This window comes from Amycolatopsis sp. NPDC051758, from assembly GCF_044453095.1.
Lineage (GTDB): Bacteria > Actinomycetota > Actinomycetes > Mycobacteriales > Pseudonocardiaceae > Amycolatopsis.
In genome coordinates, this window is the sequence record NZ_JBITCJ010000001.1 from 604550 (window position 1) to 661356 (window position 56807).

53 protein-coding genes and 4 tRNA genes (2 of these 57 running past the window's edge) are annotated in these 56807 nt (G+C 69.5%); 39 read left to right on the forward strand and 18 right to left on the reverse strand.

From position 1 onward, the window contains the following. Together rfbA and ACIA5G_RS03190 are read right to left on the reverse strand one after the other, a co-directional pair. Positions 1–835 carry the 5' portion of a glucose-1-phosphate thymidylyltransferase RfbA gene (gene rfbA / locus ACIA5G_RS03185; protein WP_395920578.1) on the reverse strand. Its footprint begins 47 nt before the window's first position, so 835 of the gene's 882 nt are visible here — the first part of the coding sequence; it begins with the start codon at positions 833–835; its stop codon lies off the left edge, out of view. A 76-nt stretch (positions 836–911) separates the two neighbouring features. Beyond that, the gene (locus ACIA5G_RS03190) at positions 912–2048 is read right to left on the reverse strand and encodes a sialidase family protein (protein WP_395920579.1); all 1137 of its coding nucleotides are present in this window, start codon (positions 2046–2048) and stop codon (positions 912–914) included. Between the two features lie 188 nt (positions 2049–2236). Here ACIA5G_RS03190 and ACIA5G_RS03195 point away from each other — a divergent pair, with 188 nt between their 5' ends. Further along, on the forward strand, positions 2237–2893 hold the full coding sequence (locus ACIA5G_RS03195; RefSeq protein WP_395920580.1) for a hypothetical protein: 657 nt from the start codon (positions 2237–2239) through the stop codon (positions 2891–2893). 330 nt (positions 2894–3223) lie between these two features. Here the strand turns inward: ACIA5G_RS03195 and ACIA5G_RS03200 are convergent, their stop codons facing one another. Beyond that, on the reverse strand, positions 3224–3715 hold the full coding sequence (locus tag ACIA5G_RS03200) for a YajQ family cyclic di-GMP-binding protein (protein WP_247015184.1): 492 nt from the start codon (positions 3713–3715) through the stop codon (positions 3224–3226). A 127-nt stretch (positions 3716–3842) separates the two neighbouring features. On the opposite strand from ACIA5G_RS03200, the gene ACIA5G_RS03205 reads away from it, so the two are divergent. Further along, positions 3843–3925, forward strand: a tRNA-Tyr gene (locus ACIA5G_RS03205). A gap of 22 nt (positions 3926–3947) precedes the next feature. On the opposite strand, the gene ACIA5G_RS03210 is transcribed toward ACIA5G_RS03205, so the two are convergent. The 5 genes from ACIA5G_RS03210 to ACIA5G_RS03230 all read right to left on the reverse strand — a co-directional run bounded on the left by ACIA5G_RS03210 (position 3948) and on the right by ACIA5G_RS03230 (position 9975). Further along, positions 3948–4679 carry an HNH endonuclease gene (locus ACIA5G_RS03210; RefSeq protein WP_395920581.1) on the reverse strand — a complete coding sequence of 244 codons (732 nt, stop codon included), beginning with the start codon at positions 4677–4679 and terminating at the stop codon, positions 3948–3950. A 79-nt stretch (positions 4680–4758) separates the two neighbouring features. Then, positions 4759–7164: an endopeptidase La gene (gene lon / locus ACIA5G_RS03215; RefSeq protein ID WP_395920582.1), complete on the reverse strand. Its 2406-nt coding sequence runs from the start codon at positions 7162–7164 to the stop codon at positions 4759–4761. 100 nt (positions 7165–7264) lie between these two features. Beyond that, positions 7265–8113: an SAM-dependent methyltransferase gene (locus ACIA5G_RS03220; protein WP_395920583.1), complete on the reverse strand. Its 849-nt coding sequence runs from the start codon at positions 8111–8113 to the stop codon at positions 7265–7267. After that, complete coding sequence (locus ACIA5G_RS03225) at positions 8110–8964, reverse strand: SAM-dependent methyltransferase (RefSeq protein ID WP_395920584.1); 855 nt, start codon at positions 8962–8964, stop codon at positions 8110–8112. The genes ACIA5G_RS03220 and ACIA5G_RS03225 overlap by 4 nt, the downstream gene beginning before the upstream one ends. A gap of 72 nt (positions 8965–9036) precedes the next feature. Further along, positions 9037–9975, reverse strand: coding sequence for a GNAT family N-acetyltransferase (locus ACIA5G_RS03230; protein ID WP_395920585.1), 939 nt, complete (start codon positions 9973–9975; stop codon positions 9037–9039). 237 nt (positions 9976–10212) lie between these two features. On the opposite strand from ACIA5G_RS03230, the gene ACIA5G_RS03235 reads away from it, so the two are divergent. The 6 genes from ACIA5G_RS03235 (at position 10213) to ACIA5G_RS03260 (ending at position 14288) form a co-directional block, all read left to right on the forward strand. Then, positions 10213–12867, forward strand: a complete 2655-nt coding sequence (locus tag ACIA5G_RS03235) for a putative bifunctional diguanylate cyclase/phosphodiesterase (protein ID WP_395920586.1) — start codon at positions 10213–10215, stop codon at positions 12865–12867. Positions 12868–12947: 80 nt separating this feature from the next. Beyond that, a tRNA-Thr gene (locus ACIA5G_RS03240) sits at positions 12948–13020 on the forward strand. Positions 13021–13070: 50 nt separating this feature from the next. Continuing rightward, a tRNA-Met gene (locus ACIA5G_RS03245) sits at positions 13071–13143 on the forward strand. Positions 13144–13194: 51 nt separating this feature from the next. After that, the gene (gene rpmG / locus ACIA5G_RS03250) at positions 13195–13359 is read left to right on the forward strand and encodes a 50S ribosomal protein L33 (RefSeq protein WP_005152047.1); all 165 of its coding nucleotides are present in this window, start codon (positions 13195–13197) and stop codon (positions 13357–13359) included. 84 nt (positions 13360–13443) lie between these two features. Then, on the forward strand, positions 13444–13893 hold the full coding sequence (locus ACIA5G_RS03255; protein WP_395920587.1) for a MaoC family dehydratase N-terminal domain-containing protein: 450 nt from the start codon (positions 13444–13446) through the stop codon (positions 13891–13893). After that, positions 13890–14288, forward strand: coding sequence for a MaoC family dehydratase (locus tag ACIA5G_RS03260; RefSeq protein WP_395920588.1), 399 nt, complete (start codon positions 13890–13892; stop codon positions 14286–14288). The genes ACIA5G_RS03255 and ACIA5G_RS03260 overlap by 4 nt, the downstream gene beginning before the upstream one ends. Positions 14289–14297: 9 nt before the next feature. Here the strand turns inward: ACIA5G_RS03260 and ACIA5G_RS03265 are convergent, their stop codons facing one another. The 4 genes from ACIA5G_RS03265 to ACIA5G_RS03280 form a co-directional block, all read right to left on the reverse strand. Beyond that, positions 14298–15203 (reverse strand): SGNH/GDSL hydrolase family protein, encoded by a 906-nt coding sequence (locus tag ACIA5G_RS03265; RefSeq protein ID WP_395920589.1) that lies wholly within the window; start codon positions 15201–15203, stop codon positions 14298–14300. Between the two features lie 35 nt (positions 15204–15238). After that, on the reverse strand, positions 15239–16195 hold the full coding sequence (locus tag ACIA5G_RS03270; protein WP_395920590.1) for a hypothetical protein: 957 nt from the start codon (positions 16193–16195) through the stop codon (positions 15239–15241). Further along, the gene (locus ACIA5G_RS03275; protein WP_395920591.1) at positions 16192–16542 is read right to left on the reverse strand and encodes a GntR family transcriptional regulator; all 351 of its coding nucleotides are present in this window, start codon (positions 16540–16542) and stop codon (positions 16192–16194) included. Before ACIA5G_RS03275 ends, ACIA5G_RS03270 begins: the two co-directional genes overlap by 4 nt. A gap of 144 nt (positions 16543–16686) precedes the next feature. After that, the gene (locus tag ACIA5G_RS03280; protein WP_395920592.1) at positions 16687–17616 is read right to left on the reverse strand and encodes a TIGR03619 family F420-dependent LLM class oxidoreductase; all 930 of its coding nucleotides are present in this window, start codon (positions 17614–17616) and stop codon (positions 16687–16689) included. A gap of 196 nt (positions 17617–17812) precedes the next feature. Between ACIA5G_RS03280 and ACIA5G_RS03285 the strand changes: the two genes are divergently transcribed. The 6 genes from ACIA5G_RS03285 to ACIA5G_RS03310 all read left to right on the forward strand — a co-directional run bounded on the left by ACIA5G_RS03285 (position 17813) and on the right by ACIA5G_RS03310 (position 21408). Further along, a tRNA-Trp gene (locus tag ACIA5G_RS03285) sits at positions 17813–17885 on the forward strand. Between the two features lie 26 nt (positions 17886–17911). Then, a complete protein-coding gene (secE, locus tag ACIA5G_RS03290; RefSeq protein ID WP_395920593.1) occupies positions 17912–18352 on the forward strand; it encodes a preprotein translocase subunit SecE in 441 nt (146 codons plus the stop codon). A 73-nt stretch (positions 18353–18425) separates the two neighbouring features. After that, positions 18426–19253 carry a transcription termination/antitermination protein NusG gene (gene nusG / locus ACIA5G_RS03295; protein ID WP_395920594.1) on the forward strand — a complete coding sequence of 276 codons (828 nt, stop codon included), beginning with the start codon at positions 18426–18428 and terminating at the stop codon, positions 19251–19253. A 73-nt stretch (positions 19254–19326) separates the two neighbouring features. Next, positions 19327–19764 carry a 50S ribosomal protein L11 gene (gene rplK, locus ACIA5G_RS03300; RefSeq protein ID WP_043781763.1) on the forward strand — a complete coding sequence of 146 codons (438 nt, stop codon included), beginning with the start codon at positions 19327–19329 and terminating at the stop codon, positions 19762–19764. An 80-nt stretch (positions 19765–19844) separates the two neighbouring features. Next, the gene (gene rplA, locus ACIA5G_RS03305) at positions 19845–20564 is read left to right on the forward strand and encodes a 50S ribosomal protein L1 (RefSeq protein ID WP_395920595.1); all 720 of its coding nucleotides are present in this window, start codon (positions 19845–19847) and stop codon (positions 20562–20564) included. 70 nt (positions 20565–20634) lie between these two features. Further along, the gene (locus tag ACIA5G_RS03310; protein WP_395920596.1) at positions 20635–21408 is read left to right on the forward strand and encodes an alpha/beta fold hydrolase; all 774 of its coding nucleotides are present in this window, start codon (positions 20635–20637) and stop codon (positions 21406–21408) included. A 78-nt stretch (positions 21409–21486) separates the two neighbouring features. Here ACIA5G_RS03310 and ACIA5G_RS03315 read toward each other — a convergent pair whose 3' ends face one another. Next, positions 21487–22404 carry a hypothetical protein gene (locus ACIA5G_RS03315; RefSeq protein ID WP_395920597.1) on the reverse strand — a complete coding sequence of 306 codons (918 nt, stop codon included), beginning with the start codon at positions 22402–22404 and terminating at the stop codon, positions 21487–21489. Positions 22405–22720: 316 nt separating this feature from the next. On the opposite strand from ACIA5G_RS03315, the gene rplJ reads away from it, so the two are divergent. From rplJ to ACIA5G_RS03400, 17 genes are all read left to right on the forward strand, one after another. Continuing rightward, complete coding sequence (gene rplJ / locus ACIA5G_RS03320) at positions 22721–23275, forward strand: 50S ribosomal protein L10 (protein ID WP_395920598.1); 555 nt, start codon at positions 22721–22723, stop codon at positions 23273–23275. Between the two features lie 53 nt (positions 23276–23328). Continuing rightward, positions 23329–23715: a 50S ribosomal protein L7/L12 gene (gene rplL / locus ACIA5G_RS03325; RefSeq protein ID WP_395920599.1), complete on the forward strand. Its 387-nt coding sequence runs from the start codon at positions 23329–23331 to the stop codon at positions 23713–23715. Positions 23716–24104: 389 nt separating this feature from the next. Further along, positions 24105–25316 (forward strand): ABC transporter ATP-binding protein, encoded by a 1212-nt coding sequence (locus ACIA5G_RS03330; protein ID WP_395920600.1) that lies wholly within the window; start codon positions 24105–24107, stop codon positions 25314–25316. A 38-nt stretch (positions 25317–25354) separates the two neighbouring features. Then, positions 25355–26107: an ABC transporter permease gene (locus ACIA5G_RS03335; RefSeq protein ID WP_364514573.1), complete on the forward strand. Its 753-nt coding sequence runs from the start codon at positions 25355–25357 to the stop codon at positions 26105–26107. A 4-nt stretch (positions 26108–26111) separates the two neighbouring features. After that, positions 26112–26948 (forward strand): ABC transporter permease, encoded by an 837-nt coding sequence (locus tag ACIA5G_RS03340; protein ID WP_284747835.1) that lies wholly within the window; start codon positions 26112–26114, stop codon positions 26946–26948. Continuing rightward, entirely contained in the window at positions 26945–28270 is a 1326-nt protein-coding gene (locus tag ACIA5G_RS03345; RefSeq protein WP_395920601.1) for an MCE family protein, read from the forward strand. The genes ACIA5G_RS03340 and ACIA5G_RS03345 overlap by 4 nt, the downstream gene beginning before the upstream one ends. Next, positions 28267–29295, forward strand: a complete 1029-nt coding sequence (locus tag ACIA5G_RS03350; RefSeq protein ID WP_395920602.1) for an MCE family protein — start codon at positions 28267–28269, stop codon at positions 29293–29295. The genes ACIA5G_RS03345 and ACIA5G_RS03350 overlap by 4 nt, the downstream gene beginning before the upstream one ends. Then, a complete protein-coding gene (locus tag ACIA5G_RS03355; protein ID WP_395920603.1) occupies positions 29292–30278 on the forward strand; it encodes an MCE family protein in 987 nt (328 codons plus the stop codon). Before ACIA5G_RS03350 ends, ACIA5G_RS03355 begins: the two co-directional genes overlap by 4 nt. Next, on the forward strand, positions 30275–31456 hold the full coding sequence (locus ACIA5G_RS03360) for an MCE family protein (RefSeq protein ID WP_395920604.1): 1182 nt from the start codon (positions 30275–30277) through the stop codon (positions 31454–31456). The genes ACIA5G_RS03355 and ACIA5G_RS03360 overlap by 4 nt, the downstream gene beginning before the upstream one ends. Beyond that, the gene (locus tag ACIA5G_RS03365; RefSeq protein WP_395920605.1) at positions 31453–32631 is read left to right on the forward strand and encodes an MCE family protein; all 1179 of its coding nucleotides are present in this window, start codon (positions 31453–31455) and stop codon (positions 32629–32631) included. Before ACIA5G_RS03360 ends, ACIA5G_RS03365 begins: the two co-directional genes overlap by 4 nt. Then, positions 32631–33896 (forward strand): MCE family protein, encoded by a 1266-nt coding sequence (locus tag ACIA5G_RS03370; protein ID WP_395920606.1) that lies wholly within the window; start codon positions 32631–32633, stop codon positions 33894–33896. The genes ACIA5G_RS03365 and ACIA5G_RS03370 overlap by 1 nt, the downstream gene beginning before the upstream one ends. A gap of 36 nt (positions 33897–33932) precedes the next feature. Then, the gene (locus tag ACIA5G_RS03375) at positions 33933–34526 is read left to right on the forward strand and encodes a hypothetical protein (protein WP_395920607.1); all 594 of its coding nucleotides are present in this window, start codon (positions 33933–33935) and stop codon (positions 34524–34526) included. Between the two features lie 86 nt (positions 34527–34612). After that, positions 34613–35617: a hypothetical protein gene (locus ACIA5G_RS03380; protein ID WP_395921864.1), complete on the forward strand. Its 1005-nt coding sequence runs from the start codon at positions 34613–34615 to the stop codon at positions 35615–35617. A 27-nt stretch (positions 35618–35644) separates the two neighbouring features. Further along, complete coding sequence (locus ACIA5G_RS03385; RefSeq protein WP_395920608.1) at positions 35645–36502, forward strand: ADP-ribosylglycohydrolase family protein; 858 nt, start codon at positions 35645–35647, stop codon at positions 36500–36502. A gap of 725 nt (positions 36503–37227) precedes the next feature. Then, positions 37228–40731, forward strand: a complete 3504-nt coding sequence (locus ACIA5G_RS03390) for a DNA-directed RNA polymerase subunit beta (protein WP_395920609.1) — start codon at positions 37228–37230, stop codon at positions 40729–40731. 88 nt (positions 40732–40819) lie between these two features. Beyond that, positions 40820–44731: a DNA-directed RNA polymerase subunit beta' gene (locus ACIA5G_RS03395; protein WP_395920610.1), complete on the forward strand. Its 3912-nt coding sequence runs from the start codon at positions 40820–40822 to the stop codon at positions 44729–44731. A gap of 177 nt (positions 44732–44908) precedes the next feature. Further along, entirely contained in the window at positions 44909–46357 is a 1449-nt protein-coding gene (locus ACIA5G_RS03400; protein ID WP_395920611.1) for a SpaA isopeptide-forming pilin-related protein, read from the forward strand. A gap of 43 nt (positions 46358–46400) precedes the next feature. On the opposite strand, the gene ACIA5G_RS03405 is transcribed toward ACIA5G_RS03400, so the two are convergent. Next, entirely contained in the window at positions 46401–47204 is an 804-nt protein-coding gene (locus ACIA5G_RS03405; RefSeq protein WP_395920612.1) for a M15 family metallopeptidase, read from the reverse strand. Between the two features lie 110 nt (positions 47205–47314). Beyond that, a complete protein-coding gene (locus tag ACIA5G_RS03410) occupies positions 47315–47815 on the reverse strand; it encodes an Lrp/AsnC family transcriptional regulator (RefSeq protein ID WP_395920613.1) in 501 nt (166 codons plus the stop codon). A 95-nt stretch (positions 47816–47910) separates the two neighbouring features. Here ACIA5G_RS03410 and ACIA5G_RS03415 point away from each other — a divergent pair, with 95 nt between their 5' ends. From ACIA5G_RS03415 to ACIA5G_RS03445, 7 genes are all read left to right on the forward strand, one after another. Then, on the forward strand, positions 47911–49089 hold the full coding sequence (locus ACIA5G_RS03415) for an MFS transporter (protein WP_395920614.1): 1179 nt from the start codon (positions 47911–47913) through the stop codon (positions 49087–49089). A 61-nt stretch (positions 49090–49150) separates the two neighbouring features. Next, on the forward strand, positions 49151–49792 hold the full coding sequence (locus ACIA5G_RS03420; protein WP_395920615.1) for a zinc ribbon domain-containing protein: 642 nt from the start codon (positions 49151–49153) through the stop codon (positions 49790–49792). Between the two features lie 372 nt (positions 49793–50164). Beyond that, on the forward strand, positions 50165–52021 hold the full coding sequence (locus tag ACIA5G_RS03425) for a hypothetical protein (RefSeq protein ID WP_395920616.1): 1857 nt from the start codon (positions 50165–50167) through the stop codon (positions 52019–52021). Positions 52022–52108: 87 nt separating this feature from the next. Beyond that, positions 52109–53821 carry a hypothetical protein gene (locus ACIA5G_RS03430; RefSeq protein ID WP_395920617.1) on the forward strand — a complete coding sequence of 571 codons (1713 nt, stop codon included), beginning with the start codon at positions 52109–52111 and terminating at the stop codon, positions 53819–53821. Positions 53822–53847: 26 nt separating this feature from the next. Beyond that, positions 53848–54054: a hypothetical protein gene (locus tag ACIA5G_RS03435; RefSeq protein WP_395920618.1), complete on the forward strand. Its 207-nt coding sequence runs from the start codon at positions 53848–53850 to the stop codon at positions 54052–54054. A 25-nt stretch (positions 54055–54079) separates the two neighbouring features. Then, entirely contained in the window at positions 54080–54310 is a 231-nt protein-coding gene (locus tag ACIA5G_RS03440) for a hypothetical protein (RefSeq protein ID WP_395920619.1), read from the forward strand. Between the two features lie 51 nt (positions 54311–54361). After that, the gene (locus ACIA5G_RS03445) at positions 54362–54829 is read left to right on the forward strand and encodes a hypothetical protein (protein WP_395920620.1); all 468 of its coding nucleotides are present in this window, start codon (positions 54362–54364) and stop codon (positions 54827–54829) included. On the opposite strand, the gene ACIA5G_RS03450 is transcribed toward ACIA5G_RS03445, so the two are convergent. Further along, positions 54822–55301 carry a GNAT family N-acetyltransferase gene (locus ACIA5G_RS03450; RefSeq protein ID WP_395920621.1) on the reverse strand — a complete coding sequence of 160 codons (480 nt, stop codon included), beginning with the start codon at positions 55299–55301 and terminating at the stop codon, positions 54822–54824. The two genes, ACIA5G_RS03445 and ACIA5G_RS03450, sit on opposite strands and share 8 nt — an antisense overlap. A 59-nt stretch (positions 55302–55360) precedes the next feature. Here ACIA5G_RS03450 and ACIA5G_RS03455 point away from each other — a divergent pair, with 59 nt between their 5' ends. Continuing rightward, entirely contained in the window at positions 55361–55585 is a 225-nt protein-coding gene (locus ACIA5G_RS03455) for a hypothetical protein (RefSeq protein ID WP_395920622.1), read from the forward strand. Positions 55586–55589: 4 nt separating this feature from the next. Here ACIA5G_RS03455 and ACIA5G_RS03460 read toward each other — a convergent pair whose 3' ends face one another. Beyond that, a complete protein-coding gene (locus ACIA5G_RS03460) occupies positions 55590–56204 on the reverse strand; it encodes a hypothetical protein (RefSeq protein WP_395920623.1) in 615 nt (204 codons plus the stop codon). Position 56205: 1 nt separating this feature from the next. Next, positions 56206–56807: the 3' portion of a hypothetical protein gene (locus ACIA5G_RS03465; protein ID WP_395920624.1), read on the reverse strand. The gene runs 625 nt beyond the window's last position; only the last 602 of its 1227 coding nucleotides appear in the window; its start codon lies off the right edge, out of view; the stop codon is at positions 56206–56208.

The window sequence follows — 56807 nt, forward strand, 5'->3', positions numbered from 1 at the left end:
CGTAGCCGGACTTCGCCAGCTTCATGCCCAGCGCGTAACACTCGTCGGCGTTGATGAAGCCCATCCGCAGCGCGATCTCCTCGAGACAGGCGATGCGGACACCCGTCCGGTGCTCCAGCACCTGCACGAACTGCCCGGCCTCGAGCAGCGAGTCGTGCGTGCCGGTGTCGAGCCAGGCGAACCCGCGGCTGAGCTCGACCAGGGTCGCCTGGTCCCGGCGCACGTAGGTGAGGTTGACGTCGGTGATCTCGAGCTCGCCGCGCGCCGACGGCTTCAGCGAGCGCGCGATGTCGACCACGTCGTTGTCGTAGAAGTACAGCCCGGTGATCGCCTTGTTCGAGCGCGGCTTCTCGGGCTTTTCCTCGATGGAGACCAGCTTGCCGTCGGGGCCGACCTCGCCGACGCCGTACCGCTCGGGGTCCTTCACCGGGTAGCCGAACAGGACACAGCCGTCGAGCTCGCGCACGGCCTCCTGGAGGCGGCTCGAGAAGCCCTGGCCGTAGAAGATGTTGTCCCCGAGCACCAGCGCCACGTCGTCGTCGCCGATGAAGTCCGCGCCGATGACGAAGGCCTCGGCCAGCCCGTTCGGGCTCGGCTGCTCGGCGTAGGTGAAGGAGAGGCCGAACTGGTCGCCGTTGCCCAGCAGCTTGCGGAAGTTCGGCAGGTCGGCGGGGGTGGAGATGATCAGGATCTCCCGGATCCCGGCCAGCATCAGCACCGAGATCGGGTAGTAGACCATCGGCTTGTCGTAGACCGGCAGCAGCTGCTTCGACACCGCCTGGGTGATCGGGTGCAGGCGTGTCCCACTGCCTCCGGCCAGCACGATGCCCTTCATTGGCTGCCTCCCGTTCGTCCGCGCTCAGGTCCGGGCCCACCCTACGGGCCGGTCTGGGAGGCCGGCTCGGGAAGCGCTAGAAGGCCGGTCCTTTGCCGAAGTAGGCCTTGCAGCCGAGGTTGTATTCGGTGGCGATCTCCAGCACGTTCTTGCCGCCGTCGACCGGCAGCAGCGTCGAGGAGTAGTTGGGGCAGAAGTTGTTGTAGATGCCGGTGATGTGCACGGGAGCGGGCAGCTCGTACCAGTTCCCGCTGCCGAAGTTGTCGTTCGCCAGCAGGACCTGGCCGTTCTTCGGCTGCGGTTTGCCCTTGGCGTCGGTGTAGATCTGCCCGACCATGACGAGCCGCACGCCGTTCGGGCCGCCGGGGAACGGCGTGACCGTCTGCGCGTGCTGGAAGTAGTTGCCGTTCGCCGTGTTCACCCGGGTGCCGGGGTCGCCGGGGTCACCCCAGTTGGCGCCGTCGGGCGAGATCTTGAAGTACGGGTCGCAGTAGCGGTCGCGGTAGTTGCAGATCTCGTAGGCGAAGTAGTAACGGCCGTCGGGCAGCCGCCGGATGATCGGCATGCCCGGCCGGACCCGGTCCGGCGCGATCGCCATGGTGAGCTGCTTGGTGCCCCAGTTGACGCCGTCGGTCGAGGCGACGCGGTTGAGCACCTGCGCGTACTTCGGCGCCTGCGTCTCGTCGGCGTAGTGCAGCCAGAGCGTGCCGCCGGCGTCGACGGTGAACTCGGGCTCCCAGATGCCGTCGATGTTGTGCGACCGCGCGGCCTCGGCCAGGAAGCTCCACGAGCGGCCGCCGTCCTTGCTGGCCCAGACCCGGATCCCGACCCGCCGCTGCGCCCCGCCGTCCTGCCGGTAGGACGCGGCCCACAGCAGCGTGCCGGCCCGCAGCTTCCCGACCCGCTTCGGCAGTTCGTAGGCGGTGCCGCAGCACATGCCGTACCGGCCGTCGGGGTCGCGGACCTCGCCGATCTTGTGGAACGACTCGCCTTCGTCGGTGCTCTCCAGCACCGGCGCGAACTTGCCGCCGGCGTCCTCGCTGGTCAGCATGGCGATGATGCGCCCGCGCCCGATGACCGAGTGTTCGAGGCGGAGCAGGCGCGCGTAGGAGCCGTAGCCGGGCACGAGCTGTTTGCGCTCGGCCGCGCTCGCGGGCGTCAAAAGCGCCGCCAAGAGGACCAGCGGGAGTACGAAGACGAGCAAGCGGCGCATCCGGAGCCTCTCCATGCAGTGACCGCGCGATTACAACACGCTCACCGGGTCCACCATGGACAGTCACACGGCCCGTTCCCGCGTTCGAGGGGTTTGTGGGCGCGAACGGGTGACCAATCACTCATGGCGACCGGTAACGCTCCGGCAGAGCGAGTCGAAAGATCACCTGAGGGTCTTGAGGGGGAACGATGAAATTCCGGCTGACTTGTGTGCTCGTCCTCGTGGCGGCTTCCGCATGCGCACCGCCTGTCGGGTACGGCTCGATCGTGGCAGCGTCCACGTCCGCCGACGTGCCGACGTCGACCGCGGCTCCGGCCCCGCGCGAGGTGCCGACCGAGACGCACACGGGCAAGGGAAGCGGCGAGTTCGTGACGAGCTGGCCGGCCGACCAGCTGGGCTTCTTCACGTTCGACTGCCCGAAGTGCACCGGCAACGTGATCATCGACACGGACAGCGGCGAGCACGGCCTGGTCAACGCAATCGGCGCGTACAAGGGGACAACGTGGCTGAACACGTACCCCGACCAGCCGGTAAAGCACGTGACGATCCACGCCGATGCGGCCTGGACGGCAACGATCGCGGACCAGCGAAGCCTGCCCTTGGCGGCGGCAGGTGCGGCGTCGTCGGGCAAGGGCGACGCGGTGCTGCGCCTGCCGGAGGGGGTGGCTCACGTGCAGCTGACGGCGAAGACCCGCGGGAACATCGCACTGTGGATGATGTCCCCGGAGAAGCGCGACCTGCTGCTCAACCAGATCGGCGACGTACAGGTGGAGCGAGACGTGCGCGGGCCGGCGTACCTGAAGGTGGATGGGTATGAGGCGACCTGGACGCTGACCCCGTCCTGACCCGGCTTTTCACTTGCCCCAACGGTCCACACCGAACCAGTGGGTGGCCCCTCGGCATCTCGTCGACCTGGCAAAGCCCGATCACGCCGGGTCAAGGGGGCACATCCACGCGAAGGTGACGAAGCGACAAAACCGCCCCCTTGACGCGGCGTGATAGCCCTCCGGGAGGTCGACGAGATGCCGCTCGGCCACCCACGAACGCAAGGCACGAGCCCCGCCGGCCATCTCGGAGACCTGCCCGTCCGGCGAGGACATCTTTTATCCCCGGCAGACGCCAGGCCGCACCCACGGGCGTCCGAACCCGGACACCCGCAGGTCAACCAGGCTGCATCACCGATAGTTCGTGAACTGCAGCGCGATCTCGAAGTCCTTGCCCTTCAGAAGGGCGATGACATCCTGCAGCTGGTCCTTCTTCTTGCCCGAAACCCGCAGCTGATCACCCTGGATCTGAGCCTGAACACCCTTAGGCCCCTCATCCCGGATGAACTTGGCGATCTGCTTCGCCTTGTCCGACGCGATGCCCTGGAGGATCTTGCCGCCGATCTTGTAGATCTTGCCCGAGAGGGCCGGCTCGTCCGCTTCGAACGCCTTCAGGGAGATGCTGCGCTTGATCAGCTTCTCCTTGAACACCTCGACCGCGGCCAGCGCGCGCTCTTCGGTCTCGGACTCGATCGCGATCGCCTCCTCGCCGGACCAGTTGATCGTCGTGCCCGTGCCGCGGAAGTCGAACCGGGTGCCCAGCTCCTTGCTCGCCTGGTTCAGCGCGTTGTCCACCTCCTGGCGGTCGACCTTGCTCACGACGTCGAAAGAGGGATCCGCCACGTGTCCTCACACCTCGTACTCGCTTGTCAGGGGCACCCAGCCTAGCCCCCACCGGGGGACGGGTATCCCGGTTGACCCCCGCGTGGAGGGGTTGGGTAAGCTTCTCCCCGGCCGGTACGCCGGTCATGGCGGGTTACCCGAGTGGCCAAAGGGGACTGGCTGTAAACCAGTTGGCTTACGCCTACGGGGGTTCGAATCCCTCACCCGCCACACTTAAGACCCCGTGACTTGTTCAGGTCGCGGGGTCTTTGTGTTCGGCAACCAGGTGATGCAGCTCTGCCACCGATAGCCACGGCGTTTTGCGGTGGATCATCCGATGGCAGTTGGAACAAAGCAGGACCAGGTTGTCGAGTTTCGTCACGGTCGGACCCGAGTGGCTGAGTGGCGTCGCGTGGTGGCACTCGATGTAGTCACGGCCGTGGTTGCCGTAGGTGGCCTCGAAGTCGAACTCGCAGGCTTCGCAGCTGACCCTTCCACGCTGCTTGCGGGACTGCGCGATCTTCTTGGCGCGCAGCTTCGGATTTCGTTCACGAATGAGGTGCAGCCGCTGGAGGATGCGGCCCTCATGGGCAGCGGCGCCCTCGAGGTCCAGGTCGAGGTCCGGAGGCTCGCCATGGAACAGCTCAGGGGAAAGCTCGACTGCTGCCCTGATGGCGTTGGCCGCGTCAGCCATTTCCCCGGGCGCAGTCATGAACGCGTCGACCACTTGCCGGTCGACCTTCCCACCGCGCGTCGGTTTTCCGGTGTAACTGGGATGGATCGTGGCGAGGTCTGCCGTCTTTCGCGCGACGCCGTTTGCATTGCGGAACTTCTCGTCCCGCGTCTCCAGCGGGTGAATGGGCAGCCGTTGCAGGAGGTCGGAGAGCTCGACGACTCTGGGATCGTTGGGCCTGAGCGAACCCCAGCCAGTGCGTGCCACCAGGTCGCAAGCGAGAACGCTTTCGTCCCAAGTCCAGTCAGGCATGTCTGCACGTTAGCCGCTCGGGCACGGCGAAGGCCCCCATTCGCGGGAGAATGGGGGCCTTCGGTGGCGGCGCTCGGGGTTACGCCGCCTGGGAAACCGGCGTTGAAGCCGGGGTCAAAGCGAGCTCCAGGACCTCGCGGACATTGGCCACCGCGTGGACCTCCAGCTGGGACAGCACCTCGGCCGGGACGTCGTCGAGGTCCGGCTCGTTGCGCTGCGGGATGATCACCGTCTTCATCCCCGCCCGGTGGGCCGCCAGCAGTTTCTGCTTGACGCCGCCGATCGGGAGCACGCGGCCGGTCAGGGACACCTCGCCCGTCATCGCGACGTCCGCCCGGACCACGCGGCCCGAGAGCAGCGATGCCAGCGCCGTGGTCATCGTGACACCCGCGGACGGGCCGTCCTTCGGGACCGCGCCCGCCGGGACGTGGACGTGGATGCCGCGCTCGCGCAGGTCGCCCACCGGCAGCTCCAGCTCCGCGCCGTGCGAACGCAGGTAGGACAGCGCGATCTGCACCGACTCCTTCATCACGTCGCCGAGCTGGCCGGTCAGCTGCAGCCCGGACGCGCCGGACTCCTTGTCCGCCAGCGACGCCTCGATGTAGAGGACGTCACCACCGGCACCGGTCACCGCCAGGCCCGTCGCCACGCCCGGGGTCGCCGTGCGCTGGGTCGACGCCGGGAGGGACGACTCCGGCAGGTGCCGCGGGCGGCCGAGGTAGGTCTCCAAAGCGGCGGCGTCAACGGAAAGGGGCAGGGACACCTCATCCAGCGCCACCTTGGTCGCGATCTTCCGCAGCACCTTCGCGATCGTCCGGTTCGCGTCGCGCACGCCCGCCTCGCGGGTGTACTCGGCGGCGATCCGGCTGAACGCCGAGTCCGTCAGAACCACGTCCGAAGCGCCCAGGCCGGCGCGCTCCAGCTCGCGGGGGAGCAGGTGGTCGCGGGCGATGGTGACCTTCTCGTGCTCGGTGTAGCCGTCCAGCGTGACGAGCTCCATGCGGTCCAGCAGCGGGCCGGGGATGGTCTCGAGCGCGTTGGCCGTCGCCAGGAACACGACGTCGGACAGGTCCAGCTCGACCTCGAGGTAGTGGTCGCGGAACGTGTGGTTCTGCTCCGGGTCCAGCACTTCGAGCAGCGCCGCGGTCGGGTCGCCGCGGTAGTCGGCGCCGACCTTGTCGATCTCGTCGAGCAGCACGACCGGGTTCATCGAGCCGGCTTCCTTGATGGCGCGGACGATCCGGCCGGGCAGCGCGCCGACGTACGTGCGGCGGTGACCGCGGATCTCCGCCTCGTCGCGGATGCCGCCGAGGGCGACCCGGACGAACTTGCGGCCCATGGCCTTCGCGACGGACTCACCGAGCGACGTCTTGCCGACTCCGGGAGGGCCCGCGAGGGCGAGCACCGCGCCGGAGCGACGTCCGCCGACCGGGCCGAGACCCGACTCGGCACGACGCTTGCGCACGGCCAAGTACTCGATGATGCGTTCCTTGACGTCGTCCAGGCCCGCGTGGTCGGCGTCCAAGACAGCCCGCGCCGCCGCGATGTCGTAGCTGTCCTCGGTGCGCTCGTTCCAGGGCAGCTCCAGGACGGTGTCCAGCCAGGTGCGGATCCAGCCGCCCTCGGGGGACTGCTCGGACGTGCGGTCCAGCTTGTCCACCTCGGCCAGCGCGGCCTTCTTCACGGCGTCGGGCAGCTCGGCGCCTTCGACGCGGGCGCGGTAGTCCGTGTCGTCGGTGCTGCCGTCGAGCTCGCCCAGTTCCTTGCGGATGGCCTCGAGCTGGCGGCGCAGCAGGAACTCCTTCTGCTGCTTCTCCATACCCTCGGCGACGTCCTTGCGGATCGTGTCGGTCACCTCGAGCTCGGCCAGGTGCTCCTTGCTCCACTCGAGCGCCTTCTCCAGGCGTGCGCTGACGTCCAGCGTCGTGAGCAGCTCGAGCTTCTGGTCGGTGTCGAGGTACGGCGCGTTGCCGGACAGGTCGGCGATCGCGGAGGCGTCCTCGACCTGCTGGACGGCGTCGATCAGCTGCCAGCCGCCGCGCTGCTGGAGGATCGACATGACCACGGCCTTGTACTCGGACGCGAGCTGGGCGGTCCGGTCGTCCGTGGTCTCGGTGGTGTCTTCGGCGTGCACCCAGCGGGCGGCGCCGGGTCCGTCGGCGATCCGGCCGACGAGCGCGCGGGTGGTGCCGCGCAGCAGGACGGCGGCCTTGCCACCGGGCACGCGCCCGATGCGCTCGACGGTCGCGACGGTGCCGTACTCGGCGTACTCACCGTGGACGCGCGGCACGATCAGGACCTCGGCCTTGGTGGCGCCGGCGGTCGACCGGATGCCGGGGAAGGACGCCTGGCTCGGCGTGTTGGCCTGGGCGGACTCCACCGCGGCCCGCGTCTCGGTGTCGGTGAGGTCGAGCGGGACGACCATGCCCGGCAGCACGACGTCGTCATCGAGCGGGAGCACGGGCAGGAGGCGGGTGTCGGACATGTGCACTCCTCGGGTAGTTGAGTCTGCCTAGCTCAACTCTCCGATAGGCGTGTTTGTTTCCGATGGTGCGTTCGCCCACAGCGATCAGGGAAAGCGCAGGTCAGCGCGCTGGCCGGCGGGCGACGGCGCACCACGCGAACGGCCGGGTCTCGAAATCCAGGACCGTCGGACGCTCGTCGGGACGCCAGTCCGGCAGCGACGTCATCCCCGGCGGCAGCAACGGCCAGCCGCCGAACCAGGGGAGCAGCTCGTCGGCCGAGCGCAGCCACGCGGGGTTCGACGTGTCGCGGTAGGCCTCGATGAACCGGTGCACCTCGGCCGCGCGGTCCGGCGGCGCGTCGTCGCGGCACGTGCCGTGCGTCAGCGCCAGCCAGCTGCCGGGCGCCAGCTTCGAGCGGTACTCGGCCATCAGCCCCGCCGGGTCGTCGGACGGGCCGACGAAGTGCATCACCGTGATCATCAGCAGGCACACCGGCCGCGACCAGTCGATCAGCGCCGTCGTCACGTCGTCGGCGAAGATCGCGGCGGGCCGGCGGATGTCCTTCTCCACCAGGCCCGCCCAGTCCGACGCGCCTTCCTTCTCCAGGATCAGCCGCGAATGCGCCGCCGCGACCGGCTCGTAGTCGACGTACACCACCGACGCCCGCTCACCGTCGGGCAGCAGGTCGCGGACGATCTCGTGCACGTTCCCCGCGGTCGGCACGCCGGAGCCGAGGTCGACGAACTGGCGGACACCGGCGTCCATCGCCGCCGTCACCACCCGGTTCATGAACGCGCGGTTCTGCCGCGAGATCGGCCGGATCAGCGGCCACACCTTCTCCACGCGGCGGCCGAACTCGCGGTCGACCGCCCAGTGGTGGTTCCCGCCGAGGTACCAGTCGTAGACGCGCGCCGCGGACGGCTTTTCGATGTCCACCCCGGCCGGGGCGATCGGCGCGCCTTCGCTCATGCGCCGGGCTTCTCCGCGATGCCGCACCACGCGTACGGGCGGGCTTCGGCTTCCAGCGCGTTCAGCTTCCGGTCGGGCCGCCAGTCCGGCAGGTGCACGATGCCCGGTTCGAGCAGTGGCCAGTCACCGAACAGCGGCAGGATCTCGTCGCGGTCGCGCAGCCACACCGGATTGCTCGTCTTCCGGTACTGCTCGACGAACCAGCGCAGCCCCGCCAGGGCCTCGCCGGTCCCGTCACCCTCGCTCATCTGCGAGATCGCCAGCCAGCTCCCGGGCGCGAGCTTGTCCCGGTACGCCTTGAGGATGCCTTCGGGGTCGTCGTCCGGCCCGACGAAGTGCAGCACCGCCATCATCATCAGGCAGACGGGCTGCGAAAAGTCGATGAGCCGCTTCGTCTCTTCGGCGCGCAGCACGGCCTTCGCGTCCCGCATGTCGGCCTGGACGATGCCGGCCCAGTCCGTCGCCGCCTCCTCTTCGAGGATCAGCGTCGCGTGGGCGACGGCGACCGGCTCGTAGTCGACGTAGACGACGGTCGCGTCGTGGTCGTCGGGCAGCTCCGCCTCGACGACCTCGTGCACGTTCCCGGCCGTCGGGACGCCGGAGCCGAGGTCGACGAACTGCCGGATCCCGGCCCGCAGCGCCGCCCGCACCGCGCGGTTCATGAACTCGCGGTTCTGCTTCGACCCGGGGCGCACCAGCGGCCACTGCTGTTCCATGCGCCGCCCGAACTCGCGGTCCACCGCCCAGTTCTGGGTGCCGCCCAGGTACCAGTCGTAGATCCGGGCCGCCGACGGCTTCTCGGTGTCGACGCCCTCCGGCGCTCTGGGTGCGGAATCCCGCTGCTCGGTCACTGTGCTCCCCATCCCCTCACGGCTCGGGACCAGCCTATAAGGGCGGAGCGCACCCGGTAATCCGCCAGTGGCTCACCGAACGGCTGGGCGACGCTGCCAGTACGTCCACAGCGGGCGGTACCCCTGCGCGTACCAGAACGGCGTCGACAGCGGGTTCGCCGCGGCGTGGTGCAGGAGGACGACGTCGGCGCCCTCCTCGTCGAGGACGTGGTGGGCGTGGATGGCCAGCGCGGTGCCGACACCGGACGACCGCGCCTCCTTGGCGACGGCCAGCGACGACAGGTAGCCGACGCGGCCCGCCGAGACGCGGTCGCTGATCCACCCGGTCTCGCCCGGGTGCTGGACGTTCACCATGCCGAGCGGACGGCCGTACAGCTCGGCGATCCACAGCGGCGGCTCCGGGCGGTCCAGCTGTTCGGCCAGGTCCTTGGCCATGATGTCCTCGACACCCTTGCGCAGGTTGACCGTGCCGTACTGCGCGTCGAAGGAGTGCAGCTCGAGACCCAGCGAGACGACGGTTTCGAGGTCGCCGGGCGCGGCGCGGCGGATCTTGACACCGGGGGTGCCGCGCGGGCCGGCCGGGACCATCCGGTCGGCCGGGCGGACGGCGATCACGCGCAGCGGCGCGAAGCCGTGGTGCAGCATTTCGCGCGTGCCGGCGGCATCCCGGCTCGCGCGGGGGACGATCGCCGCGGTCTCGGTGTCGCCGCGCTCGGCGACCGCGCGCAGATGTTCATCCCATCGGGTGAGGAGGGCGTCGAGGGCGCCCGCCGGCTGCGGGCCGGCCAGCTGGAGGTCCAGCCGGTGCTCGGTGAGCGCGCGCCACGGCGCGTTCGGGGCGTCCTGGTCGACCTGGATGCGCGAGGCGAGGCCGGACGCGGCCGAGTCGGCCGTCGCCACCTCCAGCACCACGGCACTTTCGGCCGCTTCGAAGGGAGAGGAACCGGGGAGCAGGGGATCCACCGCCGCGAGCCGCGCCGCGTGGTCGGTGGCAATCACGTCGCTGTGCATGGGCACATTCAATCGCTACCCGGACTGTCGTGCGCATGGAACCGCCATCGGTTCTTCCCCCCGATGTTTCACCCCTTGGTCCACGCAGGTCAGCGCCGTCGGGGCATTGTTAACCCTGGGGTGATCTCCTACTGTCTCGAAAGGGACACGGGTACGCCCTCCGGGGTACGGTATGGCCCTTGTCCACACCCGAAGTCACGGATCACCACCGGTGGACAAGCTGGGAGGGAAGGTCGGATGCCGGACACCAACGCCCACGGCGACGCCGTCGCACAGGCGCAGCCCGGGCCGGGAGCCGCTTCCGGGGCACCACCGCAACCCGCCGTCTCCGCCGAAGCCCGCACCGACGAACGCCGGTTCCGCGCCTACACCTTCGCCGTCCTGAGCCTGGGGCTCGTCGCCGCCTTCGCGGTCGGCTCGTGGCTGCCGTTCCACTGGGACAGCAAGCTGCTGTGGATCGGCCCGGTGCTCGCGGTCGCCTTCCTGCTCGCCGAACAGCTCGGCATCAACGTCGACGTCCGCAGCGGCATCTCGTGGACCATCTCCTTCACCGAGATCCCGCTCGTCATCGGGTTCTTCGTCGCGCCGTTCGAGGTTGTGCTGGCCGCGCACCTGGTCGCCGGCATCGGCACGCTGCTCGCGCGGAAGGTCGCCGGCCGCGTCCTCTACAACGCGGGTGCGTTCCTGCTCGAGATCACCGGCGCCTTCGCGGTCGCCGGGCTGGTGAAGGTCGCCGTCGGCGCCGGAGCGGGCAGCGAGATCCCCTGGGTCGCCGCGCTCGCCGGCACGCTGACCGCGCCGCTCGTCAGCACCCTGCTCGCGCTGGCCGCGGTGCGCGTGCTGCGGCGCCGCATGCGGGTCAGCACCGCCGTCCGGCTCACCGCGCGGATCCTGGTCGTCGGCTTCGTCAACGCCTCGGTCGGCCTGTCCGGTTACCTCGTCATCTCCAACACGCCCAAGGCGTGGCCGCTGGTGCTCGCCGTGTTCCTCGGCCTCACCGCGCTGTACTGGGCCTACTCCGACCTGCTGCGCGAGCAGCGGGACATGGAGGCGCTGTCGGACGTCAGCCTGATGGTGGCCCGCTCCGGCCAGCAGGCCGCGGCACGCCCGGCCAGCCGCGCGGACGAGCTCGTCGGCGGGGTCGACGTCCGCGAGTGGGCGACGATCGCCGAGCGCATCAAGGACCAGCTCGCCGCCGGCCGGGTCGTCCTGCGGCTGCGGCTCGAACCGACGGACACCATGCGCGTCGTCGTCGCGGGGGACGACCTCCCGGTCGCCGACCCCGCCGCCGACGACCCGCTGCTGCGGCTGCCCGGCGCGCACGTCCGGCACTTCCGGATCACCGAAGCCAACCCGGACGTCCGCGCGGCGCTGCTCGACCGCGGCGCCCAGGAAGCGCTCGTCGTCCCGCTGCGCAGCGCGAACAAGCTGCTCGGCGTCGTCGAGGCGCACGACCGGCTGTCCCGCTGGCGCGGCTTCGGCAAGTACGACGTCCAGCTGCTCGGCACGATGGCCAGCCACCTCGCGACGTCGCTGGACAACCGGCGGCTGCTCGCGACGCTGCGCCACGACGCCTACCACGACCCGCTCACCGGCGACCTCAACCGGCAGGGCTTCCGGCAGGTGGCGAAGGAGCCGTTGCGGGACTTCGCCAACGTCGTCGTGCTGCGGATCGACCTCGACGTCTTCTCCACGGTCAGCGACGCGCTGGGGTACGCCTGGGCCGACCGGATGGTCATCGCCGCCGGCCGCCGCATCCGTGACGCGCTCGGCCCCGACGTCCCGCTCGGCCGGCTGGAAGGCGCGTCCTTCGCGGCGCTGCTCGTCGGCTGCCCGCCGGAGGAGGCCCACCGCGCGGCGGAACGGCTGCGCGAAGAGCTTTCCGCGCCGTACCCGGTGGACCGGCTTTCGGTCGAGGCGAACGCGATGATCGGCTACGCGACGACGACCCCCGAAGAGGCCGGCGACCCGGTCGACATCGAAGGCCTGCTGCAGCGCGCGGACGTGGCTGTTCGCGCCACCAAGGGCGGCGAAGAGGTCCGCGGTTACGTGCCGAGCATGGGCCAGATCTTCCTGCGGCGCTTCCAGATGGTCACGCAGTTCCGGCAGTCCCTGGAGGACGGCCAGGTCAGCGTCCACTACCAGCCCAAGATCACCCTGCCGAACCGTCAGGTCCAGGGGGTCGAGGCGTTGGTGCGCTGGGTGCACCCGGAGTTCGGCCGGCTCGGCCCGGACGAGTTCGTCCCGGCCATCGAGGCGGCCGGCCTGATCGGCGTGCTGACGTCGTTCGTGCTCGGCGAGGCCCTGAAGCGCTGCCGCAAGTGGCTCGACGAGGGCCTGCGGATCTCGGTCGCGGTCAACCTGTCGGTGCGGAACCTGGCCGACGAGGACTTCCCGAACAAGGTCGCCCGCGAGCTGGAGCGGGTCGGCATCCCGCCCGAGCTGCTGACGTTCGAGCTGACCGAGTCCGGGGTGATGTCCGACCCGCAGAAGGCGCTGCCGATCCTGCGCGAGCTGCACTCGCTGGGCATCACGCTCGCGGTGGACGACTTCGGCACCGGTTACTCGTCGCTGGCCTACCTGCGGCAGCTGCCGGTCGACCAGGTCAAGATCGACAAGAGCTTCGTCCTCGGCATGGGCACCGACCTCGGCGACCTCGCCGTGGTCCGGTCGATCGTCGAGCTCGGGCACTCGCTCGGGCTGACGGTGGTCGCGGAAGGTGTCGAAGAGGACGTCGCGCGCGACCAGCTCGAGGCGATGGGTTGTGACGTCGCGCAGGGCTACCTGATCTCGCGGCCGCTGCCGGAGGACCGCCTGGAGGCGTGGCTGCAGGCCCGCACCGCGCGCTCGCCGGGGCGGCACTCGGAGACCGTGCTGACCCTGCTGACCTGAGGTTTTGCTCTTTCGCGACCCCGGTTGCACGGCCGGGTGACGGGCCTTGGTAATCTTTCCAAGTCCTCGCGAGAGGCCAGGCCCCTTTAGCTCAGTCGGCAGAGCGTCTCCATGGTAAGGAGAAGGTCTACGGTTCGATTCCGTAAAGGGGCTCACGACCTCAGCCGCGTCACGCCTGCGTGTCGCGGCTTGGGTCATGTAAGGGCGGTGTAGCTCAGTTGGCAGAGCAAGCGGCTCATAATCGCTGTGTCGCCGGTTCAAGTCCGGCCACCGCTACGCGGTAACGACTGGGGCTGGCCCCCGGGACCTGAGAGAGAAGGAAACGCTGTGGCTGCCACCGACGTGCGACCCAAGATCACGCTGGCGTGCGAAGAGTGCAAGCACCGCAACTACATCACCAAGAAGAACCGGCGCAACAACCCGGATCGCCTGGAGATGAAGAAGTTCTGCCCGAACTGCGGTACGCACCGGACGCACAAGGAAACCCGCTGACGTAGCGCGTTCACCAGCTTTCGAGAAGCCGCCCTGGACCACCAGGGCGGCTTCTTGCTGTCGGCAGCCCGGTAGCCTCTCGGGGTGCCCTTGGACGAGTCGTTCACCGGACGGGTTTACCCGCCGCAGACCAGCTACGAAGTGAGCCGGGAGAAGATCCGGGAGTTCGCCGACGCGATCGGTGACCAGAACCCGGTCTACCGGGACGTCGACGCGGCGAAAGCCGCCGGCCACCCGGACGTCATCGCGCCCCCGACGTTCCTCACGATCATCAACCTCGCCTCGATCAACGCGATCGTCACCGATCCCGAGCTCGGCCTCGACTACTCGCGGATGGTGCACGGCGACCAGCAGTTCAGCTACACGCGCCCGGCGCACGCCGGCGACGTGCTGCTGCTGACCACGCACATCGACCGGATCATGGCCCGGGCCGGCAACGACTTCATCAACCTGCGCGCCGAGATCACCGACGTCGACGGCGGGCACATCGCCACCACGCGCGCGCAGCTCGTGGTGCGGGGGGAGGACGCGTGAACGCCGGAGACGAACTGGCCGCCCTCGAGGTCCGGATCACCCGCGACCAGCTGGTGCGCTACGCCGGGGCCGCGCTCGACTTCAACCCGATCCACTGGAACGAGGCGTTCGCGAAGGACGTCGGCCTGCCCGACGTCATCGCGCACGGCATGCTCACGATGGCCGTGGCCGGGCGTGTGGTCACCGACTGGCTCGGCGACCCGGGCCGGCTGGTCGACTTCAGCGCCCGCTTCACCCGCCCGGTCGTCGTGCCGAACACGCCCGAAGGCGCGGTTGTGGAGATCACCGGCAAGGTCGGCGAGGTCAAGGACGACGGCACCGCCCGCATCGACCTCGTGGTGAAGTTCGACGGGAAGACGGTGCTCGGCAAGCCGCAGGCGATCGTCCGGGTCTGAGGCAACCGGCTAGGGCAGCTTCAGCAGGGCCAGGACGGCGTCGGCCATGCCCTGCTCGCCGCGGGCGTTGGGGTGCAGCGGCGCGGCGGGCGAGGCGGGCAGCACACCCTCCACCCAGCGCGTGCCGGCCGCGGAGCAGACGTCGTGGCCCTTGCCGGGGGTGGCCGTGTCGGCGTACCCCGCGCGGTGGCCGTCGGCCTGGTCCTCGAGCATCTTGTTCAGCTTGCCGAGCGCCTCGCGGAAGTAGGCGACGTCGCCGGCGCCGACGGGCAGCGAGGGCCAGCAGCCGTCGCCGTCGGGCAGCACGGTCGGGTAGCCGACCACGACCACCTTCGCCTGCGGCGCCTTCGTGTGGATCCGGTCGAGGATCGCGCCGACCTTCGGCGCGGCGGCGTCGATCCGCTCGGCGAGCTGGTCGCGCCCGCCGGCGGTCAGCCGGTCCTTGCACGGCGACCCCGACGAATTCGTCGTCGCGCAGGACGACGCCAGCTGGAGGAAGCCGACGTCGTTGCCGCCGATGCCGAGCGTCACCAGCGTGGTCTTCGTGGTCACGGCGTCGAGCTGCGGCGGGTTGGTGCCGTTGGACGTCTTCTGCGCGGCGGTCAGGCTCGCGGTTGTCGCACCGCTGCAGCTGACGTCGGCGAACGTCGCCGGCTTCAGCTTCGCGGAGACGAGGTGGGGGTAGTTGTCGTCGGAGCGTTCGCAGCCGGCCGGGGTCCCGGCCTGCCGCCCGGTGCGCGGCGACGAGGTGTACGAATCGCCGAGGGCGACGTAGCGCCCGGTGCCGCCGCCGGTGTCCGCGCCGTCCGGTGGCGCCGACGACGAGCCGTGCTGCCACTTGTAGTACCCGAAGCCCAGCAGTCCGAGCACGAGCAAGACGACCAGGCAGCCGCCGCCACCGCTCTTTTTCGCCACTCCTTCGTTTCTACCGGGCTTGGAACCCCGCCGACCTAGTCAATCCGGGTGACGCGCTGCGCGAGCAGGTCGTTCACCAGGCCCGCGCCCGTCTCCGGGTCGTCCACGCTGACCAGCACGGTCCGCCCGCTCTCGAGCGCCAGCACGATGGCCGGGCCGCCGCGCACCTTGTACGCCGTCGTGCCGGTCACCGGGTTGAAGCGGAGGCCGAGCCCGGTGTCGCCGAACGTCGACAGCTCGCGCGTGGTGGCTTCGCGGATGCTGCCGAGCCCGATGTGCCGCCACGGGAAACCGAGGAGGCCGAAGCGGATCGTCACGCCCTGGGCGTCCACGGTCGCCTTCAGCCGGTACGTCACCACCGTGACGAACGTGCCGACCAGCGCGATCCAGATCGCCATCGGCCAGGAAAGCCCGGCGGGCAGCAAGGCGATCGCGACCGGGATCAGCCCCAGCGCCCACAGCATCGCCGGGTTCACCGCCCGGCCCGACCAGTACGCGCGCTGCCCCGGCCGGAGCCCGACGCTCGGGAGGTCGGGGCCGGCTTCGAGGACCGGGGCCGGCAGGCCGCCCACGAACGCCGCCACGACCCCGAGCGCGGCCGTGCCCAGCAGGAACAGCACCACGACGGAACCGCTGCGTGCCGCGTGCCAGTCCGGCACGTCCAGGTTGGGCACGAGCACCGAAAGCAGGGTGGCCGGCGCCAGCGCGGCGAACCCGGCGCCGACCCCGGCGGTCACGCGCGGCACCGGCCGCCCGCGGCGCAGGGCGGCCACGGCCGTCACGGCCAGGAGCGCGGTCGCGACTGCGCCGAGCGCCAGGCACACGACGACGAACAGGCCGAGCGGCGTCGAGCTGTTCGGCCCGCCGTTCCAGTGGGTCGCAACGGGGTCGGGCAGCCGGTCGGCCCAGGCACTCGCGAGGACGCCGGCGACGGCCAGCGCGGCGCCCGGCAGCACGGCGGTCGCGGTCAGGACCCGGATCAGCTTGGTCATGTGTACTTCTCCTTGATCACCCCGGTGAGCTCTTCCAGGCCGACACCCGCGCGCTTCGCCTCGTCGACCAGGCCCACGACCAGCTCGGCGAGCCGGGCCCGGGACGGCGCGTCCCCGAGCACCACGGCGCCACGCCGTCGCCGCAGGTCGATGAGGCCTTCGTCGCGCAGCACGGCGTACGCGCGCAGGACGGTGTGGACGTTGATCTCGAGCGACGCGGCCAGCTCCCGGGCCGGCGGCAGCTGTTCCCCGCGTGCCGGGCTGCCCGCCGCGAGCGCGCGGCGGATGGACGCCGCCACCTGCTCGAAGAGCGGGGTGGCCGACCCGGGGTCGATCCGCACCAACATAGTTCTAACTGTACTAGAACTAACCAGCTTTGGGCGAGGGAACCTGAACAAGCTCGTCGACAAGGGCCTACGAGGACAAGTCCATCAACGAGCTCCTCGACGGCTGATCGCTTCCCAGGGGCCGCTGCCGCGGTCCTCGGGGTGTCAGACCAGTGTCGCGGCCAGCTCCAGGGCGTGGTCGACGTCCTTCGCGACGTAGTGGAGGTCGACCAGCACCTCGGTGACGCCTTCCTCGCGGGCGACGTCCAGGCAGGCCGGGACGTCCTGGACCGTGTTCACGCCGGTGCCCTCGCGCGGGTTGATCCGCAGCACGCGGCGCAGGGCACCGGGGTCGCGCCCGGCCTTCTCGGCCGCTTGGAGCGCGACCGACCAGAGGCCGTTCAGGTACTGCTTCGGCATCCAGCCGGCCAGCCAGCCGTCGGCCCGGCGCCCCACGCGCGCCAGCGCCGGCGGTGAGAATCCGCCGAGCAGCACCGGCGGCCGCGGCTCCTGCGCCGGGCGCAGGCCGACCGTCGACGGCGCGATCCGCCACTGCGGGCCGTCGTGCGCCACCGGGTCGCCGGTCCAGATCGCTTCGAGGGCGTCGAGCACGTCTTCGAGCCGCTTGCCGCGGCCCTCCCACGGCACCCCGGTCGCGAGGTACTCCTCGCGCAGCCAGCCGAGGCCGAAGCCGACGTCCAGCCGGCCGGAGCTGGCGAGGTCGAGCGAGGTCAGGGCCCGGGCGAGCAGCACCGGGGAATAGACGGGCCCGGTCAGCGCGCTCATCCCGAGGCGGACCGTGCGGGTCACGGCGGCGGCCGTCGCCAGGGTCGTGAAGGGATCCGCGAAGGTCTCGAACTCCTCCGGGTACGGGTGCTCCGGCGTCCCGCCGCCCGGGTAGAGGTCGGACGGCTCGAGCGGGGTCAGGATCCGGTCGCCGACCCACAGCGACCCGAAGCCGAGGTCCTCCGCGGCGGTCGCGAAGCGCGCGACGGCGGCGGGGTCCGCGAGCGCACCGTACTGGGGCAGCGCGAGCCCGAGCCGCGTTCCGCTCACCGGTGAGCGGGACTCCGGGTTGCTCGTCATGGCGGACATCCTGGCATGATCAGGTGGTCGGCGGGGAGTTTTCCGCAGGCCGGCCGGGGTTCGGCGGTCGATCGGGGGGCGCGGTTGCGGGCTCCCGCGAGGCTTGCCGTAGACTTCGGGACTTGGAAAGCACTACGGTCATCCCCGCCTGGATGGTGGGGATGCTGGAAGGCGTCCACGGGGCCCCGAGTGATCGGGACTCCACAGGGGTGTAGCTCAATTGGCAGAGCAGCGGTCTCCAAAACCGCAGGTTGCAGGTTCAAGTCCTGTCACCCCTGCGTAACGGAACTGGTGGAGCGAAGGAGTGGTCGTGAGCGACAGCGACGCCAGCGGCGGCGAGCAGGAGCAGGACGGCACCGGGCAGAAGCCCGAGAGCCAGTCCCGTCCCGTCACAGCTGCTGCCCGGCGTGAGCGCCGCGCGACCGCTCGTCCGGCGGGGAAGTCCGCGGCACGTGCGGACGACAAGAGCCGGCCGACCGGGAAGTCGGGGGAGAAGTCCGCCCCCGACGCGAAGGGCGCTCCGACCCGGAAGCGGGACCAGAAGCCGAAGAAGGCCTCCGTGTTCGCGCGGCTGGTGCGCTTCATCCGCGAGGTCTGGGCGGAGCTGCGCAAGGTCATCTGGCCCAACCGCAAGCAGATGGTCACCTACACCGCGGTCGTGCTGGTCTTCGTGGTGTTCATGGTGGCCCTGGTGAGTGGTCTGGATCTCCTGTTCAAGTGGGGCATCGGCCACGTTTTCGGCTGACGCGCCTCGGCGCGCGCCGATGGGGCTCAGGTCCCGGCCTGACCCCGGCAATGATCAACTGAGAGGACGGAACGTGACCTCCGACAACGGCACATCAGCCGGTCACGACCTGACCGAGCTTTCCGACGAGCAGGTGCACGCGGCACTCGGTGACGAGGAATCCGCGCACCTCGAGCCCGTCGAGGTGTCCGACGAGGTCGACGAAGCCGCTTCCGCTGACGACGAGAGCACCGAGGACGCCGCTGCCGGCGAAGCCGAGGCCGAGCCCGCCGCGGCGGACGACGACCCGGTCGCCACGCTGCGCGCCGAGCTGATGGCCGCGCCCGGCGAGTGGTACGTCGTGCACTCCTACGCCGGGTACGAGAACAAGGTGAAGACCAACCTCGAGACCCGGACGACAACCCTGGACGTCGAGGACTACATCTTCCAGATCGAGGTCCCGACCGAAGAGGTCACCGAGATCAAGAACGGCCAGCGCAAGCAGGTGCAGCGCAAGGTGCTGCCCGGCTACATCCTGGTCCGGATGGACCTGAACGACGCCTCGTGGAGCGCGGTGCGCAACACGCCGGGTGTCACCGGGTTCGTCGGCGCCACTTCGCGGCCGTCGCCGCTGACCGTGGACGAGGTGCTGAAGTTCCTCGCCCCGAAGGTCGAGAGCGAAGCCCCGGCGAAGGCCGGCAAGGGCGAGTCCGGCACGACCGCGGCCCCGCTCGGTGGCCCGGCCGTCGAGGTCGACTTCGAGATCGGCGAGTCGGTCACCGTCATGGACGGCCCGTTCGCGACGCTGCCGGCGACGATCTCCGAGGTCAACGTCGACGGGCAGAAGCTGAAGGTCCTGGTGTCGATCTTCGGCCGGGAGACCCCGGTCGAGCTGTCGTTCACGCAGGTCTCCAAGATCTGACGGCTGCAGCGCGGCCGCAGTCCCCACGTCCACGGCAGGTACGCGGGGAACGTAGTACAGGACAGGAAAAGAAATGCCACCCAAGAAGAAGAAGCTTGCGGCGATCATCAAGCTGCAGATCAAGGCGGGTGCGGCCAACCCCGCGCCGCCGGTCGGGCCGGCCCTGGGCCAGCACGGCGTCAACATCATGGAGTTCTGCAAGGCCTACAACGCCGCGACCGAGTCGCAGCGCGGGGACGTCGTCCCGGTCGAGATCTCCGTGTACGAAGACCGGTCGTTCGACTTCAAGCTGAAGACGCCGCCGGCCGCCAAGCTGCTGCTGAAGGCCGCGGGCGTGGAGAAGGGCTCCGGCGAGCCGCACAAGACCAAGGTCGCCAAGGTCACCTGGGACCAGGTCCGCGAGATCGCCAAGACCAAGGAGACCGACCTCAACGCGCACGACATCGACCAGGCGGCGAAGATCATCGCCGGCACCGCCCGCTCCATGGGCATCACGGTCGTCGACGCCTGACGTCTGCAGCACCAGAAGTACGTGGGAGAGCCGGGTGCGGCTCGTCACCACACTGATCCACAATCACTAAGGACAGAAGCATGACCAAGCACAGCAAGGCATACCGCCAGGCTGCGGAGCTGATCGACAAGGCGCGGTTCTACGCGCCGCTCGAGGCTGCGAAGCTGGCGAAGGAAACCTCCAAGACCAAGATGGACGCGACCGTCGAGGTCGCGATGCGTCTCGGTGTGGACCCGCGCAAGGCCGACCAGATGGTCCGCGGCACCGTGAACCTGCCGCACGGCACCGGTAAGACCGCCCGCGTCATCGTCTTCGCCGTCGGCGACAAGGCCGCCGAGGCCGAAGCCGCCGGCGCGGACGCGGTCGGCACCGACGAGCTGATCGAGCGCATCCAGGGTGGCTGGCTCGACTTCGACGCCGCGATCGCGACGCCGGACCAGATGGCCAAGGTGGGCCGCATCGCCCGCATCCTCGGCCCGCGTGGCCTGATGCCGAACCCGAAGACCGGCACCGTGACCCCCGCGGTCACGAAGGCGATCCAGGACATCAAGGGCGGTAAGATCAACTTCCGCGTCGACAAGCAGGCCAACCTGCACCTGGTGATCGGCAAGGCTTCCTTCGACACGGAGAAGCTGGTCGAGAACTACGCGGCGGCGCTGGACGAGATCCTCCGCGCCAAGCCGTCGTCGGCGAAGGGCCGCTACCTGAAGAAGGTCACCTTCACCACCACGATGGGCCCGGGCATCCCGGTCGACCCGCTGCGGACCCGCAACCTCCTTTCCGAGGACGCCGGCGTCTGAGTCGGACATCACCAGAAAGGGCGTCCCCGCTTGCTGCGGGGGCGCCCTTTCTTCGTGTCTTATTGACGGCATGCCGACTTTCGCGTCGTTCGACGGGCTCCGGTTGAACTACACCGTGTGGGAGGGCGACGGCGCCCACCGCCCGGTGCTGCTGCAGCACGGCTTCGCAGCCGACACGAACGCGAACTGGATCTCCACCGGCGTCGTCGCAGCTCTGCGCGCCGCGGGTTTCACAGTCATCTCCCTGGACGCACGCGGCCACGGCCGTTCCGAGAAGCCGCACGACGAGTCCCGCTACACCGAAGACAGCATGGCCCGCGACATCTCGGCCCTCCTCGACGAGCTGCACCTCGACGAGGTCTCCCTGGTCGGCTACTCGATGGGCGCGATCATCGCCCTGGCGGCCACGGCCGCGGACAAGCGCATCCGCTGCCTGGCCACCGGCGGGGTGGGTTCGGGCATCGTCGACTTCGGCGGGGTGGATCTCCGGGTGGTGAAGCCGGCGGATATCGCTTCGGCGCTGCTGGCTGAGGACCCGTCGACAGTTCCGGCGTCGGGTGTCCCGTTCCGCCTGCTGGCGGACGCGGTGGGCGGCGATCGCCAGGCTCTGGCTGCGGTGGCGTTGGCTTCGCGGGAGGGTCACTTGGACCTGGCCTCGATCGGCGTGCCGACTCTGGTCTTGGCCGGGGATCAGGACTTGCTGGCGGCGGAGCCGGAGAGGCTGGCCGCGGCCATCGCGGGGGCGCGTTTGGTGCGGATCCCGGGTGACCACATGACTGCGGTGATGTCGCCGGCGTTCTCGGAAGCGCTGGTGGCTTTCCTGTCGGCCCCGCACCCCCGCTAACGGCGTAGGCCGCCAGCTGAGTGCGGTTGCTCAGCCGGTCGAGGTCGAGGTGGGTGCTTCGCCGGCGCTTGCAGAAATTCAGCTCGTCGGCGTTGTCGTGGGGATTCCGCTGCACTTCGCCGGGCCGATGGCGTGGCCGGTGATGAGCCACTGGCCCTTCTCGACCTTCGAGACCGTGAAGACGCCCAGTGCCGGGCCGCCGCTCACCGCGTAGTTGCACGAATCGATCGTCACGGTGTCGCCGGGCAGGGGCTCCGAAATGCTCGACGGCAGGGATTCGGCGTAGTCGTTCTTGTTCGTCACCTGGGTGGTGAGGAACTCGATGGCCTTCTTGCAGTCGGTCTGGGCGACGTTCTGGCGGAACGTCTGCGCGATGTCCTGCGCGAACTGGGTTTGGACGTCGCGCTGCCCCTCGTTCTGGAACCGGCCGCACGCGTCGTCGACCCGGCCCTGGGCGACGTTGTGGTACACGAACCGCACTGCCTCGTACGGGTTCGTCGAGAACACGTGGTTCGTGTGGTACTTGCCGCCGCCCTCTTGGGCCAGCTGGGCCGACGTCTTCCCGGCGTCGTTGGGGAAGAAGTGGTTGTACAGCCACGTTCCCGCCAGGCCCAGGATCACGATCGCCAGCACCCAGGCGATGACCTTCTTGCCCAGCCACTTCACCCACCGCGGCGGGCCGCTCCGGCCGCCCCCGCGATCGTTGGGGACCAGCTGGTAGCCCGGAGGGATGACCGGCGGCTGGCTCGCGCCGGAGTTCTGCGTGGCCGGCTGCGAAGGCGGGGCCTGGACCATTCCGGCGTCCGGTGGGGGCGCCGGCTGGTTGCCCTGCTGGGCCTGGGTGAACCTTAGGTAGTCCTGGAACTGCTGGAACTGCTTGAACTGCTCCAGCTGGGCCGGGTCCATCGGAGGCTGAGCCGGCTGTCCGGCGGGCGTCGAAGGGCCCGCCGGTTCGATTTCCGAGCCCGGCTTTCCGTCATCGCGCTGCTCCGCCACGTGACCATGATGCCTGCCGACGCCCGTGAGGGAACCCCCAGCCGCCCTAAACGCAGGTCAGCGCAACCCCCTTGTGAACTTCTGTAAACCGGCCGGGTATAGTTACAGACGGTTCTACCGAAGACCGCTGGTTATCCGAGTGCCCCCACGGACACGAGGAACGAAGGCCCCGCATCGCCGGGCGGCCCGCGCAGGAGGAACGAGGCCCGGCACTTCGTGTGTCGTACTACGCCCCGCGCCTGTCTGCGCGAGGGCGTTTTGTCGTTTCGGGGGCTCTTCGGGCCAGTGGAAACACTAGCCAAGAGAGGAGGCGACCATGGCGAAGCCCGACAAGGTGGCGGCCGTCGCCGAGATCGCGGAGAGCTTCCGCAGCAGCTCGGCCACCGTCGTTACCCAGTACACCGGCCTCTCCGTGTCCCAGCTGTCCCAGCTGCGCCGCGCTCTCGGCACCAGTGCCAAGTACCGGGTCGCGAAGAACACCCTCGTCAAGCGGGCCGCCGAGGACGCCGGCATTGCCGGGCTCGACGACCTGTTCGTCGGCGCGACCGCCATCGCCTTCGTCGAGGGTGAAGCGGTCGACGCCGCCAAGGCGCTTCGCGACTTCGCGAAGGACAACAACGCGCTTGTGATCAAGGGCGGCTACATGGACGGCAAAGCGCTGTCCGTGGACGAGATCAACAAGATCGCCGATCTCGACAGCCGTGAGGTCCTGCTCGCCAAGGCGGCGGGCGCGTTCAAGGCGAAGCTGTCCCAGGCCGCCGCGCTGTTCCAGGCGCCGGCGTCCCAGGTCGCCCGCCTGGCTGCCGCGCTGGAGGAGAAGCAGCGCAACGCCGCCGGTACCGAAGCAGCCGAAGCACCCGCCGAGAGCTGATCCACCCCCCACCCCGAACGTTTTTTAGTTCGTTTTTCTGAGAGGAAGCCATCATGGCGAAGCTGAGCACCGCCGAGCTGATCGACGCCTTCAAGGAGCTCACCCTCCTCGAGCTGTCCGAGTTCGTGAAGGAGTTCGAGGACACCTTCGACGTCACCGCCGCCGCCCCGGCCGCCGTCGTGGCCGCCGCCCCGGGTGCCGCTGCCCCGGCCGCCGCCGAGGAGCAGGACGAGTTCGACGTCGTCCTCGAGGGCGCCGGCGACAAGAAGATCCAGGTCATCAAGGTCGTCCGTGAGGTCGTCTCGGGCCTGGGCCTGAAGGAGGCCAAGGAGCTGGTCGAGGCCGCTCCCAAGGCCCTCCTGGAGAAGGTCGACAAGGAGGCCGCCGAGGCCGCCAAGGAGAAGCTCGAGGCCGCGGGCGCCAAGATCACCATCAAGTGATCCCGGGCGCGTCAGCGCCTGCGCACCACCTCGTGAAGGGGCGGGCATCCACTCGGATGCCCGCCCCTTCCGCGTTTACGACTTCCTGAGCTGGGGGACCGCCCGAGCCCCTAGGAGCGGTGTCCGGATGTCCCCGGGGTCCCTAAATCGTGGTTCCGGGGTGCACGGATCTGCGTCGTTGCCCCGAATGGACTACCGTGCTGCGAGTTGCCGATCACGGCGGGGTGACGATGGAACCGGGGCTGGCCAGAAAAGAAAACTGGTGAGTAACCTGTTCGCACTCAGCTCGTTGCACCTGGTTGACGCGGGTTCTCAGGGCGCTGCGGCCCGCACCCGCCGACAGGGTGTGGCAGCGGGCGCAATGACGCGGAACAGCTCCTGGAGGTGCGATGGGTGCCGAGGTGGTCATCGAAGGTCTGACCAAGTCCTTCGGTAAGCAGGCCATCTGGCGGGACGTCACGTTGACGCTGCCCCCGGGCGAAGTGTCGGCGATGCTCGGTCCGTCCGGAACCGGCAAGTCGGTGTTCCTCAAGTCGATGATCGGGCTGCTCAAGCCCGACCGCGGCCGCTGCGTGATCAACGGGGTGGACATCGTCACCTGCTCCGAGCACAAGCTGTACGAGATCCGGAAGCTCTTCGGCGTCCTCTTCCAGGACGGCGCGCTGTTCGGCTCGATGAACCTCTACGACAACGTCGCGTTCCCGCTGCGGGAGCACACGAAGAAGTCGGAGACGGAGATCCGCCGGATCGTCCAGGAGAAGCTCGAGATGACCGGCCTCGCCGGCGCCGACAAGAAGCTCCCCGGCGAGATCTCCGGCGGTATGCGCAAGCGCGCCGGCCTCGCCCGCGCCCTGGTGCTGGACCCCGAGATCATCCTCGTCGACGAGCCGGACTCCGGCCTCGACCCGGTCCGCACCACCTACATCTCGCAGCTGTTCCTCGACGTCAACGCGCAGATCGACGCGACGTTCCTGATCGTCACGCACAACATCAACCTGGCTCGCACGGTGCCGGACAACCTGGGCATGCTCTTCCGCAAGGAACTGGTCATGTTCGGTCCGCGCGAGGTGCTGCTGACCAGCGAAGAGCCGGTCGTCAAGCAGTTCCTCAACGGCAAGATGCAGGGCCCGATCGGCATGTCCGAGGAGAAGGACAGCGCCCAGATGGCCGCCGAGCAGGCGATGTTCGACGCCGGGCACCACGCCGGTGGCGTCGAGGACGTCTCGGGGGTGCCGCCGCAGATGCAGACGACGCCGGGGGTGCCGCAGCGGATGGGCGCCGTCCGCCGCAAGGACCGCGTCATGGAGATCATGCACCGGCTGCCCGAGGCCGCCCAGCAGGGCATCATCGCCTCGTTGAGCCCCGAGGAGCAGCGCCATTACGGCGTGAGCCCGCGGCAGGTCGCCCAGGCCCAGCAGCAGCAGCAGCAACAGCAGCAGGTCCCGGCCGGCGCCCGGCAGGGTGACGGCGTGCCGAACCAGCACCACGGCCAGCTGCCCGCCGACCAGGTGGCGCGCATCCCGAACGGCGGCCAGCCGCCGAGACCCGGTGGCTCGCACCGGATGCCCCCGCCGCCGAACAACGGGCCAGGTGGCAGGTGAGCTCTCCCGCTTCACAGGCGAAGATCCCCGGGATCGGCATGCTCCGCGAAACCGGGAACCTGTTCGCCCTCGGCCTCGACATCGTTCGTGGCATCTTCCAGCGCCCGTTCCAGCTGCGGGAGTTCATCCAGCAGTCGTGGTTCATCGCGAGCGTGACCATCCTGCCGACGGCCCTCGTGGCCATCCCCTTCGGCGCGGTCATCTCGCTGCAGTTCGGCTCGCTCGCCCGGCAGCTGGGCGCGCAGTCCTACACCGGCGCGGGCTCCGTGCTCGCCACCGTGCAGCAGGCCAGCCCGCTGGTCACCGCGCTGCTGGTGGCGGGCGCGGGCGGCTCCGCCGTCTGCGCCGACATCGGCGCGCGCACCATCCGCGAAGAGATCGCCGCGATGGAGGTGCTCGGCGTCTCCGCGGTGCAGCGGCTGATCGTGCCGCGCACGCTCGCGATGATGCTGGTCGCGCTGCTGCTCAACGGCATGGTCAGCGTCATCGGTGTGCTGGGCGGCTACTTCTTCAACGTCGTGCTGCAGGGCGGGACGCCGGGTGCGTACCTGGCCAGCTTCTCCGCCCTCGCGCAGCTGCCCGACCTGTGGGTCGGTGAGCTCAAGGCGCTGATCTTCGGGTTCATCGCCGCCGTCGTCGCGTCCTACCGGGGGCTCAACCCCTCCGGCGGCCCGAAGGGTGTCGGGGACGCGGTGAACCAGTCGGTGGTCATCACGTTCCTCATGCTGTTCGTCGTGAACTTCGTGATCACCCTGATCTACCTGCAGATCGTGCCCGGAAAGCTGGACTAGCGCCATGACGTTCCTCCAGGGCGCGAAACGCGTCGCCAACCGACCCCTCCAGACACTGGACACCCTCGGTGACCAGATGTCGTTCTACGGCCGCGCGCTGCTGTGGACGCCGCGGACGCTGCGCCGCTACACCAAAGAGGTCCTCCGGCTGCTGGCCGAGGTGAGCTTCGGGTCCGGCTCGCTGGCGGTCATCGGCGGCACGGTCGGCGTGATGGTCGGCCTGACGCTGTTCACCGGTGTCCTCGTCGGCCTCCAGGGTTACTCGGCGCTGAACTCGATCGGGACGTCGGCCTTCACCGGCTTCCTGACGGCGTTCTTCAACACCCGCGAGATCGCGCCGCTGGTCGCCGGCCTCGCCCTGAGCGCCACGGTCGGCGCCGGGTTCACCGCGCAGCTGGGCGCGATGCGGATCTCCGAGGAGATCGACGCGCTGGAAGTCATGGGCGTGCCGAGCCTGCCGTACTTGGTGACCACCCGGATCATCGCCGGGTTCGTCGCGGTCATCCCGCTCTACATCATCGGCCTGCTGAGCTCGTACCTCGCGTCACGACTGGTCGTCATCTACATCTACAACCAGTCGGCCGGTACCTACGACCATTACTTCGACCTGTTCTTACCACCGCAGGACGTGCTCTATTCGTTCATCAAGGTGCTGATCTTCAGCGTCTTGATCATCCTGTCGCACTGCTACTTCGGCTACCGGGCGACCGGCGGCCCGGCCGGCGTCGGTGTTGCGGTCGGCAAGGCCGTGCGGCTGTCGATCGTCACGGTGTCGATCATGAACTTCTTCATCGGGTTCGCCATCTGGGGGACCGACGTCACGGTAAGGATCGCGGGATGAGGACGCTCCGACGCAGGCTGCTCGGCCTGCTGCTCATCGCCGTGATGGTCGGCGGGGTGGCGCTGTCCATCGCGCTCTACGACAAGGCGTTCACGCCCGTCGTCACGGTCAAGCTGCAGGCCGACAAGATCGGCAACCAGCTGATCAAGCAGTCCGACGTCAAGGTGCGCGGGCTGATCGTCGGCTCGGTCCAGGACATCGCGGCCACCAGCGACGGCGCGGAGCTCACGCTCGCGCTGAACCCGGAGTCGGCGATGCTGATCCCGGAGAACGTCTCGGCGCGGTTCCTGCCGAAGACGCTCTTCGGTGAGCGCTTCGTTTCGCTGGAGATCCCGCAGCAGCCGTCGGCCAAGACACTGGCCACCGGCGACGTCATCCCGCAGGACCGCACGTCGAGCGCGGTCGAGCTGGAGCAGGCGTTCTCCCACCTGATGCCGGTGCTGCAGGCGGTGCAGCCGCAGAAGCTGTCGGCGACGCTCACGGCGATTTCGACGGCGCTGTCCGGCCGCGGTGACCAGCTCGGCGACACGCTGACGCAGCTGGGCACCTACATCGGCGAGCTGAACCCCCACGAGCCGGAGCTGCAGCACAACCTGAAGGCGCTCGCGGAGTTCTCCGACCATCTGAAGGACGCCGCGCCGGACCTGGTGCAGAGCCTGGACAACCTGAGCACGACGACTCGCACGGTCGTCGACCAGCAGCAGAACCTCTCGAGCCTCTACGGCAGCCTCACCCAGGCTTCGGTGGACCTGCAGACGTTCCTGCAGAACAACAAGGACAACATCATCTCCCTCGTCGACACCGCCCGGCCGACGGCCGAGCTGCTGGCGAAGTACGCGCCGGAGTACCCCTGCGTGATCTCCCAGATGGCGAAGAACGTCCCGCTGATCGACCAGGCGCTGGGCAAGGGCACCGACAAGCCCGGCCTGCACGCGACGATCGAGATCATCGTGCCGCGCGCGCCCTACGAGGCGGGCAAGGAAGAGCCGCGGTTCGAGGACAAGCGCGGGCCGCGCTGCTACGACATGAAGGACCTGCCGAACCCGTTCCCGTCGGAGCCGCCGGACGGCGCGTTCCAGGACGGCACGAAGCACCAGACCGCGCCGAAGACCGTCGGTGAAGGCCTGAACCCGGCCAACTTCAAGGCCGACGCGGCGGGTGGCAACGGTTCCGGCGGCAACCTGGCCTACTCGACGGCGGAGCAGGGCTTCCTCGCCGACCTGCTGGGCCCGCAGCTGGGCATGAACGCCGCGGACGTCCCGGGCTGGAGCTCGCTGCTCGTCGGCCCGCTGTACCGGGGTGCGGAGGTGACGGTCAAGTGAGGGGCCTGCTCGCGCCGCTGATCAAGCTCGGCATCTTCGTGGTGGTCACCGTGCTGTTCACGACGATCCTCGGGATCAGCATCGCCAACATCAACACCACCAGCACCAACGCCTACAAGGCGCGCTTCACCGACGCGACCCTGCTACTGCCCAACGACGACGTCCGCATCGCCGGCGTCCGGGTCGGGCAGGTCAAGGACGTCAAGATCGTCGACAAGCGCCAGGCCGAGGTCGAGTTCGAGGTTGACGCCGGCCGGCAGCTGCCGGCCGGGGTGACCGCGCAGATCAAGTTTCGCAACCTGGTCGGCCAGCGCTACGTCTCGCTCGGCGAGGGTGACGACAGCTCCGGCAAGACGCTCGGCCCCGGCGGCACCATCCCGCTGGAGCGGACAACACCGGCGCTGGACCTGACGGAGCTGTTCAACGGCTTCAAGCCGCTGTTCACCGCGCTCAACCCGGACGACGTCAACAAGCTGTCCTACGAGGTCATCCAGGTCCTGCAGGGTGAGGGCGGCACCGTGGAGAGCCTGCTGTCGCACACCGCGTCGCTGGCCACCACGATCGCCGACAAGGACCAGGTGATCGGCCAGGTCATCGACAACCTCAACTCGGTGCTCGACACGGTCAACGCACACACCCCGCAGCTGAACGACCTGATCGTGAAGCTGCAGCAGCTGGTGTCCGGGCTGGCCGCGGACCGCAAGCCGATCGGCGACGCGATCGAGAGCCTGGGCAACCTGGCCGAGACGACGTCCGGGCTGCTGGGCGAGGTCCGCGAGCCGCTGAAGAACGACATCAGCGCCCTCGGGACCCTCACGAACCAGCTCAACAAGAACGAGCCGGAGCTGGAGCACTTCATCCAGTTCCTGCCGACCAAGGTGAGCACGCTGACCCGCACCGCGGACTACGGCTCCTGGTTCAACTTCTACGCCTGCGAGTTCTCCGGGAGCGTCAGCTTGCCCCCCTTGATCCCCGAAGTGCCGATCCCGCTGGTGCCTCTCAACCGCGAGAGGTGCAAGGGATGAAGTCCTTCCAGAAGCGCAACCCCGTCCCGATCGCGCTGGTCGGCATCGCCGTCCTGGCGCTGGGCTTCATCGCCGCGCTGAACTCCGAGGACCTGCCGGTGATCGGCGGCGGCACGACCTACACCGCCGAGTTCAGCGAGGCCTCCGGGCTGCAGCAGGACAACGACGTCCGGATCGCCGGGGTCAAGGTCGGCAAGGTCAGCGACATCGAGCTCGACGGCGCCTCGGTGAAGGTGTCGTTCAAGGTCAAGGACGCCTGGCTGGGCGACCGGACCAGTGCCGCGATCAAGATCAAGACGCTGCTGGGCCAGAAGTACCTGTCGCTGGACCCGCAGGGTGAGGGCGCGCTGAACCCCGGGTCCGCGATCCCGCGTGACCGGACGATGGCTCCCTACGACGTGCTCGACGCGTTCCGCGGGCTCTCGCAGACCGTGGACGACATCGACACCAAGCAGCTGGCGCAGAGCTTCGACACCATCTCGCAGACCTTCGCCAACACCCCGGAGGACGTGCGGGGCGCGCTGTCGGGCCTGTCGAAGCTGTCCGACACGATCGCCTCGCGCGACACCCAGCTGTCGAACCTGCTCGCCAACACCCGAGAGGTGTCGCAGACGCTGGTCGACCGCGACGCCGAGGTGCAGAAGCTGCTCAACGACGGCAACCAGCTGCTCGCCGAGCTGTCGAAGCGCGAAGACGCGATCACGTCGCTGCTGAACGGCTCCCGTGAGCTGGCGACGCAGCTGCAGGGCCTGATCGACGACAACGGCAAGCAGCTCGACCCGGTGCTCACCTCGCTCGACCAGCTGACGTCGATGCTGCAGCGCAACCAGGACTCGCTGGCCCAGGGCATCGCGAAGTTCGCGCCGTTCATCCGCGTCTTCACCAACACCATCGGCAACGGCCGCTGGTTCGACAACTACATCTGCGGCCTGCTGCTGCCGTCGTTCGGCCCGATCAACGAAGAGGGGTGCTACACGAAATGAGTGACACCCGCTTCGGAATGGCCCTGACCCGGGGCTTCACCATCGCGATCGTGCTCGCGCTCGTCGTGGCCGGCGGGATCTGGTGGACCCTCAAGGACGCCGGCCGCAACCACCTGACCGCGTACTTCGCCGGCGCCGTCGGCCTGTACGAGGGCAACAGCGTGCGGATGCTCGGCGTCGACATGGGCACGGTCACCAAGATCCAGCCCATGGGCAACCAGGTGAAGGTCGAGTTCGAGTACGACCGCAAGGTCGCCGTCCCGGCCGACGCCAAGGCGCTCATCGTGGCGCCGTCGCTGGTGTCGGACCGCTACGTCCAGCTCGCCCCGGCCTACACCGGCGGCCCGCGGATCTCCGACGGCGCGGTCATCGGCCTCGACCGCACCGAGGTGCCGCTGGAAGTCGACCAGCTGGCCGCCAGCCTGGCCCGGGTCAGCGAGACCCTCGGCCCGAACGGTGTCAACAAGGAAGGGTCGCTGTCGAACCTGCTGAACACCGCGGCGGCCAACGTCGACGGCAACGGCCAGGCCCTGCACGACACGATCACCAAGCTCGGCCAGGCCGCCGGCACCCTGTCCGGCAACAAGGACGACCTGTTCTCCACGGTCGAGAACCTCGGGAAGTTCTCGCAGACGCTGGCCGACTCCGACAAGCAGGTCCGCAGCTTCGAGGGCCAGCTCGCCGACGTCAGCGGCTTCCTGGCGTCCGAAAAGGACAACCTGGCCGCGACCGTGCAGCAGCTCGGCACCACGCTCACCGCGGTGCAGGCGTTCATCGACCAGAACCACGACCGGCTCAAGTCCAATGTGGACAAGCTGGCCGGGGTGACCAAGGTTCTCGTCGACCAGCGCAGCTCGCTCGCCGAGATCCTCGACGTCGCGCCGGTCGGCCTGAGCAACCTGGTCAACACCTACAACGGCTCGGCGGGCACGCTGGACGCCCGGCCGAACCTCAACGAGCTGACCCAGCCGCCGCTGGTGATGATCTGCCGGCTGCTCAAGCAGGCCGGCAACGGCATTCCGGACGTGCTCGGCAACGCCTGCGAAGGCATCGCCGGCGTGGTCGACGGGATCGTCCCGCTGCCGTCGCTGGCGCAGACGGTCCAGGCCCTGCAGGCGGGCCAGCTGCCGCCGCTGCCGCTGCCCATCGCCGGGCAGCTCTACGGAGGTGGCCAGTGAGGAAGCTCCTGAGCGTGGGGGCGCTCGTGACGGTGTCCGCGCTGACGCTGTCCGGCTGCGCCTTCAACGGCATCTACGACCTGCCGCTGCCGGGCGGCGCCGACCTCGGCGACCACCCGTACACGGTGAACGTCGAGTTCCGGGACGTGCTCGACCTGACCCCGCAGGCCGGGGTGAAGGTCAACGAGGTGCCGATCGGGCGGGTCGAGAACGTCGGCCTCACCAAGGACGGCTGGCACGCGCTGGTGACGCTGAAGGTCAACGGCGACGTCAAGCTGCCGGCCAACGCGCTGGCCAACGTGAAGCAGTCGAGCCTGCTCGGTGAGAAGTACGTCGAGCTGGCTTCGCCCGGCGACGACCAGGCCCAGGGCAAGCTCGCCGACAACGCGACCATCCCGCTGGCCCGCACGAACCGCAGCGTCGAGGTCGAAGAGCTGCTCGGCGCGCTGTCGCTGCTGCTCAACGGTGGTGGGGTCGACCAGCTCAACACCATCACCAAGGAGCTCAACAACGCCACGTCCGGCCGCGAGCCGGACATCAAGGCGCTGCTGGACAACGCGAACCAGCTGGTCACGAACCTCGACCAGCAGTCGCGCAACATCACCCGGGCGATCGACGGGCTGAACCGGCTGTCCTCGACGCTGAACGACCAGAAGGACAAGCTGGTCGGCGCGGTCGACAACCTCGGGCCGGGCCTCGGTGTGCTGGAGTCGCAGCGCGGCCAGCTCGTCACGATGCTCAACGCGCTGAACAACCTCTCCGGCGTCGCCACCGAGACGGTGAACGCGTCGCAGAAGGACCTCGTCGCCGACCTGAAGGCGCTGACGCCGACGTTGCAGAAGCTCGGCGAGGCGGGCAACGACCTGCCGAAGGCGCTGGAGATCCTGCTGACGTTCCCGTTCAGCGACCAGGCCGTCAACGACGTCAAGGGTGACTACTTCAACCTCTTCGCGAAGGTCGACCTCAACTTGAAGACGGTCGTCGAGAACCTCGGCAACAGCCGGCAGAACATCCTGTCCGGCCAGCTGCCGCTGGACGGGCTGACCGGCGGGGTCTCGGGCACGCCGGCCAACCAGCCGCCGCCGCTCCCGATCCCCGGGGAGAACGGGCAGTCCGGCCAGGCGAAGCCGGGGCTCGGCAATCTCTTCGGGCTGCTTTCGGGAGGTGCGGGCTGATGCTGGTGCGCAGGACGAGGATCCAGCTGGTCGCGTTCGCAGTCATTTCGATCGTCGCGATCGTGTACGCGCTGATCCGGTTCGCCGGGCTCGGCACCGTGTTCGGCAACAGCGGCTACACGGTGAAGCTCGAGCTCAACGAGTCGGGCGGCATCTTCACCAACGCCGAGGTCACCTACCGCGGCTTCAACATCGGCCGGGTGGGGGAGCTGCGGCTCACCAAGACCGGCCTGGAAGCCGACCTGAACATCGACCCGTCGGCGCCGCAGGTCCCGGCGGACCTCGACGCCGTGGTCGCCAACCGGTCCGCGGTCGGCGAGCAGTACGTCGACCTGCGGCCGAAGGCCGACAAGGGCCCGTTCCTGGCGGCGGGCTCGGTCATCCCGGCGACCAAGACGACCACCCCGGTCAGCACCGACCGGCTGATCGGCGACCTCGACTCGCTCGCCGCGTCCGTCCCGGTCGACTCGCTGCGCACGGTCGTCGACGAGTCCTACGACGCGTTCCGCGGCACCGGCGGCGACCTGCAGAAGCTGCTGGACACCGCGCGCAGCTTCACCACGACCGCGCAGGAGTACCTGCCGCAGACGATCCAGCTGCTCGACGCCGGCGGCCAGGTGCTGGACACGCAGAACGACCAGGCGGAGAACTTCGCCTCGTTCAGCAAGAGCCTCAACGAGCTCACCGGCACGCTGAAGAACTCCGACGGCGACCTGCGGAAGCTGATCGGCATCACGCCGCAGGTGGCGTCGCAGATCAGCCAGGTGCTCAAGGAGTCCGGGCCGGGCCTGGGCGCGCTGACGGCGAACCTGCTGACCACGGCCAACCTGACCGTGACCCGGCTCGACGGGATCGAGCAGGGGCTCGTGACGTATCCGGCGCTGGCCGGGGCCGCGAGCAGCGTCGCGCCGGGCGACGGCACCGCGCACCTCGGGCTGGTGCTCAACCTGTTCAACCCGCCCGCCTGCACCAAGGGCTACATCCCGTACTCGCAGTTCCGCACCGGCGCCGACACGTCGCCGAGGCCGGCGAAGGAAGACGCGTACTGTGCCGAACCGAAGGGCAGCCCCATCAACGTCCGCGGCGCGCAGAACGCGCCGTACGGCGGGGTGCCGGTGGCGCCGTCCGAAAGCGACGTCTCGGCCAACGCCAACCGGCCGGCGGAGGAGCTCGCCGAGGAGCGCAACACCCGGGGTGTGCCGGGCATCGTCGGCAGCCCCGGCGTCAGCCTGAACAGCCTGGGCTCGCTGCTCGGCCTCGCCTGACGTGGATTTGATGACCGTTACCTACCCTGGAGTGTTATGAGTTCGGACGAGCCGGCCGCCGTGGCGGTGGACGAGGCCGAGGAGCCGTCGCGGGTTCCGGAGACGCCCTCGAACGAGTCGTCCTCGCGGATCCTGGTGCTCGGCGCCGCCGCGCTGGCGCTGGCCGGGCTGATCGCCGCGGCGCTCTTCGGGATCCAGTGGTGGGCGGCCGCGGCCGACGACAACGCCGGCCTGGCCGCGTCGCGCGAAGCCGTCGTCAAGGCGGGCACCAACGCGCTGAAGGCCTACACCGAGGTCGACTACACGGACCTGGACGGCTTCTTCGCCCGGCAGAAGTCGGTGTCGGACGACAAGATGTCGCAGCAGATCGATCAGTCCGCGCCGACGTTCCGCAAGGCGCTCGCCGACGCCAAGACGAAGGTCACCACGGACGTCCAGGACATCGCCGTCGAGGAGCTGGACGACCACGAAGGCAAGGCCAGCTTCCTCGCCGCCATCGCCACGACCGTCACCCAGGGGGACAAGAGCAGCGCGAAGCCGCTGCGCCTCGAGGTGTCGATGACCCGCGTGGGCGAGGAGTGGAAGCTGTCCGGCATCGACAGCGTCCCGCTCGTCGCGGCCGGCCAGTAGCGTCACGTAGAAGGAGCCCCGTAGTGCCCCCCTCCCGCCGCCAGCCGCCTCGCAGCAGCAGCACCCCGCCGCCGCGGCGGCCCCGCGTGGCCGGGCTGCGCAAGCCCTCGACGGACGAGTCGCCCGCCGAGCGGACCGGCCAGCTCCCCGCCGTGCCGCCCGCGCCGCCTGCTGGGGCGCGCAAGCCGCGGCCCAAGCCCGCGCCGCGCCCGGCGCCGCGTCCGGCCGAGAAGCCCGCGGAGTCGTTCGAGGCCACGAGCGGGCAGCTCGACACCGCTTCCGCCGAGGACACCGCCGTGTTCTCCGCGGTCGGGACCGAAGAGGAGGTCGACGCCCTCACGGGTGAGCCTTCGACGGACGTCGACCCCGACACCGATGCCGAGGTCGCTCCGGCTCGCCCGGCGCCGCGCCGCAAGAAGCGGGACACCGGCATCGCGAAGCCCTCCGACGTCGCCGAAGCCGAGGCAGAGGCCGCTTCGGAGGAGAAGCCCGCTCCGGCCGCAGCGGGCTCCTTCTCGCACAAGCCGTACGTGCTGGCGAGCGCACTCGTGCTCGTGGCGCTGCTCCTGGGCGGGCTGGCGTACTGGTTCAAGTCCGAAGAGGTCAAGGTCTCCACCGCGACCAGCAACACCGCGCTGCTGGACGTCGCGAAGACCGCGCAGGTCAAGGACTCCGTGTCGAAGGCCGCCGAGGCGCTGTTCTCCTACGACTTCAACAACATCAAGAAGACCGAGGACGCGGCGAACGACCTGCTCGCCAACGACGACGTCCGGAACAAGTACAACTCGCTGATGGGCGAGGTGAAGCGGCTCGCGCCGGCGCAGAAGATGGTCGTGACGTGCAAGGTCACCCGGGCCGCGGTGATCATGCTCAACGGCGACCTGGCGAAGGTGATGGTCTTCGTCGACCAGACCTCGACCCGCACGGACACGAAGAAGACGACCGCGGGCACCGCCCAGCTCCACCTGAACGCCCAGCTCCAGGGCGACAAGTGGAAGATCACCGACATGGACACCTACAACGCGCCGAAGGTCCCGGCGGCCACCGAGGCGCCGTCGCCGGCCCCGGCGTCACCGTCGCCGACGAAGTAGCAGTCACCGTGCGGCTACGGTGGGCTGATGGGATACGAGCAGGCCTACGCCAGTCTCGTCGGCCTCGCCGTAGGTGACGGTTTCGGCGCGCAGATCCTGCTGCCCGGCGACCACCGCGACGTCGTCGGCCGCCGGTTGCCGATCCCGCCGTGGCGCTGGACCGACGACACCGAGATGGCGTGCTCGATCTTCGCCGTCCTGACCAGGCACGGCCGGATCGACCAGGACGACCTCGCCCGCGAGTTCGCCGCCCACCTCGACCCCGCCCGCGGGTACGGCCCGGGGGCGGAGTGGCGCCTGAACCAGATCCGGCGCGGCCAGCCGTGGCCGGAGGTCGCCGAGGCCAACGGCCGCGGCTCCTGGGGCAACGGCGGCGCGATGCGCGTGGCGCCGCTGGGCGCGTGGTTCTGCGACAACCTGCCGCTGGCGCTGCGCGAGGCCGAGCTGTCGGCGATGATCACGCACTCGCACCTCGAAGGCATCGCGGGCGCGGTGGCCGTCGCGGCGGCGGCCGCCCTGCGCGCCGCGTCCCCCGGCCTGGCCGGCTCGGACCTGCTGAACGGCGTGGTCCCGCTGGTCCCGCCCGGCCGGGTGCGCGACGGCATCGCGGCGGCGGTGAAGATCTCCGACGCCAGTGAAGCGGCCGAGACGCTCGGGACGGGCCGCGAGATGGCCGCGCACGACACGGTCCCGCTGGCGCTGTGGATCGCGGCCCGGTTCGACTTCGTCGACGCCCTGTGGACGGCGGCCCAGCTCGCCGAGGACGTCGACACGGTGGGCGCGATGGTGGGCGGGGTGCTGGCGGCGGACGGGTCCCCGGTGCCGGAGGAGTGGCTGGCGGCTTGCGAGCCGTTGCCGGACTGGGCCGGTGTGGGAGGGGCTTGAGCGCGCGGCGCTGCCCCGGTTGCCAGGTGTGCCCACGGCCCGGCCGAACGCGGTGAACGACTCGTTCATGTCGTCAGACGCCGTGAACGAGTCGTTCACGGCACCCGGCGGCGCCCCGGCCCGGCCGAGCCCTCCGGACCACCTCCGCGCCCCGGGACGGCAGGGGCGCCTGGTGCGGATGTGACATCCGCGCGCGCCCCCCGAACCGGTCACGCGACTCGCTCCGACACGCCGTCAAACTCCGGAACCGGTGCCGTCCGAAGTGGCCTGGAACACAGCCCGCACGGGAGGAGAACTCCGCAAACCCCCAGGTCTAGCCCCACTGGTGGCGCTACCGGCCGGTAACCGGGATGATATTCGGCCGCTCACGCTCCGCTGACCCTCTCCAACGCTGCGCCAACCGGCGGGACCCCCGTGTGGCATCTTGACTCTCGCGCCCGGTGGGTTCACGCTTACTCCCGAACGGCGAAACCGGGAGCCCTTGCGGGAGGGACAACCGGCTCGCCTGGAGGCATACCTGAAGACGACGCGAGGCAGGCTGGGCCCCATCGGGAGCGCCCCCTGGACAGACCGCGCCGTACGGGCTAGACTGCTTCTTTGCGCTGCCCTCTTTCAGGCTGCCCGGAGCCGGTAGTTAGGATAGTGGGCACACGGCACCCTTGACAGTCGCTCATAGCTGTTGCTATGGCGGCCGTCACCGCTCATTGTCCCCGGAAGGACGCATCTTGGCAGTCTCTCCCGCGAACCAGGCCACTGCTGCGACCACCTCGGCTGAATCTCGCTCGGAGTCCACGGGAATCCCCGGCGCGCCCAAGCGGGTTTCCTTCGCAAAGATTCGCGAACCGCTCAACACCCCCAACCTGCTCGACGTCCAGATCCAGTCGTTCCAGTGGTTCACCGGGGACGAAGCGTGGTTCGAACGCCGTGTCGAAGAAGGTGAAGAAAACCCGGTCGGCGGCCTCGAAGAGGTCCTGAACGAGATCTCCCCGATCGAAGACTTCTCCGGCTCGATGTCCCTGTCCTTCTCCGCCCCGCGCTTCGACGAGGTCAAGGCCTCGATCGAGGAGTGCAAGGACAAGGACATGACGTACGCCGCGCCGCTGTTCGTCACGGCCGAGTTCGTCAACAACAACACGGGCGAGATCAAGAGCCAGACGGTCTTCCTGGGCGACTTCCCGGTCATGACCGACAAGGGCACGTTCATCATCAACGGCACCGAGCGTGTCGTCGTGTCCCAGCTGGTCCGCTCGCCGGGCGTCTACTACTCGAAGGACGTCGACAAGACGACCGACAAGGACGTCTTCAGCGTCCGCGTGATCCCGAGCCGGGGTGCCTGGCTCGAGTTCGACGTCGACAAGCGCGACACCGTCGGCGTCCGCATCGACCGCAAGCGCCGCCAGCCGGTCACCGTGCTGCTGAAGGCCCTGGGCTGGACCACCGAGGCGATCCGCGAGCGCTTCTCCTTCTCGGAGACGCTGCTGGCGACCCTCGAGAAGGACCACACCGCGGGCACCGACGAGGCGCTGCTCGACATCTACCGCAAGCTGCGCCCGGGCGAGCCGCCGACGAAGGAGAGCGCGCAGACCCTGCTGGAGAACCTGTTCTTCAAGGCGAAGCGCTACGACCTGGCGAAGGTCGGCCGGTACAAGGTCAACAAGAAGCTGGGCCTCGACACGCCGTACGACACCGGGACGCTGACCGAAGAGGACATCGTCACGACCATCGAGTACCTGGTCCGGCTGCACGCCGGCGAGGACAAGGTGGAGGCCGCGAACGGCACCGAGATCCCGGTCGAGACCGACGACATCGACCACTTCGGCAACCGGCGCCTGCGCACGGTCGGCGAGCTGATCCAGAACCAGATCCGGGTCGGCCTGTCGCGCACCGAGCGCGTCGTGCGTGAGCGCATGACCACGCAGGACGTCGAAGCGATCACGCCGCAGACCCTGATCAACATCCGCCCGATCGGCGCGGCGATCAAGGAGTTCTTCGGCACCTCGCAGCTGTCGCAGTTCATGGACCAGAACAACCCGCTGTCGGGCCTGACGCACAAGCGTCGTCTGTCGGCCCTCGGCCCGGGTGGTCTGTCCCGTGAGCGCGCCGGCATGGAGGTCCGGGACGTCCACCCGTCGCACTACGGCCGGATGTGCCCGATCGAGACGCCGGAAGGCCCGAACATCGGCCTGATCGGCTCGCTCTGCTCCTACGCGCGGGTCAACCCGTTCGGCTTCATCGAGACGCCGTACCGCAAGGTCGTCGAGGGCCGGGTCACCGACCAGGTCGACTACCTGACCGCGGACGAAGAGGACCGGTACGTCAAGGCCCAGGCCAACGCGCCGATCTCGGACGACGGCACCTTCGTCGAAGACCGGGTCATGGCCCGCCGCAAGGGCGGCGAGGTCGAGCTGATCGACCCGCTCGACATCGACTACATGGACGTCTCGCCGCGGCAGATGGTCTCGGTCGCGACGGCGATGATCCCGTTCCTCGAGCACGACGACGCGAACCGCGCCCTGATGGGTGCGAACATGCAGCGCCAGGCCGTGCCGCTGCTCCGCAACCAGGCGCCGTACGTCGGCACCGGGGTCGAGCTGCGCGCCGCGGTCGACGCCGGTGACGTGCTCGTCGCCGAGCAGTCGGGTGTCATCGAGGAGCTCTCGGCGGACCTGATCACGATCATGCACGACGACGGCACGCGGAAGAGCTACGGACTGTACAAGTTCCGCCGCTCGAACCACGGCACCTGCTTCAACCACCGCCCGATCGTCAACGAGGGCGACCGGGTCGAGCAGGGTCAGGTCATCGCCGACGGCCCGTCCACCGAAAACGGTGAGATGGCGCTCGGCAAGAACCTGCTCGTCGCGGTCATGCCGTGGGAGGGCCACAACTACGAGGACGCGATCATCCTCTCGGAGCGCCTGGTGCAGGACGACGTGCTCACGTCGATCCACATCGAGGAGCACGAGATCGACGCCCGCGACACGAAGCTGGGCGCCGAGGAGATCACCCGGGACATCCCGAACGTCTCCGAAGAGGTCCTCGCGGACCTCGACGAGCGTGGCATCATCCGCATCGGTGCCGAGGTTCGCGACGGCGACATCCTCGTCGGCAAGGTCACGCCGAAGGGCGAGACCGAGCTGACGCCGGAAGAGCGCCTGCTCCGCGCGATCTTCGGGGAGAAGGCCCGCGAAGTCCGCGACACCTCGCTGAAGGTGCCGCACGGCGAGACCGGCAAGGTCATCGGCATCCGCGTGTTCTCGCGCGAGGACGACGACGAGCTGCCCCCGGGCGTCAACGAGCTGGTCCGCGTCTACGTGGCCCAGAAGCGCAAGATCCAGCCGGGCGACAAGCTCGCCGGGCGCCACGGCAACAAGGGCGTCATCGGCAAGATCCTGCCGGCCGAGGACATGCCGTTCATGGAGGACGGCACGCCGGTCGACATCATCCTGAACACGCACGGTGTGCCGCGACGGATGAACATCGGCCAGATCCTCGAGCTGCACCTGGGCTGGCTGGCCTCGCAGGGCTGGGAGATCAAGGGCAACCCCGACTGGGCGAAGAACCTCAACGAGGAGCTCTACGACGTCGAGCCCGGCACGAACACCGCGACCCCGGTGTTCGACGGCGCCAAGGAAGAGGAGCTCACCGGGCTGCTCGGGGCGACCAAGCCGAACCGCGACGGCGAGCGCATGGTCAAGGAGAACGGCAAGGCGACCCTGCTGGACGGCCGCTCCGGCGAGCCGTACCCGTACCCGGTCGCGGTCGGCTACATGTACATCCTGAAGCTGCACCACCTGGTCGACGACAAGATCCACGCTCGCTCCACCGGCCCGTACTCGATGATCACGCAGCAGCCGCTGGGTGGTAAGGCGCAGTTCGGTGGCCAGCGCTTCGGTGAGATGGAGTGCTGGGCGATGCAGGCGTACGGCGCTGCCTACACGCTGCAGGAGCTGCTGACGATCAAGTCGGACGACGTGGTCGGCCGCGTCAAGGTGTACGAGGCCATCGTCAAGGGGGAGAACATCCCCGAGCCGGGCATCCCGGAGTCGTTCAAGGTGCTCCTCAAGGAGCTCCAGTCGCTGTGCCTCAACGTCGAGGTGCTCTCCAGCGACGGCGCGGCGATCGAGATGCGCGACTCCGACGACGAGGACCTCGAGCGCGCCGCGGCCAACCTCGGCATCAACCTGTCCCGCAACGAGTCGCCCTCGGTGGACGACGTCGTGCACTGATCGCGAGCTGAGCTGGGCCCTGCCTCCCGCGGGGCCCAGCTCGCCCGCCAACCCCCTCTAGCCGAAACAACCCCAAGGGGATCTAGACGTGCTGGACGTCAACTTCTTCGATGAGCTCCGCATTGGTCTCGCCACGGCCGACGACATCCGTCAGTGGTCCTACGGCGAGGTCAAGAAGCCGGAGACCATCAACTACCGGACGCTCAAGCCCGAGAAGGACGGCCTCTTCTGCGAGAAGATCTTCGGTCCGACCCGGGACTGGGAGTGCTACTGCGGCAAGTACAAGCGCGTCCGCTTCAAGGGCATCATCTGTGAGCGCTGCGGCGTCGAGGTGACCCGCGCCAAGGTGCGCCGTGAGCGGATGGGCCACATCGAGCTGGCCGCGCCGGTGACCCACATCTGGTACTTCAAGGGTGTTCCCTCGCGCCTCGGCTACCTGCTGGACCTGGCGCCGAAGGACCTCGAGAAGATCATCTACTTCGCTGCTTACGTCATCACGGGCGTGAACACGGAGCTGCGCCACAACGACCTGCCGACCCTCGAGAACGAGATCGGCGTCGAGCGCAAGAACCTCGAGACCAAGCGTGACGCGGACATCGAGTCCCGCGCCCAGAAGCTGGAAGCCGACCTGGCCGAGCTGGAGGCCGAGGGCGCCAAGTCCGACGTCCGCCGCAAGGTCAAGGAGGGCGGCGAGCGCGAGATGCGCCAGCTGCGTGACCGCGCCGGTCGCGAGCTGGACCGCCTCGAGGAGGTCTGGACGACCTTCACGAAGCTCGACACCCGTCAGCTGATCGCCGACGAGCTGCTCTACCGCGAGCTCGTCGACCGCTACGGCGAGTACTTCACCGGCGGCATGGGCGCGGAGGCCATCCAGAAGCTGGCCGCCGAGTTCGACGTCGCGGCCGAAGCCGACAACCTGCGCGACACCATCCGCAACGGCAAGGGGCAGAAGAAGCTCCGCGCGCTGAAGCGGCTCAAGGTCGTCGCGGCGTTCCAGGCCACCGGCAACGACCCCCGCGGCATGGTGCTCGACGCCGTCCCGGTCATCCCGCCGGACCTGCGCCCGATGGTGCAGCTCGACGGTGGCCGGTTCGCGACGTCGGACCTGAACGACCTGTACCGCCGCGTGATCAACCGCAACAACCGCCTCAAGCGGCTGATCGACCTCGGCGCGCCCGAGATCATCGTCAACAACGAGAAGCGGATGCTGCAGGAGGCCGTCGACGCGCTGTTCGACAACGGCCGCCGCGGGCGTCCGGTCACCGGCCCGGGCAACCGGCCGCTGAAGTCGCTGTCCGACCTGCTCAAGGGCAAGCAGGGCCGGTTCCGCCAGAACCTGCTCGGCAAGCGTGTCGACTACTCGGGCCGTTCGGTCATCATCGTCGGCCCGCAGCTGAAGCTGCACCAGTGCGGTCTGCCGAAGGACATGGCGCTCGAGCTGTTCAAGCCGTTCGTCATGAAGCGGCTGGTCGACCTGAACCACGCGCAGAACATCAAGTCCGCCAAGCGGATGGTGGAGCGCTCGCGGCCGCAGGTGTGGGACGTGCTGGAAGAGGTCATCACCGGCCACCCGGTGATGCTGAACCGCGCGCCGACCCTGCACCGCCTCGGCATCCAGGCCTTCGAGCCGCAGCTGGTCGAGGGCAAGGCCATCCAGCTGCACCCGCTGGTCTGCGAGGCGTTCAACGCGGACTTCGACGGTGACCAGATGGCGGTGCACCTGCCGCTGTCGGCCGAGGCGCAGGCCGAGGCCCGGATCCTGATGCTGTCGGCGAACAACATCCTGTCGCCGGCGTCGGGCCGTCCGCTCGCCATGCCGCGACTGGACATGGTGACCGGCCTGTTCCACCTGACCCGCCTCAACGAGAAGGCCGAAGGCGCGGGCAACGCGTACTCGTCGACGGCCGAGGCCATCATGGCCTTCGACCGCAAGGCGCTGGGCCTGCACGCCCCGGTCAAGATCCGCATCACCGACCGTCAGCCGGCGAAGGCCGACGAGGCTCGGCTCGCGGAAAAGGGCTGGGAGCCGGGCAAGATGTGGCTGGCCGAGACGACCCTGGGCCGCGTGCTGTTCAACGAGCTGCTGCCGGCGGACTACCCGTTCATCAACGAGCCGATGCCGAAGAAGCGGCAGGCCGCGATCGTGAACGACCTCGCCGAGCGGTACTCGATGACCCAGGTCGCGCAGACCCTGGACCGCCTGAAGGACGCCGGTTTCTACTGGGCGACCCGCTCGGGTGTCACCATCGCCATCTCGGACGTGCTCACCCCGGTGGGCAAGGCGGCCATCCTCGACGAGTACGAGGGCAAGGCCTCCCAGGTGGAGAAGCGCTACCAGCGTGGTCAGCTGTCGCACACCGAGCGCAACAACGAGCTCGTCAAGGTGTGGACGCAGGCCACCGAAGAGGTCCACAAGATCATGGAGACGGCGCTGCCGGACGACAACCCGATCGCGGTGATCGTGAAGTCGGGCGCGGCGGGCAACATGACGCAGGTCCGGTCGCTGGCCGGTATGCGTGGCCTGGTGTCGAACCCGAAGGGTGAGTACATCCCGCGTCCGATCAAGGCCAACTTCCGTGAAGGCCTGTCGGTGGCGGAGTACTTCATCGCGACGCACGGTGCCCGGAAGGGCCTGGCGGACACGGCGCTCCGTACCGCCGACTCGGGTTACCTGACCCGGCGTCTGGTGGACGTCTCGCAGGACGTCATCGTCCGCGAGATCGACTGCGGCACGACCCGCGGCATCATGATGCCGATCGGCGAGGACATCGGCGACGGCAAGGTGCTGCGCGACCAGCACGTCGAGACCTCCGTGTACGCGCGGAACCTCGCGACGGACGCGGTCGACGCCAAGGGCAACGTCGTGCTGAACGCCGGTGACGACATCGGCGACCCGGCCCTCGACAAGCTGCTCTCCAGCGGCATCTCGAAGGTCAAGGTCCGCTCGGTGCTGACCTGCGAGTCGGCCGTCGGCATCTGCGCGACCTGCTACGGCCGCTCGATGGCGACCGGTCAGCTCGTCGACGTCGGCGAGGCCGTGGGTATCGTCGCGGCCCAGTCGATCGGTGAGCCGGGCACGCAGCTGACGATGCGTACGTTCCACCAGGGTGGTGTCGCCGGTGACGACATCACGACCGGTCTGCCCCGTGTGCAGGAGCTCTTCGAAGCTCGTGTCCCGAAGGGCAAGGCGCCGATCGCCGACGTTGATGGCCGCGTGCGCATCGAGGAGAGCGAGCGGTTCTGGAAGATCACGCTGATCCCGGACGACGGTGGCGAAGAGATCGTCTTCGACAAGCTGTCCAAGCGTCAGCGGCTCGCCAACACCCCGAACGGCCCGCTGGGCGACGGTGACCACGTCAACGTCGGGCAGCAGCTGCTCGAGGGCACCCCGGACCCGCACGAGGTCCTGCGCGTGATGGGCCCGCGTGAGGCGCAGATGCACCTCACCGACGAGGTCCAGAAGGTGTACCGGGCCCAGGGTGTGTCGATCCACGACAAGCACATCGAGGTCATCGTCCGGCAGATGCTGCGCCGGGTGACGGTCATCGATTCGGGCGGCACGGACTTCCTCCCGGGCGAGCTGCCCGAGCGGACCAAGTTCGAGGCGCGGAACCGTTCGACGGTTTCCGAAGGCGGCGAGCCGGCTTCGGGTCGTCCGGTGCTGATGGGGATCACGAAGGCGTCGCTCACCACGGACTCGTGGCTGTCGGCGGCGTCGTTCCAGGAGACCACGCGAGTCCTCACCGACGCGGCCATCAACGGCCGTTCGGACCGGCTCGTGGGCCTCAAGGAGAACGTGATCATCGGTAAGCTGATCCCGGCCGGTACCGGCATCAACAAGTACCGCAACATCCAGGTGCAGCCGACCGAGGAGGCGCGGGTCGCCGCTTACGCGATCCCGTCCTACGACGACGGTTACTACACCCCGGACGTGTTCGGCACGGGTACCGGTGCCGCGGTGCCGCTGGACGACTACGACTTCGGCCGCGACTTCCGCTGAAGTTGAGCTACGAGAAAGGCCCTCGCCGGTTTCCGGCGGGGGCCTTTCCCGTGGTGGCCGGAACCGGCCAATCGGTCGCGGAGGCTGTTCCTCTTTTGCCCGCTCTGGTTACAGTGTGGTGGTTCTGCGCGATTCGGGGGCTTTGCGCGTTCCAGCGGGTAGCAGGGGGAGACTGCTTTGACCAATCGATTTGTCGTGCGTTCCGCCGGGCAAAGAGCGGCGGCTCTGCTCGCCGTGCTCGTCACGGCGATGGCGACGTTGACCAGTGTGTTCGCGACTCCGGCGGGAGCGGCCTGGGACCGGATCGGCGTTTCGGTCACCTTCGACAAGCCGTCCTACGGGACCGGCGACGAAGTGCACTTCACGTTCAAGCTGACGAACAATGGCTCGGGGCGGGCGGCCGGGCTCACGGTCTTCCAGGACTTCGACCCGATCGACCTGTCCGTTCCCTACGGTGGTTGGGGTGCGCTCCAGAACCGGCCGGGGTTGACGATCGAGCCCGGTGAGACCGTCGAGCTGGCCGTTTCCGGCCGCGTTCGCGATCCCGAGCAGACGACCGCCGCGGTGCGGGGCCGGGTGTTCGACGAGACCGGGTTCGGAGTCGGGTCGTTCGACTCGCGGGTGCCGACCACGCGGGTGCCCGGTCGCGCGACGGGTGTCTTTTACGCGGACCGGAACGGCGACGGTGTCCTCGACGGCGGCGAACCGCTCGCCGGCGCCGAGCTCACCCTGCGGTACGTCACCGGCACCAGGAACTACACGGCCACGAGCGACGCCGAAGGGAAGTTCACCTTCGACCTTCCGGCGGGGGAGTACACCCTGGGCGGTGACGTCGTCGACGGCTGGCTGGTCCGGTGGCAGACCGTCCGGATCACCCCGGACACGCCGGACCTGCTCGTCCGCGGCGCGCCGCCGTTGAACGGCGCCTTGACCGCGTCGCTGGCGTTCACCCAGGACAGCTACCAGCCGGGCGAGCTGGCGCACCTCACCGTGACGCTGGCCAACTCGGGCTCGACCCCGCTCATCGGCGTCGTGGCCGCGTGCAACCGCATCGGTGACGGCTATCTGTTGAACGCCACCGGCCCCGGCTGGGGTGATCTCGTGTGGAACCGCGGCGTGACGATCGCCGCCGGGGAGACCCGGACGTTCGACGTGTCCGAGACGGTGCCGCAGGCGTCCTTCAACCGCGGCAAGGTCGTGGCCGCCTGCGACTTCGGGTACAGCGAAGTCGACATCGAGAACCATGCGAACGCGCGTGCCGAAGCCGCCGTGCCGGGCGCCAAGGCCGTCGTCGAGGGCACCATCGGCGTCGTCGACGACCGGGGCGAGGTGACGCAGGGGCTGGCCGGAACCGAGGTCGTGCTGGTGTCCGACCGGCACTGCCCGGTCACCGGCCGGCAGACCAGCGACGCGAATGGGCACTTCCTCTTCGAGGACGTGGCTCCCGGGCCCGCCTACCAGCTGTACTTCCTGACGCCGTCGGGCTGGAAGACGAAGTACGAGAACCCGACGGGGGTCGAGGTCCAGGGGCCGCCGGAGAACCACTACGCGTACCGGATCCCCGCCGAAGAGGGGGACGCGCCGCAGCCGGAGGTGCCGGTCAACCCCGCGGACTGCGCGCGGTGACAGGCAGCGCCCCGGTCCACTGTGGACCGGGGCGCTCTTGTGTTCAGCGAACGCTGCAGCGGCTCACCGGGAAGTCGAAGTAGGTGTCCGGGAACGGCTCGTTGTCGAGCGTGTAGTGCCACCATTCTTCGGGCAGGTTGCGGAAGCCGGCCGCGGCCATGGTGTCCTTGAGCAGCATGCGGTTCCGGTGCGGGACACCGGTGATCGCCGGGTTGTCGGTGTGGGCGAGCGGGTCGAAGCAGTCGTAGCCGGTGCCCATGTCGACCATGTTGTCGGGGAAGCGCTGGTCCTGCGGCGCGAAGCACGGCTTGAGCGGCTGACCCGGGACGTACGGCCGCTGGGGTCGCGCCGGCAGCTTGACGAGTGTGAGGTCCATGGTGCTGCCGCGGCTGTGCCCGGACTTCTCGGCGATGTAACCGTCGGCGAAGAGCCGGTCCTTGGCGACGTTCGGGTAGAACTCGGCCTTCATCTTCTCGTCGGCGAGGTCCTTCGCCCACCGCACGAAGTGGTCGACGGCCTGCTGCGGGCGGTAGCAGTCGTACACCTTGAGCGTGTACCCCTGCTTCCGCAGCTGCGCCTGGGCCTTCCGCAGGCCTTCGGCGGCCTGCCGGGTCAGGATGCAGAGGGGCTGCAGATAGCCGTCGACGCGTTGGCCGACGAAGTTGTGCCGGGTGGCGTACCGGATGTCCTGCAGGATCGACGGAGCGACGTCGGAGAGCGCGACGAACTCGCGAGGGGCGGCCGGTCGGGAGGGGGTGGCGGCCTGGGCGGTGCCGGGGACGACGAGGGTGGCCATGGCGGCGAGGGTGACGACAAGAGCGCGCACCCGCCGGGGGAAATTCCGCATGTGTCCCGTTTAGCAGCCGGGCACCCGCGAAGCCAGGGTGCGCGGCTCTAAGTACCGCCTGGATCCCGGCAAGCTCGGCGAACGACCGACACGGGCGGGTTCGTCGTGCCTCACGACCAGCCCTCGGACGTCGTCGCGCGGAGGTAGTCGTCCGACGGCGGCCGGACCGGCCGGCCCTCGAACTGCGTGGACAGCACCACCGTCGACCGCAGTTCGCCGTGGTTGCCGAGCCGTTCCAGCAGACCCTCGAAGTGCTCCAGCGACGCCGCCCGGACCTTGAGCATCGTGCAGTGGTCACCGGACAGGCGATGGATCTCCACGACCTCCGGGTAGTCCTCGGACTTCGACGTCTTCAGCAGGCAGCTGCTGAAGGCGCACCGCATCTCGACGAACGCCTGCAGCGGCTGGCCCGCCCGCCGCGCGTCGACCTGGGCGCGGTAGCCGGTGATCACCCCGGTCTCCTCGAGCCGCCGGACCCGCTCGGCCACCGCCGGCGCGGACAGGTTGATCCGCCGGCCGAGCTCCTTGAACGACAGCCTCCCGTCGGCCTGCAGCAGTTCCAGCAGCCGCCAGTCGACGTCGTCCAGCGGCTTTTCCGAACGGAAGGTCATGGGCCCCATCTTCCTTCCGAACCGCGGCCGGGGCGAGCGAAATGCCGTTCATGAGCCCTTCGAACCGAGCCCGGTTCTCCCTAACGTTGCTGGTCATGGGGACTCTGACGACAACCGGCCGCACGCGGTCGATGGGCGCGCTCTTCACCGGCGTCGCGCTGCTCAACACGGCCACGGTCGGCCTGAGCACCGCGGGCACGCTGATCGTCGCCGCGGGCAGCGGCCCGGGGTGGAGCGGGCTGCCGAGCGTTGCGGGGGTGCTCGGCACCGCGGCCGGCGCGCTCGGCGCAGGACTGCTGCTGCCGGGGCACGGCCGCCGCCGGGTGCTGTCCGCCGGGTACGGCGTTGCCGCGGCCGGTGCGCTGATCGCGTTCGCGGCCGCGCTGGCGACGGCGGTGCTGCCGTTGCTGCTGGGGATCCTGCTGGTCGGTGTCGGCAACGGCGGCGCGCAGCTGTCCCGCTACCTCGCCGCGGACCTGTACCCGGAGGACCGCCGAGGGCGGGCGCTCTCGAACGTCGTGTGGGCCGGGACGATCGGCGCGCTCGCTGGGCCGGCGTTAATGGCGCCGGCGGCGCACGTCGCCGAAAGCTTCGGCTGGCCGTCGCTGTCCGGGCCGGTCGCGGTGGCGGTGCTGGCCACCGCGGGTGCGGCGCTGGCCGTGTGGGTCCTGCCGCGTGACGTCCCACCGCCCCGCGAGCCGGTGGCCGCCGGGCGCGGTCCGGTGTGGCCGGCCACCGTGGTGCGGCCGCTGGTCGCGATGGTCGCCGCGCAGCTGGCGATGGTGGCGGTGATGACCATGACGCCGTTGCAGCTGCAGGCCCACGGGCACGGCCTCGGCGTTGTCGGCTGGGTGCTGAGCGCGCACCTGTTCGGCATGTTCGCGCTGGCGCCGCTGTCCGGCCGGATCGCCGACCGCTGGGGCCCGCGCGTCACGATCAACGTCGGCCTCGGGGTGCTGGCGCTGTCGGCGGCGACCGCGCTCGCGGCGCCGACGGCGCACACGTCCGGCCTGCCGGTGGCGTTGTTCCTGCTCGGGTACGGCTGGAACCTGGTGTTCGTCGGCGGCAGCGCGCAGCTGAGCCGCGACCTCGCGCCCGCGACGCGCAGCCGGCTGCAGGGCACGGTGGACGCGGTTGTCTGGTCGGCGTCCGCTTTGGCCGGTTTGGGGTCGGGACAACTGTTTGCCGGCGGGGGATACGCGCTCGTCGCGGTGGTCGGCGGTGTGCTGGCGCTGCTTCCGTTGGCGCTGCTGGTATCCCGTGACGGCCGGTAGCCGTGCCGTTGTCGGCAAATCTCTCGTCGTCACGCCGCCCGCCCACTGGCGAAGATGGGCCGTGGCTGACTCTGTGCCCTTCACGGACAACTTCTCGGACCTCTCCAACACGCAGGGGTACCAGTTCGAATTCCGCTGTGAACGCTGCGGCAACGGCTTCCGGTCCGCGTTCCAGCGCGACAACGTCGAGACCGGGCGAAGCGTGCTTCGCGCGGTCGGCTCGTTCTTCGGCGGCACGCTGCGGGACCTGAGCAACTCGGCCGACCAGTGGCGCTACGACCGCGCGACGAACTCGCCGGCCAAGGACAAGGCGCTGACCGAGGCGGTCAAGGAGATCACCCCGAGCTTCCGCCAGTGCCGCGGCTGTGGTGACTGGATGTGCCACGACCAGTGCTGGAACGAGGAGATCGGCCAGTGCCTGCGGTGCTCGCCGAGCGTCGGCGAGGAGATCTCGCGTGCGCAGGCCGCGGCGCAGCGCGACCAGATCTGGGACAAGGCGCGCGAGAAGGACTGGACGGCCGGGCTCGACCTCGACACCCGCGCCAAGGTCACCTGCCCCGGCTGCGGCCTGAAGGCCGACGGTGGCAAGTTCTGCTCGTCCTGCGGCACGGCGCTGGCGCTCAAGGTCAGCTGCGGCGGGTGCGGCAGCGAGGGCAACAAGCCCGGAGCGCTGTTCTGCTCGGACTGCGGGAGCAAACTCTGACCGAAGTTCCCGAGCTTTCATAACGAACACATAACTCACAGCCCCGGCGTTCAGGCGCCGGGGCTGCGCCATTGTGACCACCCGTGACGCCACCGGATGGTCTAGACGTCGCGGAGTAACAACACTCACCCGTTCAGCCCAATGAGGCCGTGCAACTCGGTCCGGGTGGTGGGAAAGTCACCCGGTCGGGTCAAGTCCCATTCTTTGATCACGGCTGGACGCTTTGACCGCTTGGCGCGAATATTCCGCCGGTGTCCGCTGACGCCGACTGACCACGTTTTCCGTTGCACCCCAACGGTTCCCTGGTGAACCGGCGGTTCAGCGCGCCCATTTCCCGAGAAACCGCAGTCGTCCGAGAGAACTGGGAGAACCATGCGATCAACCCCGTTGCGCCCGGGCCGGTGGCGAAAGGTGGTGACCGGCGCCGCGGCCGTCGCGCTCGCGATAGGCGCGGTCACGTACACCGGTTCGGCCACCGGCGCCTACGCCGACGTCCAGACCGTCACCGACGCGAAGACCGCGTCCGACGGCAAGCAGTACTGGGTGCAGAACCACCTGGTGACGAAGGACCTCGCCGCGCAGGCCCGGTCCGCGGACGGCACGCCGAAGAAGTGGCTGCTCGTCTGGGCCGGTGACGAGAACATCGCCGACACGCTCGTCAAGGACGTCAAAAACCTGCCGGGCACCCTCGGCGGCGGGCTCAACAAGATCAAGAACGCCTTGCCCGGCCCGGACTTCCTCGCCGTGATCGACGCGACGCAGGGTTCGCCGACCTACGGCAAGGTGGTCAACACCGCCACCGTCGGCCCGCTGGTCGAGAACGAGCCGCACCACATGCAGTACGTGTGGCACAAGGGCGACACGATCTACGCGGGCGCGCTGTTCGCCGCGGCGACGTACGCCTTCGACGTCAGCGCGCTGCCGCAGCTGAAGCTCAAGGGTGTCAGCCTGCCGACGAACACGCTCGGCGGCTCGGTCCCGGACGCCTACTGGGTGCTCAAGGACGGCACCGCGTACGGCACGTACATGGGCGGCCCGGTCGTCCCCGGCCCGCACTCCTACGCCGACGGCTCCACCCAGATCGGCAACGGCTTCGCCGGCAGCCCCGGTGAGGTTGTCCACTTCGGACAGAACGCCGAGGTCCTGTCCGAGTCCCCGGCGGCGACCCCGCAGGGGGACAACCAGAAGCTCTGCGACAACCTGCCGCAGCTGGGCAAGCCGACGTGTGCCAACCCGCACGGCATCCAGGCCCGCGAGGACCTGAACACGCTCGTCACCAGTGACTACGCCGAGCCGCGCAACATCATCCTCGACCCGGTCAAGCAGCCGTCGCCGTACCTGCGGCGGCCGACCGTGCGGACCTGGGACATCTCCGACCGCAACCACCCGAAGCTGAAGTCGGTGTCGTACCTGCAGGACGGCCCGCGCGCCGATCCGGCCGACCCGCTGCACGCCGAGAGCCGCGCGGTCATGGAGACGACCGTGACGAACCTGCCGGGGCACAAGGGCGCGTTCGCCCAGACCATGCAGGGCGGCGCGGTGTTCTACACGCCGGACATCACCGCGGCCGAGCCGCACTGGATCGAGGTGTTCGACGACGGCGCCGCCAACAAGTCGATCTACGCGAACAACGACTCGAACGGCGCCAGCTCCAACGGCGGCTGGATCCAGACCAGCCCGGACGACAAGTACCTCTACCGCGCGATCGTCGGGCGGCAGAAGGGCACCCTCTCGGCCGACGACCCCGGCACCACCGGCGGCGTCTACGTCCTCGACATCCAGAAGCTGGTCAACGCCGGCGACCGGATCGAGGACATCCAGGGCCGGGTCGACACCAAGGCGAAGGCGCAGCAGGGCGGGGGCGGCGACCTGCCGACCGTCGTCGGCGCGGCTCCGATCAACCCGGGCACACCGGGTGCGGGCCCGCACTGGGGCGCCTACGACAACTGGGCGCTCGGCAGCGACGGTTTTTACCACGAAACCACGTCGCCGCAGCACCTCGCGGTGTCGAACTACTTCGTCGCGCGGTCCGGTTTGGACGGTGACCACAAGGTCAACCTGCTGAACCTCGGCCCCGACGGGAAGGTTGCCGTCGACCAGAACTTCCGGGACGAGTTCACCGGGCAGGTCGGCATCAACTTCAACCGCAAGTCGTGGCCGCACGGGGACTTCGGCAACGCCAAGCCGCACTCCGAGCTGTTCGTGGTCGCGGACGCGGACATCAAGTAGCCCGGTCGTGGGGGGGGGGGGGGGGGGGGGGCCCCCCCCCACCCCCCCCCCCCCCCCCCCCCCCCCCCCCCCGACCTGGGAGTCTTGATGGAACACGACCACTCCGCGGCCACCGGTTCGTCCACTGTGGACATTCTGGCGCTGGTGCTCCGGCTGGCCCTGTTGCTGTCCACGGCGTTCCTCGCCGGCGGCGGCCTGCTGCGCCCGCTCGTCGGGGAGCTGCCGCGCCGGACGAAGCGCACGCTCTACACCCTCGGCGGGCTTTCGGCCCTGCTCGCCGTCGTGTCGGAGTTCGCCGTCGACATCAACGTCGTCGCGCTCGCGATCCACGTGGTGCTCGCGGTGGCCGTACCGATCCTCCTGCGGTGGCCGCGGGCCGGGCGCTGGGCGTCGGTCGCCCTGCTGGTCCTCGTCGTGCTGGAGACGTCGCTCGGGGGCACCGGCGTCGAGTTCGCCCTCGACACGGTGTTCGTCGCCGGGGCCGCCGTCTGGTTCGGCTTCGCCCTGCACGGGCCGGTCCCGACGTCGTCGATCCGTCCCGGCCCGCTGGCCCTCACCCTCGGCGGGCTCTTGGTCCTCGCCGGCGCGGTGCGGTTCGGGCTGTCCGGTCTCGGGTTCGACCGGCGGCTCTACACCACGCTCTTCGGGTTCGCGGTGCTCGCTGTCGCGGTCCTGCCGGTGGTGGTGAGCGGGCTCGCGGTGGTCCTGCGCGGGCGCGCCTACCGCTTCGGCGCCCTCGGTGTTGCGCTCGGGTTCCTCGCCTGGAGTGCGCTGGGCGCGATCCCGGCGCCGCCGCCGCTGCCCGTGCCGGGGGTGCCGCTGCTGGCCGACGCGCCGGGGTTCCCGGTGCTGGTCAGCCCGCAACGCCCGGGGCACAACGTCGTCCACTTCCCGGCGAGCGCGGGGGACGACCTCTCGGCCGGGGTCCGCGGCGGGCTCGTGACCAAGGCCGTCGCCCGGCCCGGCGCCGAGGGCACCTGGGCCGACGTCGACCTGCCGGCCGGCCGCAGTGACCTGGAAATCCGCCGCGGTGACACGACCACGGTCGTCGAGGTCGACGCGGGCAGCGCACCCGGCCCCTCGATCACCGAAGCCGACGCGCCGGAATGCGCGTCGGCGGCGCTCGGCGGCCTGGTCGCGGACCGCGGCGACGTGCTGACCGCGTGCCCGTCCGACGCGCTGACACCGGAGGACGGCGGGGCGCTGGTCAAGCTCGTCGAGTTCCTCGCCGGGCGGAAGCCGTCCGCGCTCACGCTGGTCGAGGACGACTCCCCGCGCGGGGTCGCGGCCGCGAAGCTGGTGCGTGAGACGGCGGCGCGGACCGGGCTGGCCGTGCGGCCGGACGCCGGGCCCGACACCGCGCTCGTGGTCGTCTCCGGCTGGGCCGCCGGGTACACGGCGATGACGCGGGCCGCCGAGCTGCAGCGTCTCGAACCCACTCACCAGTACGGGCTGTACCTGGCGCCGTGGCTGCTGAACGGGCCGATCGTCAACGCGGTGGCGAGCGCGTCGCTGCCGCTGCGGTTCGACCCGCGGGAGGCGACCGCGGTCGGGTACGCCGTCGCGGTCGGCGACCGCTTCGGCGGTGAGAGCCCGACGCTCGGCGGCTTCCGGAACTGGCTGGGCGCCGACCGGCCGGCGGGCGAGGTCCAGGTCTTCGCCGCCGCCCAGGTCAACGCCATGCCGATGTACCCGACCGAACCCCACGCCACCGGAATGGTGATGGACGACGAGCGCGACTACGCGGGCCAGTGGCTCGCGTGCGGAACCATCGTGCCCATCACGTCGGTTCTCCGCTGAAAATCATTGGTACGAAAGGAAAGTCCATGAAGCGTCTTGTTGCCCGCGTGCTGCTGCCGCTCGTCGCGGCGACGGCGTTCACCGGCCTGGCCGCCGGTGTCGCCAGTGCCGACCCGACCGACGGCCCGGTCTGGCTCGTGCCCGGGGTCGACCTCGGCAGTGTGCTCGGGCCGATCGGCCAGCCGGTCGACCTGCTCGCGCCGGTGTTCGACCTCATCACCGCTGTTTCCTGAAGACACCACAGAAAGGTTGGGAACCATGAAGAAGACCCTCGTCCGCGCGGCCGGTGCCGCGGTCCTCGCCGGTGCCGCCCTGTTCGGCGCGGCCGGGCCGGCGCTGGCGGCCGACGCCCCCGGAGTCGTCGTGGTCGACGATCCGGACACCAGCGGCCTCGACAACATCTGGACGTTCGCGCCGCTGGGCGTCCCGGTGCTCGGCCTGATCCAGTCCGTCAACGGTGTCCCGGGCAAGCTGCTGCCCTCCTTCTGACCCGCGGGGCGGCCCCCGGACCGGGGGCCGCCCTTTTCCCTTGGAGTCCCCATGAACCGGCAGCTGGCCGGCAGGCTCGGCATCGCGGTGATCGCCATCGCGGCGGTCGTCGCGGGCATCTTCATCCTCGGCGACGACGGTTCGCCGCCGTCGTCCCCGGCGGTCGCGGTGGTCGGTGAGCCGTCGCTGTCTTCGGTCCCGCCGCGCACGATCATGGCGACGGTGACCTCCACCTCGAACCCGCCGGCGCCGGCGGGCTACCAGGTGACGTACGAGCTGGCGGGCAGCGGCACCGCCACCGTCGTCTACGACTCGAACGGCCTCGGCCTGGTGCACCAGGAGCTGAACGTCGCGCTGCCGTGGCGGAAGGAGTTCTCGTGGCCGTCGGCCGGGTCGGTCCAGCTGCTGGGGCAGGGGAGCGGCGCGGTCGAGTGCCGGATCTCCCTCGGCGGCCGGGTGGTGACCACGCAGAAGTCCGCCCCCGGCGACGTCGCCTCGTGCACCGGACGGCTCAGCTGAGGGCCTTCGCGAACCAGTGCTCGGCGAACTGCCCGGTGCTGAACGGCTCGACTTCGGCGTAGCCGGTCTTCGTGTAGAGCGCGCGGGCCTCGACGAGGTCGTGGCGGGTGTCGAGCCGCATGAGGCCCGAGCCGAGGCGGCGTGCGGCGGCCTCCGCGGCCGCCACCAGCGCCGGCCCGCCACCCGTGCCGCGGTGGGCCGGCTTGACGAACACCTTCGTCAGCTCGGTGACCCCCGGCGCGACGACCCGCGTCCCGGCGCAGCCCGCGACCACACCGTCCCGCCGGCCGACGAGGAACGCCCCGGTGGGGGCGGCCAGATCGGTGCCGGGCTCCTCGGCCACGTACCGCGTCAGCTCGGCTTCGGTGATCGGCCGCCCGTAGTAGCGCGAGGCGACTTCGTCCATGTACTCACGCATGACCGCGACGGCGTCCGGGTGCTCGACGGGCACCTCGGTGATGGTCCACTCCACGTCCCCATCCTGGGGACGCTGTCCAGCGAATTCCGCCGGCCCCGGGCACGATGGATCCCATGACGCCTGTCACGAAGCGCCTCACGGTGGTGGCCGTCCTGCTGATCACGGCGGGCGCGATCCTCCTGTCCGTGGGCGCGATCGGCTTCCGGGCCACGTCCGACCAGCCGGACGCCAACATCGGCGCGGGTTTTGCGCTGCTGGCGGGCCCGTACGTCGTCGGGCTCGGCCTGGTGTTCGCCCTCTCGGCGGGCCTCACCCACCTGACGACGCGCCGGCGCTAGCCGCTCAGCGCGGTGAGTGCGCCCACAACACCGCGGGCAGTGTGTCGGCCAGCTCGGCGAGGTAGCCGGCCTCGGCCGTGACGTTTTCCCGCGTCGCGCACCCCTGCCCCCAGGTCCGCGCCGACCCGTGCTCGACCACCACGTCCCGCCCCGAGAACCGCGGGTTCGCCGCCAGCCACCGCGCCAGCTCCTCCGCCAGCCGGGAATCCGGCGGCAGGGTCGGCATCACAAGCGTCTTGCCGGGCACGATCCGCAGCTCCGGGCACGGCGGCACCCGCACCTGCGTGACGTGGACGTCGCGGAAGTACGTGTGGTCGTCGAAGTGCCGGTAGGACTCCTGGGTGTCGATCGCGAGCACCGGCCGGTCGCCGAGGCGGAACTCGACCCACGTCTCCTGCGGCCAGTCCGCCAGCGGTCGCCCGGTCGGGTGGACCACGCCGAACGACGGCGCCGGGGCGGCACCGGATCCACTGTGGAACGTGCCGCGCCGTTCGGCCGCGAACGCCTTGAACCAGTGCTCTTCCCGGCTCGTGGCGAACTTCTTCTGCGAGCGCCACCAGATCGCCGCGGCGATCGCGGCCACCACCACGAGCAGGCCGATCACAAAAAGCGTTTCCACGTCAGAAGTCCAGGTCTTCGCGGGTTTCCTCGACGGACTGGTCGCGGCCCGTCCCGTCGTGGTCGCTCGCCTTCTTGGCGTTCTTGACGTGGCTGTTGAGCTTGCCGAGGTGGTCGTTCACCGTCTTGGCCGGGTTGTCGCCGGGGTTGGCCGGGTTGTAGCCGAGCACGCCCTTGACCGCCGCTTCGCCGCCCTTCTTCAGGGACTCGGTGAAGCCGTTCTTGAGCATCGTCTTCGTGTAGTCGACCTTGCCCGCGGCGTCGAGAACCGGGTTCTCGAAGGCCTTCGCCCAGCGCTTGCCGATCATGCCCTTGTCGCCGACGGCCTTCTGGAGGAGGTCCTTGCCCTCGTTCTCCTTCGCGATCTTCGTGAGCGACTTGCCGAGCTTCGTCTGCGCGAGCTTCGCCTGCAGCTTCTTCAGCCAGTCGAGCACCTTCTGCAGGAGCTCGCGCAGCTTGGACACCTTCTGCGTCGTCTTCGCGGTGGTCTGGGCCGCCTTGGCCTCGGACACCGGGGCGGCGGCCGAGAGCGAGGCGCCGCAGGTCGGCACCGCGGCCGCGAGCGCCGGCACCCACAGCATGATCAGCCAGGTGACGAACTCGG

Bases quoted from the DNA above. Each gene is read 5' to 3' on its own strand.
- rplJ (WP_395920598.1), top strand. From the start codon at position 22,721: ATGGCGAAGCCCGACAAGGTGGCGGCCGTCGCCGAGATCGCGGAGAGC.
- ACIA5G_RS03355 (WP_395920603.1), top strand. From the start codon at position 29,292: ATGAAGTCCTTCCAGAAGCGCAACCCCGTCCCGATCGCGCTGGTCGGC.
- ACIA5G_RS03310 (WP_395920596.1), top strand. From the start codon at position 20,635: ATGCCGACTTTCGCGTCGTTCGACGGGCTCCGGTTGAACTACACCGTG.
- ACIA5G_RS03430 (WP_395920617.1), top strand. From the start codon at position 52,109: ATGGAACACGACCACTCCGCGGCCACCGGTTCGTCCACTGTGGACATT.
- ACIA5G_RS03370 (WP_395920606.1), top strand. From the start codon at position 32,631: ATGCTGGTGCGCAGGACGAGGATCCAGCTGGTCGCGTTCGCAGTCATT.
- ACIA5G_RS03405 (WP_395920612.1), bottom strand. From the start codon at position 47,204: ATGCGGAATTTCCCCCGGCGGGTGCGCGCTCTTGTCGTCACCCTCGCC.
- rplL (WP_395920599.1), top strand. From the start codon at position 23,329: ATGGCGAAGCTGAGCACCGCCGAGCTGATCGACGCCTTCAAGGAGCTC.
- ACIA5G_RS03410 (WP_395920613.1), bottom strand. From the start codon at position 47,815: ATGACCTTCCGTTCGGAAAAGCCGCTGGACGACGTCGACTGGCGGCTG.
- ACIA5G_RS03455 (WP_395920622.1), top strand. From the start codon at position 55,361: ATGACGCCTGTCACGAAGCGCCTCACGGTGGTGGCCGTCCTGCTGATC.
- ACIA5G_RS03210 (WP_395920581.1), bottom strand. From the start codon at position 4,679: ATGCCTGACTGGACTTGGGACGAAAGCGTTCTCGCTTGCGACCTGGTG.
- ACIA5G_RS03195 (WP_395920580.1), top strand. From the start codon at position 2,237: ATGAAATTCCGGCTGACTTGTGTGCTCGTCCTCGTGGCGGCTTCCGCA.
- rplK (WP_043781763.1), top strand. From the start codon at position 19,327: ATGCCACCCAAGAAGAAGAAGCTTGCGGCGATCATCAAGCTGCAGATC.
- rplA (WP_395920595.1), top strand. From the start codon at position 19,845: ATGACCAAGCACAGCAAGGCATACCGCCAGGCTGCGGAGCTGATCGAC.
- ACIA5G_RS03435 (WP_395920618.1), top strand. From the start codon at position 53,848: ATGAAGCGTCTTGTTGCCCGCGTGCTGCTGCCGCTCGTCGCGGCGACG.
- ACIA5G_RS03445 (WP_395920620.1), top strand. From the start codon at position 54,362: ATGAACCGGCAGCTGGCCGGCAGGCTCGGCATCGCGGTGATCGCCATC.
- ACIA5G_RS03415 (WP_395920614.1), top strand. From the start codon at position 47,911: ATGGGGACTCTGACGACAACCGGCCGCACGCGGTCGATGGGCGCGCTC.
- ACIA5G_RS03375 (WP_395920607.1), top strand. From the start codon at position 33,933: ATGAGTTCGGACGAGCCGGCCGCCGTGGCGGTGGACGAGGCCGAGGAG.
- ACIA5G_RS03230 (WP_395920585.1), bottom strand. From the start codon at position 9,975: ATGCACAGCGACGTGATTGCCACCGACCACGCGGCGCGGCTCGCGGCG.
- ACIA5G_RS03360 (WP_395920604.1), top strand. From the start codon at position 30,275: ATGAGTGACACCCGCTTCGGAATGGCCCTGACCCGGGGCTTCACCATC.
- ACIA5G_RS03220 (WP_395920583.1), bottom strand. From the start codon at position 8,113: ATGAGCGAAGGCGCGCCGATCGCCCCGGCCGGGGTGGACATCGAAAAG.
- ACIA5G_RS03235 (WP_395920586.1), top strand. From the start codon at position 10,213: ATGCCGGACACCAACGCCCACGGCGACGCCGTCGCACAGGCGCAGCCC.
- ACIA5G_RS03280 (WP_395920592.1), bottom strand. From the start codon at position 17,616: ATGTCCGCCATGACGAGCAACCCGGAGTCCCGCTCACCGGTGAGCGGA.
- ACIA5G_RS03340 (WP_284747835.1), top strand. From the start codon at position 26,112: ATGACGTTCCTCCAGGGCGCGAAACGCGTCGCCAACCGACCCCTCCAG.
- ACIA5G_RS03270 (WP_395920590.1), bottom strand. From the start codon at position 16,195: ATGACCAAGCTGATCCGGGTCCTGACCGCGACCGCCGTGCTGCCGGGC.
- ACIA5G_RS03440 (WP_395920619.1), top strand. From the start codon at position 54,080: ATGAAGAAGACCCTCGTCCGCGCGGCCGGTGCCGCGGTCCTCGCCGGT.
- ACIA5G_RS03275 (WP_395920591.1), bottom strand. From the start codon at position 16,542: ATGTTGGTGCGGATCGACCCCGGGTCGGCCACCCCGCTCTTCGAGCAG.
- ACIA5G_RS03335 (WP_364514573.1), top strand. From the start codon at position 25,355: ATGCTCCGCGAAACCGGGAACCTGTTCGCCCTCGGCCTCGACATCGTT.
- ACIA5G_RS03330 (WP_395920600.1), top strand. From the start codon at position 24,105: ATGGGTGCCGAGGTGGTCATCGAAGGTCTGACCAAGTCCTTCGGTAAG.
- ACIA5G_RS03190 (WP_395920579.1), bottom strand. From the start codon at position 2,048: ATGCGCCGCTTGCTCGTCTTCGTACTCCCGCTGGTCCTCTTGGCGGCG.
- ACIA5G_RS03385 (WP_395920608.1), top strand. From the start codon at position 35,645: ATGGGATACGAGCAGGCCTACGCCAGTCTCGTCGGCCTCGCCGTAGGT.
- ACIA5G_RS03345 (WP_395920601.1), top strand. From the start codon at position 26,945: ATGAGGACGCTCCGACGCAGGCTGCTCGGCCTGCTGCTCATCGCCGTG.
- lon (WP_395920582.1), bottom strand. From the start codon at position 7,164: ATGTCCGACACCCGCCTCCTGCCCGTGCTCCCGCTCGATGACGACGTC.
- ACIA5G_RS03425 (WP_395920616.1), top strand. From the start codon at position 50,165: ATGCGATCAACCCCGTTGCGCCCGGGCCGGTGGCGAAAGGTGGTGACC.